Source organism: Rhizorhabdus dicambivorans, from assembly GCF_002355275.1.
GTDB classification, from domain to species: domain Bacteria; phylum Pseudomonadota; class Alphaproteobacteria; order Sphingomonadales; family Sphingomonadaceae; genus Rhizorhabdus; species Rhizorhabdus dicambivorans.
In genome coordinates, this window is sequence record NZ_CP023449.1 from 970,001 (window position 1) to 1,023,637 (window position 53,637).

Annotated in this window: 57 protein-coding genes, 1 tRNA gene, 2 rRNA genes and 1 pseudogene (2 of these 61 only partly in view); 25 read left to right on the top strand and 36 right to left on the bottom strand. The window is 66.9% G+C overall.

Annotated features, from left to right (window positions below; genetic code table 11):
• The 3 genes from CMV14_RS04630 to CMV14_RS04640 form a co-directional block, all read left to right on the top strand.
• Window positions 1-1,236: ribosomal RNA gene (locus CMV14_RS04630) — 23S ribosomal RNA — on the top strand (it extends 1,569 nt beyond the left edge of the window).
• Between the two features lie 101 nt (window positions 1,237-1,337).
• Window positions 1,338-1,452 (top strand): 5S ribosomal RNA (gene rrf, locus CMV14_RS04635).
• A 53-nt stretch (window positions 1,453-1,505) separates the two neighbouring features.
• A tRNA-Met gene (locus CMV14_RS04640) sits at window positions 1,506-1,582 on the top strand.
• 260 nt (window positions 1,583-1,842) lie between these two features.
• Here CMV14_RS04640 and CMV14_RS04645 read toward each other — a convergent pair.
• Both CMV14_RS04645 and CMV14_RS04650 read right to left on the bottom strand, forming a co-directional pair.
• Entirely contained in the window at window positions 1,843-3,024 is a 1,182-nt protein-coding gene (locus tag CMV14_RS04645; RefSeq protein ID WP_066968649.1) for a beta-ketothiolase BktB, read from the bottom strand.
• Window positions 3,025-3,180: 156 nt separating this feature from the next.
• The gene (locus tag CMV14_RS04650) at window positions 3,181-4,071 is read right to left on the bottom strand and encodes a LysR family transcriptional regulator (RefSeq protein WP_066968647.1); all 891 of its coding nucleotides are present in this window, start codon (window positions 4,069-4,071) and stop codon (window positions 3,181-3,183) included.
• A gap of 97 nt (window positions 4,072-4,168) precedes the next feature.
• On the opposite strand from CMV14_RS04650, the gene CMV14_RS04655 reads away from it, so the two are divergent.
• The 3 genes from CMV14_RS04655 to fghA all read left to right on the top strand — a co-directional run bounded on the left by CMV14_RS04655 (window position 4,169) and on the right by fghA (window position 6,661).
• Complete coding sequence (locus tag CMV14_RS04655; protein WP_066968645.1) at window positions 4,169-5,281, top strand: S-(hydroxymethyl)glutathione dehydrogenase/class III alcohol dehydrogenase; 1,113 nt, start codon at window positions 4,169-4,171, stop codon at window positions 5,279-5,281.
• A 23-nt stretch (window positions 5,282-5,304) separates the two neighbouring features.
• Window positions 5,305-5,697, top strand: a complete 393-nt coding sequence (locus CMV14_RS04660; RefSeq protein ID WP_066968643.1) for a VOC family protein — start codon at window positions 5,305-5,307, stop codon at window positions 5,695-5,697.
• Window positions 5,698-5,818: 121 nt separating this feature from the next.
• Window positions 5,819-6,661, top strand: coding sequence for an S-formylglutathione hydrolase (gene fghA, locus CMV14_RS04665; protein ID WP_066968640.1), 843 nt, complete (start codon window positions 5,819-5,821; stop codon window positions 6,659-6,661).
• A gap of 31 nt (window positions 6,662-6,692) precedes the next feature.
• Here fghA and CMV14_RS04670 read toward each other — a convergent pair whose 3' ends face one another.
• The 3 genes from CMV14_RS04670 to CMV14_RS04680 all read right to left on the bottom strand — a co-directional run bounded on the left by CMV14_RS04670 (window position 6,693) and on the right by CMV14_RS04680 (window position 10,070).
• A complete protein-coding gene (locus CMV14_RS04670) occupies window positions 6,693-8,798 on the bottom strand; it encodes a RelA/SpoT family protein (RefSeq protein WP_066968638.1) in 2,106 nt (701 codons plus the stop codon).
• A gap of 208 nt (window positions 8,799-9,006) precedes the next feature.
• Entirely contained in the window at window positions 9,007-9,348 is a 342-nt protein-coding gene (rpoZ, locus tag CMV14_RS04675; protein ID WP_066968636.1) for a DNA-directed RNA polymerase subunit omega, read from the bottom strand.
• A 92-nt stretch (window positions 9,349-9,440) separates the two neighbouring features.
• Window positions 9,441-10,070 carry a class I SAM-dependent methyltransferase gene (locus CMV14_RS04680; RefSeq protein WP_066968635.1) on the bottom strand — a complete coding sequence of 210 codons (630 nt, stop codon included), beginning with the start codon at window positions 10,068-10,070 and terminating at the stop codon, window positions 9,441-9,443.
• Between the two features lie 376 nt (window positions 10,071-10,446).
• On the opposite strand from CMV14_RS04680, the gene CMV14_RS04685 reads away from it, so the two are divergent.
• On the top strand, window positions 10,447-11,331 hold the full coding sequence (locus tag CMV14_RS04685) for a LysR substrate-binding domain-containing protein (protein WP_066968633.1): 885 nt from the start codon (window positions 10,447-10,449) through the stop codon (window positions 11,329-11,331).
• A 225-nt stretch (window positions 11,332-11,556) separates the two neighbouring features.
• On the opposite strand, the gene ahpD is transcribed toward CMV14_RS04685, so the two are convergent.
• Window positions 11,557-12,078 (bottom strand): alkylhydroperoxidase, AhpD family, encoded by a 522-nt coding sequence (ahpD, locus tag CMV14_RS04690; RefSeq protein ID WP_066968630.1) that lies wholly within the window; start codon window positions 12,076-12,078, stop codon window positions 11,557-11,559.
• 104 nt (window positions 12,079-12,182) lie between these two features.
• On the bottom strand, window positions 12,183-12,728 hold the full coding sequence (locus CMV14_RS04695) for a peroxiredoxin (protein WP_066968628.1): 546 nt from the start codon (window positions 12,726-12,728) through the stop codon (window positions 12,183-12,185).
• A gap of 105 nt (window positions 12,729-12,833) precedes the next feature.
• Between CMV14_RS04695 and CMV14_RS04700 the strand changes: the two genes are divergently transcribed.
• The gene (locus CMV14_RS04700; RefSeq protein WP_066968626.1) at window positions 12,834-13,736 is read left to right on the top strand and encodes a hydrogen peroxide-inducible genes activator; all 903 of its coding nucleotides are present in this window, start codon (window positions 12,834-12,836) and stop codon (window positions 13,734-13,736) included.
• Between the two features lie 5 nt (window positions 13,737-13,741).
• On the opposite strand, the gene CMV14_RS04705 is transcribed toward CMV14_RS04700, so the two are convergent.
• From CMV14_RS04705 to pgsA, 6 genes are all read right to left on the bottom strand, one after another.
• Window positions 13,742-14,482 carry a metallophosphoesterase family protein gene (locus tag CMV14_RS04705; RefSeq protein WP_066968624.1) on the bottom strand — a complete coding sequence of 247 codons (741 nt, stop codon included), beginning with the start codon at window positions 14,480-14,482 and terminating at the stop codon, window positions 13,742-13,744.
• A gap of 121 nt (window positions 14,483-14,603) precedes the next feature.
• Window positions 14,604-15,305, bottom strand: a complete 702-nt coding sequence (locus CMV14_RS04710) for an anti-sigma factor (protein WP_066968622.1) — start codon at window positions 15,303-15,305, stop codon at window positions 14,604-14,606.
• The gene (locus CMV14_RS04715; RefSeq protein ID WP_066968621.1) at window positions 15,298-15,831 is read right to left on the bottom strand and encodes a sigma-70 family RNA polymerase sigma factor; all 534 of its coding nucleotides are present in this window, start codon (window positions 15,829-15,831) and stop codon (window positions 15,298-15,300) included. Before CMV14_RS04715 ends, CMV14_RS04710 begins: the two co-directional genes overlap by 8 nt.
• Window positions 15,828-16,286: a molybdenum cofactor biosynthesis protein MoaE gene (locus CMV14_RS04720; RefSeq protein WP_066968619.1), complete on the bottom strand. Its 459-nt coding sequence runs from the start codon at window positions 16,284-16,286 to the stop codon at window positions 15,828-15,830. Before CMV14_RS04720 ends, CMV14_RS04715 begins: the two co-directional genes overlap by 4 nt.
• Window positions 16,283-16,540, bottom strand: coding sequence for a molybdopterin converting factor subunit 1 (gene moaD, locus CMV14_RS04725; RefSeq protein WP_083216086.1), 258 nt, complete (start codon window positions 16,538-16,540; stop codon window positions 16,283-16,285). Before moaD ends, CMV14_RS04720 begins: the two co-directional genes overlap by 4 nt.
• A 9-nt stretch (window positions 16,541-16,549) precedes the next feature.
• Window positions 16,550-17,101: a CDP-diacylglycerol--glycerol-3-phosphate 3-phosphatidyltransferase gene (gene pgsA, locus CMV14_RS04730; protein ID WP_066968617.1), complete on the bottom strand. Its 552-nt coding sequence runs from the start codon at window positions 17,099-17,101 to the stop codon at window positions 16,550-16,552.
• Between the two features lie 227 nt (window positions 17,102-17,328).
• Here pgsA and CMV14_RS04735 point away from each other — a divergent pair, with 227 nt between their 5' ends.
• Window positions 17,329-18,594, top strand: coding sequence for an MFS transporter (locus CMV14_RS04735; protein WP_066968615.1), 1,266 nt, complete (start codon window positions 17,329-17,331; stop codon window positions 18,592-18,594).
• Window positions 18,595-18,636: 42 nt separating this feature from the next.
• On the opposite strand, the gene CMV14_RS26665 is transcribed toward CMV14_RS04735, so the two are convergent.
• Both CMV14_RS26665 and CMV14_RS04740 read right to left on the bottom strand, forming a co-directional pair.
• Window positions 18,637-18,789, bottom strand: a complete 153-nt coding sequence (locus tag CMV14_RS26665) for a hypothetical protein (protein WP_176489119.1) — start codon at window positions 18,787-18,789, stop codon at window positions 18,637-18,639.
• 46 nt (window positions 18,790-18,835) lie between these two features.
• Window positions 18,836-19,282 (bottom strand): hypothetical protein, encoded by a 447-nt coding sequence (locus tag CMV14_RS04740; protein ID WP_066968612.1) that lies wholly within the window; start codon window positions 19,280-19,282, stop codon window positions 18,836-18,838.
• Between the two features lie 122 nt (window positions 19,283-19,404).
• Between CMV14_RS04740 and dinB the strand changes: the two genes are divergently transcribed.
• Together dinB and CMV14_RS04750 are read left to right on the top strand one after the other, a co-directional pair.
• On the top strand, window positions 19,405-20,541 hold the full coding sequence (dinB, locus tag CMV14_RS04745; protein WP_176489120.1) for a DNA polymerase IV: 1,137 nt from the start codon (window positions 19,405-19,407) through the stop codon (window positions 20,539-20,541).
• A 46-nt stretch (window positions 20,542-20,587) separates the two neighbouring features.
• Window positions 20,588-21,250 carry a DsbA family oxidoreductase gene (locus CMV14_RS04750; protein WP_066968608.1) on the top strand — a complete coding sequence of 221 codons (663 nt, stop codon included), beginning with the start codon at window positions 20,588-20,590 and terminating at the stop codon, window positions 21,248-21,250.
• A 275-nt stretch (window positions 21,251-21,525) separates the two neighbouring features.
• Here CMV14_RS04750 and CMV14_RS04755 read toward each other — a convergent pair whose 3' ends face one another.
• From CMV14_RS04755 to htpX, 5 genes are all read right to left on the bottom strand, one after another.
• Window positions 21,526-22,053 (bottom strand): glycine cleavage system transcriptional repressor, encoded by a 528-nt coding sequence (locus CMV14_RS04755; RefSeq protein WP_066968656.1) that lies wholly within the window; start codon window positions 22,051-22,053, stop codon window positions 21,526-21,528.
• 71 nt (window positions 22,054-22,124) lie between these two features.
• Complete coding sequence (locus tag CMV14_RS04760; RefSeq protein WP_066968606.1) at window positions 22,125-23,852, bottom strand: heparinase II/III family protein; 1,728 nt, start codon at window positions 23,850-23,852, stop codon at window positions 22,125-22,127.
• 10 nt (window positions 23,853-23,862) lie between these two features.
• Entirely contained in the window at window positions 23,863-24,525 is a 663-nt protein-coding gene (rpe, locus tag CMV14_RS04765; RefSeq protein ID WP_066968604.1) for a ribulose-phosphate 3-epimerase, read from the bottom strand.
• A 205-nt stretch (window positions 24,526-24,730) separates the two neighbouring features.
• Window positions 24,731-26,011 (bottom strand): RsmB/NOP family class I SAM-dependent RNA methyltransferase, encoded by a 1,281-nt coding sequence (locus CMV14_RS04770; protein WP_066968602.1) that lies wholly within the window; start codon window positions 26,009-26,011, stop codon window positions 24,731-24,733.
• A gap of 68 nt (window positions 26,012-26,079) precedes the next feature.
• The gene (htpX, locus tag CMV14_RS04775; RefSeq protein WP_066968600.1) at window positions 26,080-27,030 is read right to left on the bottom strand and encodes a zinc metalloprotease HtpX; all 951 of its coding nucleotides are present in this window, start codon (window positions 27,028-27,030) and stop codon (window positions 26,080-26,082) included.
• Between the two features lie 81 nt (window positions 27,031-27,111).
• On the opposite strand from htpX, the gene CMV14_RS04780 reads away from it, so the two are divergent.
• Entirely contained in the window at window positions 27,112-27,282 is a 171-nt protein-coding gene (locus CMV14_RS04780; protein WP_066968655.1) for a DUF1674 domain-containing protein, read from the top strand.
• Window positions 27,283-27,387: 105 nt separating this feature from the next.
• On the opposite strand, the gene CMV14_RS04785 is transcribed toward CMV14_RS04780, so the two are convergent.
• From CMV14_RS04785 to CMV14_RS27465, 5 genes are read right to left on the bottom strand one after another with little or no spacing between them, the layout of a single operon-like run.
• Window positions 27,388-28,245 (bottom strand): COG4223 family protein, encoded by an 858-nt coding sequence (locus tag CMV14_RS04785; protein WP_066968598.1) that lies wholly within the window; start codon window positions 28,243-28,245, stop codon window positions 27,388-27,390.
• Window positions 28,246-28,280: 35 nt separating this feature from the next.
• On the bottom strand, window positions 28,281-28,970 hold the full coding sequence (locus tag CMV14_RS04790) for a uroporphyrinogen-III synthase (RefSeq protein ID WP_066968596.1): 690 nt from the start codon (window positions 28,968-28,970) through the stop codon (window positions 28,281-28,283).
• Window positions 28,967-29,896, bottom strand: coding sequence for a hydroxymethylbilane synthase (gene hemC / locus CMV14_RS04795; RefSeq protein ID WP_066968652.1), 930 nt, complete (start codon window positions 29,894-29,896; stop codon window positions 28,967-28,969). The genes CMV14_RS04790 and hemC overlap by 4 nt, the downstream gene beginning before the upstream one ends.
• Before the next feature lie 24 nt (window positions 29,897-29,920).
• A complete protein-coding gene (locus CMV14_RS04800; RefSeq protein ID WP_066968594.1) occupies window positions 29,921-31,303 on the bottom strand; it encodes an MATE family efflux transporter in 1,383 nt (460 codons plus the stop codon).
• Between the two features lie 47 nt (window positions 31,304-31,350).
• Window positions 31,351-32,418 carry a methyl-accepting chemotaxis protein gene (locus tag CMV14_RS27465; protein ID WP_066968592.1) on the bottom strand — a complete coding sequence of 356 codons (1,068 nt, stop codon included), beginning with the start codon at window positions 32,416-32,418 and terminating at the stop codon, window positions 31,351-31,353.
• Between the two features lie 110 nt (window positions 32,419-32,528).
• On the opposite strand from CMV14_RS27465, the gene tsaD reads away from it, so the two are divergent.
• Window positions 32,529-33,566 (top strand): tRNA (adenosine(37)-N6)-threonylcarbamoyltransferase complex transferase subunit TsaD, encoded by a 1,038-nt coding sequence (tsaD, locus tag CMV14_RS04810; RefSeq protein WP_066968590.1) that lies wholly within the window; start codon window positions 32,529-32,531, stop codon window positions 33,564-33,566.
• A complete protein-coding gene (locus CMV14_RS04815) occupies window positions 33,563-34,558 on the top strand; it encodes an NAD(P)H-dependent glycerol-3-phosphate dehydrogenase (protein WP_066968588.1) in 996 nt (331 codons plus the stop codon). The genes tsaD and CMV14_RS04815 overlap by 4 nt, the downstream gene beginning before the upstream one ends.
• Before the next feature lie 103 nt (window positions 34,559-34,661).
• Here the strand turns inward: CMV14_RS04815 and CMV14_RS04820 are convergent, their stop codons facing one another.
• Entirely contained in the window at window positions 34,662-35,144 is a 483-nt protein-coding gene (locus tag CMV14_RS04820) for an outer membrane protein assembly factor BamE (protein ID WP_066968586.1), read from the bottom strand.
• A 143-nt stretch (window positions 35,145-35,287) separates the two neighbouring features.
• Between CMV14_RS04820 and CMV14_RS04825 the strand changes: the two genes are divergently transcribed.
• Both CMV14_RS04825 and CMV14_RS04830 read left to right on the top strand, forming a co-directional pair.
• Window positions 35,288-35,809 (top strand): ubiquinol-cytochrome C chaperone family protein, encoded by a 522-nt coding sequence (locus CMV14_RS04825; RefSeq protein ID WP_066968584.1) that lies wholly within the window; start codon window positions 35,288-35,290, stop codon window positions 35,807-35,809.
• Window positions 35,806-36,327 carry a YceD family protein gene (locus CMV14_RS04830; RefSeq protein ID WP_066968581.1) on the top strand — a complete coding sequence of 174 codons (522 nt, stop codon included), beginning with the start codon at window positions 35,806-35,808 and terminating at the stop codon, window positions 36,325-36,327. The genes CMV14_RS04825 and CMV14_RS04830 overlap by 4 nt, the downstream gene beginning before the upstream one ends.
• A gap of 15 nt (window positions 36,328-36,342) precedes the next feature.
• On the opposite strand, the gene nhaA is transcribed toward CMV14_RS04830, so the two are convergent.
• Window positions 36,343-37,491, bottom strand: a complete 1,149-nt coding sequence (gene nhaA, locus CMV14_RS04835) for a Na+/H+ antiporter NhaA (protein ID WP_066968579.1) — start codon at window positions 37,489-37,491, stop codon at window positions 36,343-36,345.
• A 128-nt stretch (window positions 37,492-37,619) separates the two neighbouring features.
• On the opposite strand from nhaA, the gene CMV14_RS04840 reads away from it, so the two are divergent.
• On the top strand, window positions 37,620-38,075 hold the full coding sequence (locus CMV14_RS04840) for a hypothetical protein (protein WP_066968577.1): 456 nt from the start codon (window positions 37,620-37,622) through the stop codon (window positions 38,073-38,075).
• A 9-nt stretch (window positions 38,076-38,084) separates the two neighbouring features.
• Here CMV14_RS04840 and nadB read toward each other — a convergent pair whose 3' ends face one another.
• The 5 genes from nadB to CMV14_RS04865 form a co-directional block, all read right to left on the bottom strand.
• Window positions 38,085-39,683 (bottom strand): L-aspartate oxidase, encoded by a 1,599-nt coding sequence (gene nadB / locus CMV14_RS04845; protein ID WP_066968575.1) that lies wholly within the window; start codon window positions 39,681-39,683, stop codon window positions 38,085-38,087.
• Window positions 39,676-40,599: an ABC transporter ATP-binding protein gene (locus CMV14_RS04850; RefSeq protein ID WP_066968573.1), complete on the bottom strand. Its 924-nt coding sequence runs from the start codon at window positions 40,597-40,599 to the stop codon at window positions 39,676-39,678. The genes nadB and CMV14_RS04850 overlap by 8 nt, the downstream gene beginning before the upstream one ends.
• 48 nt (window positions 40,600-40,647) lie before the next feature.
• A complete protein-coding gene (locus tag CMV14_RS04855; RefSeq protein WP_139114781.1) occupies window positions 40,648-41,277 on the bottom strand; it encodes a hypothetical protein in 630 nt (209 codons plus the stop codon).
• Window positions 41,274-42,017, bottom strand: coding sequence for a M23 family metallopeptidase (locus tag CMV14_RS04860; RefSeq protein WP_139114780.1), 744 nt, complete (start codon window positions 42,015-42,017; stop codon window positions 41,274-41,276). The genes CMV14_RS04855 and CMV14_RS04860 overlap by 4 nt, the downstream gene beginning before the upstream one ends.
• Window positions 42,018-42,115: 98 nt before the next feature.
• Window positions 42,116-42,490, bottom strand: coding sequence for a reverse transcriptase-like protein (locus tag CMV14_RS04865; RefSeq protein WP_066968569.1), 375 nt, complete (start codon window positions 42,488-42,490; stop codon window positions 42,116-42,118).
• Between the two features lie 34 nt (window positions 42,491-42,524).
• On the opposite strand from CMV14_RS04865, the gene CMV14_RS04870 reads away from it, so the two are divergent.
• From CMV14_RS04870 to CMV14_RS04905, 8 genes and pseudogenes are all read left to right on the top strand, one after another.
• On the top strand, window positions 42,525-42,863 hold the full coding sequence (locus CMV14_RS04870; protein WP_066968567.1) for a hypothetical protein: 339 nt from the start codon (window positions 42,525-42,527) through the stop codon (window positions 42,861-42,863).
• 145 nt (window positions 42,864-43,008) lie between these two features.
• Window positions 43,009-43,215: a zinc-finger domain-containing protein gene (locus CMV14_RS04875; protein WP_066968564.1), complete on the top strand. Its 207-nt coding sequence runs from the start codon at window positions 43,009-43,011 to the stop codon at window positions 43,213-43,215.
• Between the two features lie 174 nt (window positions 43,216-43,389).
• Complete coding sequence (gene tldD, locus CMV14_RS04880) at window positions 43,390-44,820, top strand: metalloprotease TldD (protein ID WP_066968650.1); 1,431 nt, start codon at window positions 43,390-43,392, stop codon at window positions 44,818-44,820.
• A 165-nt stretch (window positions 44,821-44,985) separates the two neighbouring features.
• Window positions 44,986-45,822, top strand: a complete 837-nt coding sequence (locus CMV14_RS04885) for a patatin-like phospholipase family protein (RefSeq protein WP_066968561.1) — start codon at window positions 44,986-44,988, stop codon at window positions 45,820-45,822.
• Window positions 45,816-46,367: a DUF924 family protein gene (locus tag CMV14_RS04890; RefSeq protein ID WP_066968560.1), complete on the top strand. Its 552-nt coding sequence runs from the start codon at window positions 45,816-45,818 to the stop codon at window positions 46,365-46,367. Before CMV14_RS04885 ends, CMV14_RS04890 begins: the two co-directional genes overlap by 7 nt.
• 166 nt (window positions 46,368-46,533) lie before the next feature.
• Complete coding sequence (locus CMV14_RS04895; RefSeq protein ID WP_056357155.1) at window positions 46,534-46,872, top strand: P-II family nitrogen regulator; 339 nt, start codon at window positions 46,534-46,536, stop codon at window positions 46,870-46,872.
• Between the two features lie 14 nt (window positions 46,873-46,886).
• Window positions 46,887-48,308 (top strand): ammonium transporter, encoded by a 1,422-nt coding sequence (locus tag CMV14_RS04900; RefSeq protein ID WP_066968558.1) that lies wholly within the window; start codon window positions 46,887-46,889, stop codon window positions 48,306-48,308.
• Window positions 48,309-48,419: 111 nt separating this feature from the next.
• Window positions 48,420-49,100, top strand: a pseudogene (locus CMV14_RS04905) (endonuclease/exonuclease/phosphatase family protein); the annotation flags it as partial.
• An 18-nt stretch (window positions 49,101-49,118) separates the two neighbouring features.
• Here CMV14_RS04905 and CMV14_RS27085 read toward each other — a convergent pair.
• From CMV14_RS27085 to CMV14_RS04925, 4 genes are all read right to left on the bottom strand, one after another.
• Window positions 49,119-49,535 carry a protein tyrosine phosphatase family protein gene (locus CMV14_RS27085; protein WP_066968556.1) on the bottom strand — a complete coding sequence of 139 codons (417 nt, stop codon included), beginning with the start codon at window positions 49,533-49,535 and terminating at the stop codon, window positions 49,119-49,121.
• An 11-nt stretch (window positions 49,536-49,546) separates the two neighbouring features.
• Window positions 49,547-51,313: a DNA helicase RecQ gene (gene recQ, locus CMV14_RS04915; RefSeq protein WP_066968554.1), complete on the bottom strand. Its 1,767-nt coding sequence runs from the start codon at window positions 51,311-51,313 to the stop codon at window positions 49,547-49,549.
• 39 nt (window positions 51,314-51,352) lie between these two features.
• Window positions 51,353-52,417 carry an acyltransferase family protein gene (locus tag CMV14_RS04920; protein WP_066968552.1) on the bottom strand — a complete coding sequence of 355 codons (1,065 nt, stop codon included), beginning with the start codon at window positions 52,415-52,417 and terminating at the stop codon, window positions 51,353-51,355.
• Between the two features lie 129 nt (window positions 52,418-52,546).
• A protein-coding gene (locus tag CMV14_RS04925) for an ABCB family ABC transporter ATP-binding protein/permease (RefSeq protein WP_066968550.1) crosses the window boundary here: on the bottom strand, window positions 52,547-53,637 show its 3' portion. The gene runs 730 nt beyond the window's last position; the window shows 1,091 of its 1,821 coding nt (coding positions 731-1,821); its start codon lies beyond the right edge, outside the window; its stop codon occupies window positions 52,547-52,549.

Sequence of the window (53,637 nt, forward strand, 5' to 3'; positions counted from 1 at the left end):
GGTAGAGTATACCAAGGCGCTTGAGAGAAGTGTGCTGAAGGAACTCGGCAAATTGCCTCCGTACCTTCGGAAGAAGGAGGCCCCACATATGGGCAACCATTTGTGGGGGGCACAGGCCAGGGGGTAGCGACTGTTTAGCAAAAACACAGGGCTCTGCTAAGTCGGCTTCAAGACGACGTATAGGGTCTGACGCCTGCCCGGTGCCTGAAGGTTAAGTGGAGGGGTGCAAGCTCCGAAATGAAGCCCAGGTAAACGGCGGCCGTAACTATAACGGTCCTAAGGTAGCGAAATTCCTTGTCGGGTAAGTTCCGACCTGCACGAATGGCGTAACGACTTCCCCACTGTCTCCAGCACATGCTCAGCGAAATTGAATTCTCCGTGAAGATGCGGAGTACCCGCGGTTAGACGGAAAGACCCCGTGCACCTTTACTGCAGCTTCAGAGTGGCATTAGGAAAGAATTGTGTAGCATAGGTGGGAGGCTTTGAAGCCAGGGCGCCAGCCCAGGTGGAGCCATAGGTGAAATACCACCCTGTTGTTTTCTGATGTCTAACCTCGAACCATGAAACTGGTTCAGGGACCCTCTGTGGCGGGTAGTTTGACTGGGGCGGTCGCCTCCCAAAGAGTAACGGAGGCGCGCGAAGGTTGGCTCAGGCCGGTTGGAAACCGGCTGTTAGAGTGCAATGGCATAAGCCAGCCTGACTGCGAGACTGACAAGTCGAGCAGAGACGAAAGTCGGTCATAGTGATCCGGTGGTCCCTCGTGGAAGGGCCATCGCTCAACGGATAAAAGGTACGCCGGGGATAACAGGCTGATAACCCCCAAGAGCTCATATCGACGGGGTTGTTTGGCACCTCGATGTCGGCTCATCACATCCTGGGGCTGGAGCAGGTCCCAAGGGTTTGGCTGTTCGCCAATTAAAGTGGTACGTGAGCTGGGTTCAGAACGTCGCGAGACAGTTTGGTCCCTATCTGCCGTGGGCGTCGATATTTGAGAGGAGTTGACCCTAGTACGAGAGGACCGGGTTGAACGTACCTCTGGTGGACCTGTCGTGGCGCCAGCCGCGCAGCAGGGTAGCTATGTACGGACGGGATAACCGCTGAAAGCATCTAAGCGGGAAGCCTCCCTCAAGATAAGATATCTTAGAGCGGTCGAAGACCACGACCTCGATAGATCGGATGTGGAAGTGCGGTAACGCATGGAGCTAACCGATACTAATTGCTCTAGTCGCGCTTGAGAACCCCACCATCAACAACAATCCTGATTGATGGCGGAATATCTCAGCATCATACATATCGCACGGTTTCTAGAACCTCGACAGCATGCGCCCGCTCTATAGCTTGGTGGCCATAGCGTCTGTGACCCACCCGATCCCATCCCGAACTCGGCCGTGAAACCAGACCGCGCCGATGGTACTAGCGCTTAAGCGGTGGAAGAGTAGGTCGTCGCCAGGCTTTATAGCAGGCGCAGCGCTCGTCGATACACACCCATTCACATCTCACCCTGGCGCGGGGTGGAGCAGCCCGGTAGCTCGTCAGGCTCATAACCTGAAGGTCACAGGTTCAAATCCTGTCCCCGCAACCAATCCCATACCCCCCACACACCCCGCCCGGATATAACCGCGGCGGGCTTCCTTCGTGCCCTCCACAATTGCGTCGCAGCCTGCGGCAACCGCAACGGTCCAGACGCCGCACGGCCGGGCTTGATCATCTTCCATGAAGGCCAAGAGCCAAGGGGCGTGCGGTGCATGTCGAGGCCTGTCCCGCCCTGCCGCGGCGGGGGCTCGCCATGGCCGGTTGGGGTGGCCATGCCGACGCATTGCGCGCCCGCATGGCCCATTGCCGTCAGACGGCTTCCCAGATGGCGGCGATACCCTGGCCGCCACCGATGCACATGGTCGTCAGGCCATATCGACCGCCGGTGCGCTGCAGTTCATGGACGAGCTTCGTCGTGATGATCGCGCCCGTCGCGCCGACCGGATGCCCGATCGAAATGCCGCTTCCGTTCGGATTGACCTTGGCCGGATCGAAGCCGAGTTCCCGAGCGACGGCGCAGGCCTGGGCGGCGAACGCCTCATTGGACTCGATGACGTCGATATCGCCGATGTCGAGCCCCGCCCTGGCCAGCGCATTGCGCGTCGCCGGCACGGGCCCGATGCCCATATAGGCAGGATCGACCCCGGCATGTCCGTAGGCAACCAGCCGGGCGACCGGCTTCAGGCCGTGTGCGGTGGCGGCCCGCCCACTGGCGAGGACGACGGCGGCCGCCCCGTCGTTGATGCCGGAGGCGTTGCCGGCGGTGACCGTGCCGTTCTCCTTCCGGAAAACGGGCTTCAGCTTCCCGAAATCGTCGGCCTTGGCGTCGCGGCGCACATATTCGTCGGTATCGAAGAGGCTCACCTTGCCCCGGATATTGAGTTCGATCGGTACGATCTGCGAACGGAAATAGCCCTGCTCGATGGCGTGCGCGGCGCGCTGCTGGCTTTCGAGCGCCAGGGCATCCTGGTCTTCCCGCGAGACGCCGTAGCGTGCCGCCACATTCTCGGCGGTGACGCCCATATGGATGCCCTCGAACGGATCTGAGAGCGCGCCCAGCAGGCCGTCCAGGAACGCGCCGTCGCCCATGCGCTGGCCCCAGCGCAGCGCGGGCGCGAAATAGGGCGCGCGGCTCATGATCTCGACGCCGCCGGCCAGCGCCACGCCATGATCGCCAAGCATGATCGACTGGGCCGCGCTGATGATCGCCTGCAGGCCGGATCCGCATAGCCGGTTGACGCTCAGCGCCGGCGCCTCCTTCGGGATGCCCGCGCCCATGGCGGCGATGCGCGCCACATAGGCGTCGCGCGGTTCGGTCGCTATCACGCTGCCGAACACGACATTCTCGACAAGACCGGCCTCGATCCCGGCGCGCTCGATGGCCGCGCGCGCGACGATCGCGCCGAGTTCTCCAGGCCGGTGATCCTTGAGCGAGCCGCCGAAGGCGCCCACCGGGGCGCGGGCTGAGGAAAGCAGGAACACGTCAGACATTATCGACCTCCCGATGGGCGGGCCTACGACTTCGCAGGGCCGGCAGCTCGATATTTGTACCAAACACTTGTTACAAACTCAATGTGTCTCGACCTTTCGCCCTGCCCATCGCATCGCATCGGCTCGATCTGCGTCGAGAAGCCCTCGCTTGACGGATCAGGGTGTGGCCGGATTGATCCGGTCGTCCAGTTCGGCCTCCAGCGCGGCGATGATCCGCTGCACCTTGGGCAGCAGATAGCGGCGCTGCGGATAGACCGCCCAGATCGGCTCGGGCGCATCGGCATGGTCCTCCAGCACCGCGACGAGCCGGCCCTGGTGAATATGATCGCGGACGTAGAAGGCGGGCAACTGGCATATCCCCATGCCGGCCAGGGCGGCTTCGACCACCGCGGCGCCGCTGTTGCAGCGGAGCCGTCCGGCAGGAACCAGATTGCGGCGCTGGCCGCCTTCCATGAAATGCCAGGTGCTGTTGATCCCGATCAGGCATTCATGGCGTTCGAGATCCGCGGGGCAAGCGGGGCGGCCGTTGCGATCGATATAATCGGGCGCGGCACAGCTTATCACCGAGCGGGCCGCGATCTGGCGGGCGGCGAGGCGCTGGTCCAGGGGGTGGCCTGTGCGGATCGCCACGTCGAAATCCTCGCCGACCAGATCGATCACCCGGTTGGTCAGTTCCAGCGTGACCGATATCTTGGGATGTTCCATCAGGAAGCGGCCGATGATCGGCGCGACGAAGCGCTCTCCCAGCGTGGTCGAGCAGGTCAGCCGCAGCCCGCCCTGCATCTCTCCCTGGCCGCGCACCATCAGCAACGCCTCGTCGCGCTCCTCGATGATGCGGCGGCTCTGGTCGACCAGGGTGCGTCCCATCTCAGTCGGGCGGACGGTCCGCGTCGTGCGGGTGAACAGCTCCACCTTGAGGCGATGTTCGAGCCGCTGGACGATACGGCTGACATGCGACGGCGAGACATTCAGCCGCCGCGCCGCTCCGACGAAGCTGCCGGTTTCGGCGATCGCGACGATCTCCTCCAGACCCTCCCAACTCGACATTGATTATTGCTCCGTGGAAAGAGTCTATTGCTAACTGCAATATTTATGTCCGCCACGCACTAATGGTAAAGCGTGCATCGGAGAAGAGGAGCATTTGATGAAGACTCGTGCCGCCGTAGCCTTCGAAGCGAAGAAGCCGCTGGAGATCGTCGAGGTCGACCTGGAGGGCCCGAAGGCGGGCGAGGTCCTGGTCGAGATCATGGCGACTGGCATCTGCCACACCGATGCCTATACGCTGGACGGCTTCGACAGCGAAGGCATCTTCCCCTCGATCCTCGGCCATGAGGGCGCGGGCATCGTGCGCGAGGTCGGCGCTGGCGTCACCTCGGTCAAGGCCGGCGACCATGTCATCCCGCTCTACACGCCCGAATGCCGCCAGTGCAAAAGCTGCCTCAGCGGCAAGACCAACCTGTGCACCGCGATCCGCGCGACCCAGGGCAACGGCCTGATGCCCGATGGCACCAGCCGCTTCAGCTACAAGGGTCAGCCGATCTTCCACTATATGGGCTGCTCGACCTTCTCGAACTTCACCGTGCTGCCCGAGATCGCGGTGGCGAAGATCCGTGAGGACGCGCCCTTCCAGACCAGCTGCTATATCGGCTGCGGCGTCACCACCGGCGTCGGCGCGGTGGTCAACACCGCCAAGGTGCAGGTCGGCGACAATGTCGTCGTGTTCGGCCTTGGCGGCATCGGCCTCAACGTAATCCAGGGCGCCAGGCTTGCGGGCGCCAACAAGATCATCGGCGTCGACATCAACCCCGACCGCGAGGAATGGGGCCGCAAGTTCGGCATGACCGACTTCCTCAACAGCAAGGGGATGAGCCGCGAGGATGTCGTCGCCAGGATCGTGACGATGACCGACGGCGGCGCGGACTATACGTTCGACGCGACCGGCAACACCGAGGTGATGCGCACCGCGCTTGAGGCCTGCCACCGTGGCTGGGGTACCAGCATCATCATCGGCGTGGCGGAAGCCGGCAAGGAGATCGCGACGCGGCCGTTCCAGCTCGTCACCGGCCGCAACTGGCGCGGCACCGCCTTCGGCGGCGCCAAGGGCCGCACCGACGTACCCAAGATCGTCGACATGTACATGACCGGCAAGATCGAGATCGATCCGATGATCACCCATGTCATGGGGCTGGAGGAGATCAACACGGCGTTCGACCTGATGCACCAGGGCAAGTCGATCCGTTCGGTCGTGGTTTACTGACAAACAAGTAAGGGAGACGGAATGTGGCGGTGATTTCAGGCGATGGCGTGTTCTCGCACACCTGCGTGGGCGCGAGCGATCTCGCGACCTCGACCAGCTTTTACGACGCGGCGCTGGCGCCGCTCGGCGTGAAGAATATGGGGCCGTTCGGCGAGACCGTGGTGCTTTACGGCAAGGATAAGCCGGCGTTCCTGGTGCTGAAGCCGGGCAATGGCGAGGCGCCCTCGGGCAATGGCGTGACGATCGGCTTCGCCGCCGCCACCCCGGCCGACGTCGACGCGTTCCACGCGGCCGGCCTGTCCGCCGGCGGCACCTGCGAGGGCGCCGCGGGCCCGCGCGGGCATTTGCCGGGGGCCTATGCCGCCTATCTGCGCGACCCAGCCGGCAACAAGGTCTGTGCCTATACGTTCGTCTGATCGGCACGATCGGCTGATATCCGGGGGCGTAGACTTCGGTTCGCGCCCCCGTCGTCCTGGTAGAACATCGTCGCCCCGGATCAGGTCCGGAATGACGTAAATATAAGGCTTGAGGGAAAATATGAGCCTCGAAACCGTCTCCAGCAACCTGTCCTTCGGCGGCGTCCAGGGCGTCTACAAGCACGCCTCCTCTGTGACCGGCACCGACATGACCTTCTCGGTCTATGTGCCGCCGCATGCGCCGGGGATGAAGCTGCCGGTGGTCTGGTATCTGTCGGGGCTCACCTGCACCCATGCCAATGTCACCGAGAAGGGCGAGTTCCGCCGCGCCTGCGCCGAACTCGGCCTGATCTTCGTCGCGCCCGACACGAGCCCGCGCGGCGAGGGCGTGGCGGACGATCCGGCGGCGGCCTATGATTTCGGGCTGGGCGCGGGCTTCTATGTCGATGCGACCACGGAGCCGTTCGCCCGTCACTATCGCATGTGGAGCTATGTGACCGAGGAACTGCCAGCGCTGGTCGCCGCCAACTTCCCCGCCGACATGGCGCGCCAGGCGATCATGGGCCATTCGATGGGCGGCCATGGCGCGCTGACCATTGCGCTGACCTTCCCCGATCGCTTCCGCTCGGTCTCCGCCTTCGCGCCGATCGTTGCGCCGGGGCAGGTGCCCTGGGGCCACAAGGCGCTGCCCGGCTATCTTGGCGACGACAAGGCGGCCTGGCGCCGCCACGATACCGTCGCGCTGATCGAGGATGGGGCGCGGGTGAAGGACATCCTCGTCGACCAGGGTGAGGCCGACGGCTTCCTGGCCGAGCAGCTCAAGCCCAGCCTGCTGGTCGCCGCCTGCACCGATGCCGGGATCGACCTGACGCTGCGGATGCAGCCGGGCTATGACCACAGCTATTATTTCATCTCGACCTTCATGGAGGATCACCTCCGCTGGCACGCCGAGCGGCTGGGTTGATTCCGATGGGGCGGGAGGCGGCGGGCTTCGTTTAACCCGCCGGGGTACGTTCCGCCGAGGAGACCGCGTCGGCCGCGCGAAGCGCCGCGATGATCTTCATCAGATGCTGCACGTCATGCACCTCGATCGTCACATCGTAGGTGTGGAAGGCGGTGTCGCGGTGCGACAGGCTGAGGTTCACGATGTTGGCGTGATGCGCCCCCAATATGCCAGACATCACCCCCAGCGCGCCGGGCTCGTTCTTCACGATCACGGTCAGCCGCGCGGTGCCGCCGTCCGATCCGTCGCCCCAGGCCAGGTCGACCCAGTCGGCCTCCTGCATCTCGGCGAGACGGCGGCAGTCGATGGTGTGGACCTCGACGGGCTCGTCGGGCCGGCGCACGCCGATGATGCGGTCGCCCGGCACCGGGTTGCAGCAATCGGCGAGCTGGAAGGCCACCCCGGGGGTGAGCCCCTTCATCGAGATCGCCTCGCGCTGGCCGCTCTCACGCCGCTTGACGCCGGCCTTCTCGGCGCTGCCCGGCATCAGCGCGTCCATCACCGTCGCGTCGTCCAGCAGCTTGCGCGCCACCGACTCCATCAACGCTTCCTCGTCAGGCAGCTTGAGGCGCTTGAGCGCTTCCTTGAGCGCATCGGGGCCGAGCGCGGCGGGCAGCCGCTTGACGATCCCGTCATAGAATTTGCGGCCCAGCTCAATCGTCTCCTCGCGCTCCTTCTGGCGAACGAAGCGGCGGATGGCGGCGCGCGCCTTGCCGGTGAGCGCGAAGCTCAGCCATTCCACCTGGGGCTCCTGCGCCTTGGAACGCAGGATCTGCACCTGATCGCCATTCTCGATCGGAGTCCGGAGCGGCACTACCCGCCCGTTGACCTTTGCGCCGACCGTGGAATCGCCGACATCGGTATGGACCGCATAGGCGAAGTCGATCGCGGTCGATCCCTTGGGAAGCTGGATCAGCTCGCCGGTCGGGCTGAAGGCGAAGATGCGATCCTGGTACATCGCCATCTTGGTGTGTTCGAGCAGTTCCTCGGGATTGTCGGCATGTTCTAGGATGTCGACGAGGTCGCGGATCCAGCTATGGCTGCCATTGGGATCGGTTGGCTTGCCCTGCTTGTAGGCCCAGTGCGCGGCCAAGCCGTACTCGGCCTCGGCGTGCATTTCCTCGGTGCGGATCTGCACCTCGATGCGCATCTTCTCCGAATGGATGATCGACGTGTGGATCGACCGGTAGCCGTTGCGCTTGGGGGTGGAGATATAATCCTTGAAGCGGCCCGGCACCATCGGCCAGCGGCGGTGCAGCACCCCCAGCGCCTTGTAGCATTCGTCGATGTCCTTCACGATCACGCGAAAGGCCATCACGTCGGACAATTGCTCGAAGCTGATGTGGCGTTCTGCCATCTTGCGCCAGATCGAATAGGGGTGCTTCTCGCGCCCCTGGATTTCGGCGGTGATATCGGCGCGGCCGAGTTGCAGGCGCAGGCCGGAACTGATCCGCGAGATCAGGTCGCCGCCGCCGTCGTTGAGCTGCTTGAGCCGCTTGGTGATCGACGCATAGGCATCGGGCTCAAGCTGCTGGAAGGCGAGCGTCTGCATCTCGCGCATGAACTCGTACATGCCGATCCGCTCGGCGAGCGGCGCGTAGATGTCCATCGTCTCTCGGGCGATGCGGTGGCGCTTCGCTTCCGACGGGATGTGGTGGAGCGTGCGCATATTGTGCAGCCGGTCGGCCAGCTTGACCAGCAGCACGCGGATATCGCTCGACATGGCGAGCAGGAATTTGCGCAGATTCTCGGCGGCGCGCTCATTCTCGGTCTGCGCCTCGATCTTCGACAGCTTGGTGACGCCGTCGACCAGCCGCGCGACCGACGGCCCGAAGGTCTTCTCGATCTGCTCGGGGGTGGCGACCGTGTCCTCGATCGTGTCGTGGAGGATCGCGGTGGCGATCGTCTCATCGTCGAGCTGGAGGTCGGTCAGGATGCCGGCCACCTCGATCGGATGGCTGAAATAAGGGTCTCCGCTCGCCCGCTTCTGGCTGCCATGCGCCTGCATCGAAAAGACATAGGCGCGGTTGAGGAGCGCCTCGTCGGCGTCAGGATCGTAGGTCAGTACCCGATCGACAAGTTCATATTGTCTTAGCACCCCTCTATGATGGGGTGCGCCCCCCGGCCGATGCAACAGGCAAATGGCGGATTTTGTGGCGAAAGTGCCACAGGGTGATGCCGAAGCTCCTCTCTCTCCAAGCGGTACGGCGTCAAAGGAAAAGGGCACCGCGCGGGGTCGCGCGTGCCCTTATCTCCCCTTGCCGACGCAAGGAACTCCATCCCCTCCCTGCAGGGAGGAGAGCAGATTATTCGTAATCGCCGCCGATATTCTGGTTGCGGGGCGGGGCGGCGGCCGTGAGGCGCAGCGCCTCGGCCGAAGCCGCCAGCGAGCCGATCTCGTCCGGCGCATCGTCATCGTCGACGCGGACGCGCTGCAGGGTCGAGACCACCGCCTCGTGCAGGTCGGCCGGAGTGATCGTCTCTTCGGCGATCTCGCGCAGCGCGACGACCGGGTTTTTATCGCGGTCGCGATCGAGGGTCAGTTCGGCGCCACCCGAAATCTGGCGGGCGCGCTGGGCAGCCAGCAACACCAGGTCGAACCGGTTGGGAATCTTGTCGACGCAATCTTCGACGGTAACGCGCGCCATCAAACGCTCCGATGCAATGCGGTATTTCGGAAAGAGGCGCGGCTAGCAGGCGCCCGTGAAAATGTAAAGAAAAATAGGCCGATCCGCCGGAATCAGGCGGCTTCTTCCACCTGTTTATGAGCCCAGAACAGGCCGCACGGGGGAATATTCCACCATTCGAGGTCGCGATCGATCGAATCGAACAGCGGCTCCAGCAGGCGCAGCACATAGGCCGAATATTGATAGACCAGGAAACTGCCGCCGGGGCGCAGCACCCGATGGGTCGCCTCGACGATCGCCGCACCTACCCCCGCCGGAAGCGTGGAGAAGGGCAGGCCCGACAGGACATAGTCGGCCTTTTCGAAGCCGTGCGCCGCGATGATCTCGTTGACATCGGCTGCCGAGCCATGTGCGGCGACGAAGCGGGTGTCGGCGAATTTGCCGCGCAGATAATCGATGAACACCGGGTTGGTGTCGATCGCCAGCAGGGTGGCGTCGGGCGGGAGCCGCTCAAGGATCGTCGCGCAGAAGGTGCCGACTCCGGGGCCATATTCGACGAACAGCCTGGTATTGGCCCAGTCGACTGGCGCCAGCATCGTCTCGATCGTCCGCTTCGAGGAAGGGATGACCGATCCGATCATCACCGGATGTCGCAGGAATTCGCGGAAGAAGAGGGTGAAAGGGCTGATCCTGGTGGCCTGTGCCGCCTGGCCAGGCAACTGATCCGCTAGTGATTCACCCATGATCGTTCCGTCGGCTTATCGTTGTCCGTTCCTTCCCGTCGCAAATGCCGCCGGCAAAGGCAAGCATCACCCGTTACGGACGCGACAGGACGGGCATTCCAACCGTCCAGACAGCCGGCCGGTTGCGCGCGGGACGAAAAAAAGGCCGGCTCCCAAGAGGAACCGGCCGAAAGTTTTAGGAGAGGATGCCTGAAAGGCCCGTTCTTTTTGCGCTGCGGCATCGATCTTCGCAAATGCGGAGATTGACAAGGTGGTTGCAATATATGCAATCTTGAAATCCCGATAATCTGCGGCTTATATGGGGTATGGCCAATATGGATTGGCGTTTGCGGCATTTTGCGATGCAACGTGATTCGCGCTTCGACAGGAGGCTCTCATGCGTAGATTGCCGCCGCTGACGGCGATCGAGGCGTTCGTCCAGGTTGCTCGCCTCGGTTCGGTCAAGGCCGCTGCCGAGGAACTGGCTTTGTCCTCGCCCGCGCTGAGCCGCCGCGTCCAGGCGCTCGAGCGCTTCATGGGCCGCAACCTGTTCGAGCGGCGTCACCAGGCGATGATGCTGTCGGCGGAGGGGGAGAAGCTGCTGTCGCGGATCGCCCCCGCGCTCGACCAGCTCACCCTGGCGATCGACGCCACCTCGGGCGACAGCGAACTGGTCCGCCTGCGGCTGGCGGTCATGCCGCTGTTCGCTTCGCAGCGGTTGATGGCGCGCCTGCCCGAGCTGCGCCAGCAGCATCCCGAGCTGCACATCGACATCGACACGGGCAGCCACGCCCTGGCGCGGCTGGGCGAGGGGGTGGACGCGGCGATCCTGCTGGCGCGCGATATCGATTCGAGCCTCTATTCGCGGCGCATCGACCGCGACACGGCGGTGGCGATCGTCAATCGCTCGCTGCTGTCGGGCCGTTACCCGGTCAGCCGGGTCGAGGATATCGGCCGGCTCACCATCTTCCTCCACCGCGACATGCCTGAACTGTTCAACGTCTGGCGCGAAGGGCTGGGCCGTCCCGATCTGGAGCCGGCGGCGGTGGACCTGTTCGATTCGGGCCAGCTGATGCTGGACGCGGCCGCGCAGGGGCTGGGTGTGGCCTTCATGCTCAAGAGCCATCTTGAGGACTCGCACGACGAGCGCCTGACCCACCTGTTCGACGACAGCGTCGACAGCCCCTATGGCTATTGGTTCGCCTGCCGCCGGCCGGCGCTTTCGACCCGTGCCGTGCGAATCTTCCATGATTGGCTGTTCAGCACCATGTCGACGGTGTGACCCTTGAAGTTCCTCCCTGGCGGAGCCGGGGAGGGGGACCGCGCCGTCAGGCGTGGTGGAGGGGTGTTCCAACGATGGGGGACCGCGCAGGTGAAGAGGTCGAGACCCCTCCACCATCCGCTGCGCGGACGTGTTCGACGAGATCATGCCCCCGGCATGATCTTGCCTTGCTGGGAGCAAGGCAAAGTCGAGCACCCTCCCCGAGCTACGCTCAGGGAGGATCTTTTAAACCGCCGTCGCGTGGACGGTGGCGGCGGCCTTGATCACCGCGCCCACGCGGGCGGCGGCCTGGATCAGGTCGGCGCCGATACCATGCTGGCGCAGCACCTTCTCATGGCTGTCGATGCACAGGCCGCAACCGTTCATCGCCGAGACGGCGAGGCTGAACAGCTCGAAATCGACCTTCTCGATGCCGGGTGAACCGATCACGTTCATCCGCAGCTTCGCCGGCATCTGCCCATATTCCTTGTTCGAGGCGAGATGGACGAAGCGGTAATAGACATTGTTCATCGCCATCACCGCGGCCGAAGCGCGGGCGGCGTTGGCGGCCTCCGCGGTCAGCTTGCCCTCGGCCTCGGCCTCGGCGGCCTCGACGATGGGCTTGTAGCCGCTGCCATGCGCGCAGGCGAGCAGCAGGCCGTATTTGCGCTGGTCGTTGAGAAGCTGGTCTCCGAGCAGCGAACCGAGATTGAGCCGGATGTCCTTGGCATAATCGGGAAGGGCATCGGCGAATTGCTTGAGCGACATGTCATAAGCTCCGGTCAAGAAAAAGGCGCGGAGGTTGTTGTCCTCCGCGCCCTGTGGCCGCGCCTGTCCGGGGGGAAAGCCAGGCGCGGCAGGCCTGAAGACGATCAGGCGGCGGGCTTGAGGACCTCGTCGCCGGCCTTCCAGTTGCAGGGGCACAGCTCGTCGGTCTGCAGCGCGTCGAGGACGCGGATCGCCTCCTGCGGGTTGCGGCCCTGGTTGAGGCCGTTCACCGTGACGTGCTGGATGACGTTATGCGGATCGACGATGTAGGTGGCGCGATAGGCGACACCCGCATCCTTGTCGACGATGCCCAGCGCGTCGGCCAGCTTCTTCTGGTTGTCGGCGATCCAGGGGAAGTCGCAGGCGGCAAGCCGCTCATCCGACTTGCGCCACGCGAAGTGGACGAAATCGGTGTCGGTCGACGCACCGATCAGGACCGCGTCGCGATCCTCGAAATCCTTCTTCAGCTCGCCATAGCCGATGATCTCGGTCGGGCAGATGAAGGTGAAGTCCTTCGGCCAGAAGAACACCACCTTCCACTTGCCACCGGTATCGCCGGTGTCGATTGTCTCGCCGGCGGGGAGCGCCGAGACGCCCTGCTGGACGGGAAGCACGAAGGACGGGAATTTATCGCCAACCGTAAGGGCCACTTATATTCTCCATAGCGTAGGATGTTCTGGAGGCGACCTCTTGGCAGGCTGGACCTGAGCGTTCCAATTGATTATTTCGTCCCCAATGATCGAGGGAGGCGATGAATGGCGACCTATCTTCCGACCCTCAAGCAGCTTCAATATCTCGTTGCGCTCAAGGACCACGGGCATTTCGGACGGGCTGCCGAGGCGTGTTTCGTCACCCAGTCGACGCTTTCGGCCGGGTTGCGCGAACTGGAATCGCTGATCGGTATCACCCTGGTCGAACGAACCCGCCGCGTCGTCCGTTTCACGCCGTTGGGGCTGCGTATCGCCGAGAAGGCGCAGCGCGTGCTGCGTGAGGCGGAGGAACTGGGCGATCTGGCGCGTGCGGCCGGCAAGCCCCTGTCCGGCGACCTGCGCATGGGGGTGATCCCGACGATCGCGCCCTTCCTGCTGCCGCGCATCCTGCCGAAGCTGCGCGCGGCCTGGCCCGACCTGAAGCTCTATCTGCGCGAGGAGACGACCGGCGCCGCCTGCGATTCGCTGCATCGGGGGCATCTCGACTGCGTGCTGCTGGCGCTGCCCTATCATTGCGGCGACATCGAATCGGTCGATCTGTTCCTGGACCAGCTGTTCGTGGCCTATCCCGAGGGCGAGATGGACAATCCCCCGCGTGAGAAGATCGCCGCCGCCGACATCGACGAACGCCGCCTGCTGCTGCTCGAGGACGGGCATTGCCTGAAGGACCATATCCTCGCCGCCTGCAACCGGCCGGAGCTGCGCGCCGAGGCGGCGATGCTCGGAACCTCGCTGCACACGCTGGTCCAGATGGTCGACAACAGGCTGGGGGTGACCTTGCTGCCGGCGATGGCGCTGGATGCCGGCATTCTCGACAATACCAGGGTGGTGGTGAAGCCGCTCGCCGCCGACCATCCCTCGCGCCGCATCGCGCTTGCCTGGCGCCGGGGCAGCCCGCGCGAGAAGGAGTTCAAGCTTCTGGCGGACGCGCTGCGCGAGGCGGAGTGACGGCGCTACGCCATTCTGCCGGTTCGTAGCGCCACGGCCCAGTCCGGCCGTCCCCCCGCCTCCGCCCTGCGCGCGGCCTGTTCCCAGCCATAGTCGACGGCGATCAACTCGGCATTCCAGCGGCCGTCCGCGTCGCGCTCGGCGATCGCATAGCGGGCGTGGGGGCTGCCGCTCTCCATGACATGCGGCCAGGGGCGGTCATCCTCATAGGCGGGCAGGCCGACCGAGCCGGGATTGACGACGAGCCCGCCGCCCGCGCGGCGATGGAGGCGCGGTATATGGGTGTGGCCGCACAGGATCAGCGCCGCGTTCTCGCCGCCGCTTTTCGCCTCGATCTCGTCGGCGGTCGCGGCGCGCGCGCCCTCCGGACCGATATGGTCGAGATAATAGGCAAGGTCGTTGCCCGGCGTGCCGTGGCAGAGCAGGATATCGGGCGCGATGCGCAGGGTGGGGGGCAGGCCGGCCAGCCAGGCGCGGTGCGCGGGTGTGAGGCGAGGCGCCGCATAGGCGTCGGATGCGCCCATGTCGGCGATGTCGAGGGTCAGCAGCTGGCGCTCCTGATTGCCCGCGATCGTCGGAAGATCGAGCGGGATCAGCCGGTCGGCCGTCTCGGCCGGCTGCAGCGGCCCCGACAGGATGTCGCCGAGATTGACGGTGAGATCGGCACCGCGCCGCCCGATATCGGCCAGCACCGCATCGAGCGCGGCGAGATTGCCATGGATGTCGGAGATCGCCGCGATCCGCATCGCCGCTGTCTATCAGTGGTGGGCGGCTCGGCGAAGCGCGGATTCAGGTTAGTTCGGTGGCGCCGTCATTCACATTTCATCGGGCGGCGCCAAGAGCAGGCTGCGTAGGTTGCTTGGCGTATCAGCTGGTCGGCAGTTCGACCATCCGGCCCGAATAGATCACCGGGCCGGTCGGCAGGCCGGTCGGCGATCCGCCCTCGGGCTCGACCGAGACGGCGATGGTGTTGTCCTGCGCCATGTCGATCGCCAGCTTTTCCAGCGCCGTGGCGCCGCCGTCGCGCATCAGCCCGATCGACCGGGGCGGGGCCTTGCCGGCGATCACCCACAGCTCAAGGCTGTGGCCGGGGCGGGGCGAGACGTTGACCGGCATGACCCGCATCCTGCCCGAAGCCTTGTCATAAGTGACCAGCAGCGCGGGCGATCCGCCCGTCTCGCTGAGCGCGGCAACCGACTGGAACAGCGGCGAGGGAGCCTGTTGGGCGACCTGCGGGGCCGATTGCGGCGCCGCTGGCCGGGGACGCAGCGCGATTCCCGTGCTGACCAGCGCGAGCAGCGCGGCGGCGGCGGTGGCCGCCTGCCAGCGGCGCAGCACGCCATTGTCATTGGCCGGGCGGCCGGCGGTCTCGATCCGGTTCCACAGATCGGGCGCTGGCGTCGCCTCGGGAACCGCGAGCAGCAGCGGTGCCAGCCGGTCCTGCCACGCGGCCACCGCAGCGACCGCCTCCGGATCGGTCAGCAGGCGGCGCTGGAAGGCCCGGTGCTCGCCGGCGTCGAGCGTCCCCAGCACATATTCGCCGGCGGTCAGATCGATATCGTCAGCCATCGAGGCAGCCCTTCAGCCGGGCGAGGCCGCGATGCAGCCAGCTCTTGATCGTGCCGGTCGGATGGCCGAGCCGCGCGGCCAGCTCCTCGCGGCTCTCCCCGTTCAGATAGGCGGCCAGGATCAGCGAACGCTGCTCGGGATCGAGCCGGTCGAGGCAGGCGCGCAGCGCCGCCATCTGCTCGGCCGAGGCGCCGGCCGCCGGATCGCCCATCATGTCGAAATCGAAATCGTCGTCGCGGGTCCGGCCGCCGGGACGTTCGCGGCGGCGCTGGTCGATCGCGACGTTGCGGGCGATTGTCGCGGCCCAGCTGATCGGGCTGCCGCGCCGGGCATCGAAGCCCGCGGCATTGCGCCAGATCTTGGCATAGGCATCCTGCATCGCATCTTCCGCTAACGATCTCTCTGGCAAGATACGCAGGATGACGCCGAAAAGTTTTGCCGAGGTGCGTTGATAGAAGCGGGCGAAGGCCGCGCGATCGCCTTCCGCTACGGCCATCAGCAGTTCGGGAAGCTCTTCCGCACTCATCCTCTCGCTCCCCATCGCGCCGCGGCCTCGTCATCGTCCGCGCGGGCCTCGACCCAGCGGCTGCTGCCGTCGTTGAAATATTCCTTCTTCCAGAAGGGCGCACCGGTTTTCAACCAGTCGATGAGGAAGTGGGTCGCCTCAAGCGCGGCCGCGCGGTGGGGCGAAGCCGCCGCCGCGAGCACGATGCGCTCGCCCGGCAGCAGCTTGCCGTGGCGGTGGATCGCGGTGACGCCCAGCAGCGGCCAGCGCCCTGCCGCCTCCTCGGCGATCCGCGTCATCATCGCCTCGGTCAGCCCGGGATGATGCTCCAGCTCCAGCGCGGCGAGGCCGTCGCCACCCCGGACGATGCCGGTGAAGCTGGCGACCGCACCCCCGCCCCGTGCCTCGAGCCGTGCCAGTTCGGCGCCGACATCGATGTCGCCGGCCTGGACCAGGATGCGGATGTCGCCGCTCATCCCCCGGTCACCGGCGGAAACAGCGCGATCTCGCGCGCGCCCGCGATCGGGGTCTCGGGATCGGCGAAGGCATCGCCGATCGCGGCGCGAACCCTGGCCCGGTCCTCGAACGCCTCGGCATAGCCGCCGCCGCGCGCCGCCAGCCACTCGATCAGCCCGGCGACCGTCGTCACCTCCGGCGGGGGCGACACCGTCTCGGCGCTGCGGCCGATCGCCTCACGGACCCGGGCGAAATAGAGGAGCTCGATCGCCACGCCCGACCCTCAGTCCATGTGCCTGATGCCGACGCGCAGATAGTCCCAGCCGGTGATCAGAGTGAGGACCGCGGCCGCCCACAGGCTGAACAGGCCGACATATTCGATGAAGCTCCATTCGGGCAGCGCGCGGCCGAGGATGATCGCGCCCAGCGAGATGAGCTGGAAGGTCGTCTTCCACTTGGCGAGCTGGCTGACCGGCACCGAAACCTGTGCGCCGGCCAGGAATTCGCGCAGGCCCGAAACTGCGATCTCGCGCAACAGGATGATCAGGGCCGCGATCGTCGAATAGCCGGATATGTCACGGGTCAGCACCAGCATCAGGATTACGGCGGCGACCATGATCTTGTCGGCGATCGGATCGAGGAAGACGCCCAGCTTGGATACCGTGCCCTGCGCGCGGGCCAGATAGCCATCGAAATAGTCGGTGATCGCCATCAGCGCGTAGAGGCCCCAGGCAAGCGCATATTCGAGCCGGCTGGGTTCGGGCCACAGCAGGAAGACCAGGATCGGCACCGCCAGGATGCGGGACAGCGTCAATATGTTCGGCAGGGTCAGCATTCCCGCCTGCTCTAGAGCCTGATCGCCCGAGGTGGAAGCGCTTTGCGCTCGCGGCGATGGGGTAAAAGGGGCGTCACGTTCACCTCCTGCCGGTCGCAGCGGGGGCGTATCGGGCGTCATATCCGCGACACAGCCCGACGTTATCGGCTTGGACCTTGGCTGTCCGATGGGCTATGGGGGCGCCCGAGAGATGCCTGGTAACATACGATAAGGCGCAGAATTCCCGCATGACTCCATCCTTCCGGCTTCTTGCCAAGCGCCGGTTCCTGCCGTTGTTCGTCACCCAGTTCCTGGGCGCCTTCAACGACAATCTGTTCCGCACCGCGATGATCATGCTGGTCATCTATCGCATCTACAATGATCCGGCGCAGGAGGCGGCTTTCTCGGCGGTGGCCGGCGGTCTGTTCATCCTGCCCTTCTTCCTGCTCTCGGCGCTGTCGGGCCAGCTGGCCGACTGCCACGACAAGGCGCAGATTATCCGCATCGTGAAGACCGCGGAGATCGGCATCATGGTCTTCGGGGCGGCGGGGCTGCTTCTCCACAACGTGCCGCTGATGCTGGTCGCGCTGCTGTCGATGGGCGTCCATTCGACCTTCTTCGGCCCGATCAAATATGCGATCCTGCCCCAGCATCTGGAGGAGGATCAGGTGCTGCCCGGCACCGGCCTTGTCGAAGCGGGCACCTATATCGCCATATTGATGGGAACGATCGCGGGCGGCATCATCAGCGCGGAGCATGCCGCCATCGGCGTGCTGCTGGTCGCCGCGCTGGGCTGGCTGGCCGGCCGTCAGGTGCCCCCGGCCCCGCCGATGGTCGATGATGCGGGTGTCGATTTCCACGTGGTGCGCTCATCGATCAAGCTTGTGTCGGACACGATGCACGTCCGCCGGCTGTTCCTCGCCATCCTCGCGATCAGCTTCTTCTGGGCGCAAGGCGCGATCCTGGCGGCGCAGTTCCCGCCGCTGGTCAAGAATGTGCTGGGGGCCGACCAGAATGTCGCCACCCTGTTCCTGGCCATTTTCTCGGTCGGTGTCGCGATCGGCTCGATCGCGGTGAACCGCATCCTCCAGGGCGCGGTGTCGGCGCGCTGCTCGCCGGTCGCGGCTCTGGTGATGGGGGCGTTCGTCTGCGACATGTGGTGGACCGCGCACAACTGGCCCGATCCGGCGGGCGCCCTACACAACCTTTCCACCTTCCTCGACATGGCCGGATCGACGCGGGTGATGATCGATCTGCTGGGGATCGCCATCGCCGGCGGCATGTTCGTGGTGCCGCTCTATGCTTTCCTGACCACCACCGTATCAAAGGCCCAGACTGCCCGCACCGTCGCGGCCAACAACATCGTCAATTCGGGCGCGATGGTGGCGGCGACACTGATCCTTGCCGGGATGGTGCATATGGGCGTCTCGGTCGCCGAGACGCTGCTGATCGTCGCGGTGGCAAGCCTCGGCGCGGCGTGGCTGGCGTGGTTGCTGCACAAAGCGTGCGACTGACATTGACGCGTCGCCCGGCCTCCGCCGGGGGACGGTATATTGTCAGGGCACCAGTGCCGAAAAGGCGATGATCCCCAGCACATAGGCCAGCACAAACAGGCGCACGTCATAGCGCCAGCGTTCGCTGGTGGGATCGAAGCGCATCATGCTTCCCATATGAATGATGGCGGCGCGGCTGAAAAGCCGCACCGCCATCTGCTCCCGCTCATCCCGTCCCGCGAAGGGACGAACGGCAAGCCGTTTATCCGTTCACCGCCATGCTCTCGGGCGAAGGCTCAACGGTGCCGGTGCCGTTCGAACGCGTCCGGAAGCGGGTGATGTTGTCACGGGCCTGATCAATCCGCTCATGCGCGATGGTCGACAGGTCGTCGGCCGCCTTGCGCAGGCGTTCGCCGCCCGTGTTGGCAGCCGAGCGCAGCCGGTCGCGGTTCATGAAGATCGCTACTCCGGCCGCGACGATCCCGGCGATCACGCCGGCGGCGATCGACACGCTGGTGCGGTCGGTGGGAACCTTCTTGGCGGCCCGGGTCGCGCGGGTGCGCACCGAGCGCACCGCGCTCTTGGCCTCCTCGGTCAGCGTCTGCGCGCGGGTCTGGCGCGAGGCGGCGGTGGTGCCGCTGCTGCGCTTGCGGGCGGTCGAGCGACTGCCGGTCGACCGCGAACGGGTGGGGGTGGTTCTGGTAGCCATGGTCTCTCTCCATTGGGATTTCCGGACAAACGCGACTCCCCCGGCAGGGTTCCCATGTTGGCAACGCTTCACCGCATCGCGCACTGGCATGGCCGCACCTTATATTGTATTCGCTTTGTTCCATGGAAGGGCCCGATCAGGCGGCGGGGGATGATGGTGCGGGCGCCGGGGAAGGCGCGGGCGGCCGCAAGATCATCCATATCGACATGGATGCCTTCTATGCCTCGGTCGAGCAGCGCGACGATCCGACGCTGAAGGGAAAGCCGGTCGCCGTCGGAGGGACTCGGGAGCGCGGCGTCGTCGCGGCGGCGAGCTACGAAGCGCGGACCTATGGCGTCCGATCGGCGATGGCGTCGGCCCTGGCGCGGCGGATGTGCCCCGACCTGATCTTCGTGCGCCCGCGCTTCGACGTCTATCGCGAGGTATCGCGCCAGATCCACGGTATCTTCGCCGAGTTCACCGACCTGATCGAACCGCTGTCGCTGGACGAGGCCTATCTTGACGTCACCGACAACCATCAGGGCATCGGCACCGCGACCGAAGTCGCCCGCCAGATCCGCGCGCGGATCAAGGCGGAGACGGGGCTGACCGCGTCGGCCGGGGTCTCCTACAACAAGTTCATCGCCAAGCTCGCTTCCGACCATAACAAGCCCGACGGGCTGTGCGTCGTCCGCCCCGACCAGGGGCCGGCCTTCATCGCCAGGCTGCCGGTGGGGCGTTTCCACGGCGTCGGCCCCGTCACCGCGACGCGGATGGAGAAGCTGGGCATCCATACGGGCGCCGACCTGCGCCGGTGCAGCCGCGAATTCCTGGCGCAGCAGTTCGGCAAGTCGGGCGATTATTTCTACCTCGCCGCGCGCGCGGTCGACCATCGCCCGGTGCGGCCCGATCGGGTGCGCAAATCGATCGGATCGGAAAACACCTTCTTCCACGACCTGTTCAGCCATGAAGACCTGACCGCCGCGCTGCTGGAATCGAGCGAGAATGTCGCGCGCCATGCGGCGCGTACCGGCAAGGCGGGGCGCACCGTCTCGATCAAGCTGCGCTATTCGGATTTCCGCACGCTGACCCGCGCCAGGACGCTGCCCGCGCCGGTTTCTGATGTCGACAGCATCCAGCAGGTCGCACTGGCGCTGCTCGCTCCGCTGGAGCCGGTGGAGCAGGGCATCCGCCTGCTCGGCGTCACCCTCTCCAGCCTGGGCGAGGGCGAGGAGGAACTGACGGTGACCGCCGAACAATTGGCGCTGGCCTTCGAATAGGGTAGGGAGGGGCCGGCCGGGGGGCTGGAAGGAGAGGGGGCTGCCCATGCCCATAGCCCTGAAGATCGATTTCGTGTCCGATGTGTCCTGCCCCTGGTGCATCATCGGCCTGCGTGGCCTGGAACAGGCGCTGGAGCGCACCGCCGACCTGGTGGAGGCCGACATCCATTTCCAGCCCTTCGAGCTCAACCCGATGATGCCGAAGGAGGGTGAGAACAGCGCCGAGCATATCCTGCGCAAATATGGCCGTACCGAAGAACAGTCGCAGGATGTCCGCGCGATGATCCGCGACCGCGCCGCCGAGGTGGGTTTCGCGATCAATAGCGGCCCCGACAGCCGCATCTACAACACATTCGACGCGCATCGCCTGCTGCATTGGGCGGGAATCGAGGATGGCGCGCGGCAGCAGGCGCTCAAGCATGCGCTGTTCGAGGCTTATTTCACCGACCAGCGCGATCCGTCCGATCCCGACGTGCTGCTCGCCGCCGCCGCGAAGGCCGGGCTCGACCGCGCCGGGGCCGCCGCGGTGATCGCGTCCGATCGCTATGCCGAGGAGGTGCGCGAGGCCGAGCATCTCTGGCAGCGGCGTGGAGTCAGCTCGGTGCCGGCGATCATCGTCAACGATCGCTGGCTGATCTCGGGCGGACAGCCGCCCGACGCCTTCGAACAGGCGATCCGCTCGATCGCGGCGGAGCTGGCGCCGGCTTAGAGCGATTTCTAGGCAGATGGATACATCTGCCGAATCGGAAATCGCGGTAGAACAACAAGATAGAGCCGACGAGCCGATACAATCGGATCGTGAAAGGCTCTAACCGTGGTAGACCCGTCATTCTGACGAAAGTCAGGATCCAGACGCGCCGCGCTCCGGTTCCAGCCTTGCGGCAATGGATGCTGAATCAAGTTCAGCATGACTGGACGAGACCTTGATGGAGCCCGCCGCTCTCATGCCTTCGGTGGATGCGCAGGCGCTTCCACCTCAACCGATCAGGCGTTTTCCGCCTGCACGCTGAAATCGACCATGATCTCGCCGGAAATCTCCTCCAGCGCCTCGCGCACCCGATCGGTGGAAGTGCCGGCGGGCAGCAGCAGTTTCGCCCGTCCCCGGAACAGCGGCGCGCCGGACCAGGCACTGCCCTCGATCGCGGTGGTGAAGTCCTCGATGTTGACGTGGAGCCCGGCGAGCACGGTCGTCACTTCGCGGACGATGCCGGGCCGGTCCTGGCCGACGATCTCGATGCCGAGTGGCTGGCCCTGGCCGCGCTCGCCATCGCGTGCGGCCGGGACGATCGCGACAGTGAGGCCGACCGCGTCGATCGCGCGCGCCGCGGCCTCCAGTTCGCCGAGCCGATCGGCGGGAAGCTCGACCAGCACCGAGCCGACATATTTGCCGCCGAGCCGCGACAGGTGGCTCTCCAGCCAATTGCCGCCCGCCGCATAGACCGCATCGGCGATCGCGCGGGTCAGGCCGGGCCGGTCGCTGCCGACCACGGTAAGGATGACGGACTGGTTCATGGCGGGCCTCTCCGGGGATATAGGGCCGCGATGGTGCGCGGATTTCCGCCCGATCGCAATGGTGTGGAGAATCAGCCCGACCGGGCGAAGGCCCATTTCACGTCGATGCCGTCGGACAAGGCGGTGCCGCTGATCACCAGTTGGCGGGTCGGCTGGGGACGGCCACGCGAGTCGATCCACAGGCTGTCTTCCACGCCGACCTCGCCGCCCGTCGCGCGGAAGCGCCACAAGGCACCCTCGGCGATGCGCAGCAGCGCGCCGCCACCATCGGCGGTGGCCGAAACGTCGACCCCGGGGGCGAGGTGGAAGCGGATCGCGAAGCCGCTCTCCTCCCCGCGCGGGCCACGGCCGGTGGGCAACAGCTGGTCCTGTCCGTGCACCTCGCGTCCGCCGGCCGCGATCTCGATCCGGCGGCGGTGTGCGAAGCCATAGCGCCGGGCATAGCCATCGTGCCGCATGTCGATCTGGCTGCCGTGCATGTCCTCCTGCCGCTCGACCTCCACTTCGGTCACGCCCTTGCCGAGCGTGCCGTCCGGATGGACGGCGGTCGAGTGGCTGTCGGCCAGCACCAGGGTCGAATGGGCAGCGGTGCTGCGCAGCGCCTGGGCGAGATCGGGATGGAGCGCGTTGTTGGCGCCGCGCCCGCCGCCGCAGTTGACGATCAGCCGCCATGGCCCGTCCGACATCTCGAAGCCCAGGGTGGAGGCACAGGCATCGTGCGCGAAGCGGGAGATGGGCGGCGGGGCGGCGTCGGCGATGATCCGGGTATGGCCGACCGAGAGGCGCTGATAGCCCCATTCGCGCGACTGCCGTAGCGGACGCGCCCGTACCCCCGAGGCGGTGACCACGGCATCGATCCGTCCGCCGTCGATCGGTGCGGCCCCCTGCCAACTCGACAGGCCGCCATCGCCGAGCGTCAGCCCCAGCAACGGCGGCACGGCCATGGCAAGCGCTTCGCCGAGCGGCACGGGCGGCCGTTGACCGCGCATCTCGTAATATTTGCGCAGCATGGCGAGCAGGCCGATCAGGTCCATCTGCTCGACCGGCGAGCGACTGACGATTCCGCCATCGCTATGGAGCGCGTCGGCGAGCGCGCGCTCCAGCCCCTTCTCGCCATGAAGCTGGCGCAGCTCGCCGCCGGGGATCAGCAGCCCCGCCGCGACCACCCCGGTCCATGCGGCGACGCGGGCGAGGCCGGGCGCCGCCTTGTCGGCGCTGTTGTCGAGATGGCGTGCACCGCGGCTCAGCGTGTTGAGCAGCGGCGTGCGCAGTTCGTCGGACGACATGATCAGCGGCGCATGGCAGCCCCAGAACAGGATGCGCCGCCCCCACAGGTCCGGCCGCCAGGCGAATTCATGGATCTGCTTGCCGAACGCGTCGAGCCAGCGCTTGGCCAGCAACTCGGCGATCGGCGCCACGCGCTGGCGCGGCCCGGCGGCGCTCAGGTCGCGCAGCCAGGCGAAGCTCTGGAGATGATCGCTGAACGCCGTCGACATGGTGCGCGGACGGAAGTCGTAATCCTCGATCCGGACGCTCTCGCCCTGCCAGAGGATCTCGCCGTCCAGCATCGCCCCGCCAAGGCGGACCAGACCCTCGATCGGATCTGCCGGCACATCGAACAGCTTGAGCGGATAGCGGCCGCGCAGCCTGAAATGGTGGACCGGGGTGCGCCAGCTCAGGGCATGGACGCGGCCGGCGAGGCGTTCGGCGAGCGAGTGGCTGCGGTCATGCTCGACGCTGATCAGGCGCCGGCCGGGCTCGACCCTGTCGTCGAAGCCGGAGCCTCCCGCATCGTTCATGCCGTGCCGCTCACGCCCCGCGCAGGCCCGCTATGTTGCCCGCATAAGCGGAGGGGCCGCCCTTGAAGCTGGCGGTGCCGGCAACCAGCACATTGGCGCCCGCCGCGATCACGCGCGGGGCGGTGTTGGCGTCGACGCCTCCATCCACCTCAAGGTCGATCGGCTTGCCGGTCTTGTCGATCATCTTGCGGATCGCCTCGATCTTGCGCAGCTGGCTCTCGATGAAGCTCTGCCCGCCGAAGCCGGGGTTGACGCTCATCACCAGCACGAGGTCGACCTCCTCGATAATGTAATCGAGCGTCTTGGCCGGTGTGGCGGGATTGAGCGAGACGCCGGCCTTCTTGCCGAGCGCCTTGATCCGCTGGATCGTACGGTGGAGATGCGGGCCCGCCTCCTGGTGGACGGTGATGATGTCCGACCCGGCATTGGCAAAATCCTCGAGGAAGCTGTCGACCGGCGCGATCATCAGATGGACGTCGAAGATTTTCTTTGTGTGGGGGCGCAGCGCCTTCACGACGCCCGGGCCGATCGTGATGTTGGGCACGAAATGGCCGTCCATCACGTCGACATGGATCCAGTCCGCCCCCGCCTCGTCGATCGCGCGCACCTCCTCGCCCAGCTTGGCGAAATCGGCGGAGAGGATCGAGGGCGAGATGAGGATCGGGCTGGTCATGATGGTCTTCCGATTAGCGGGGCGGGGGGAGGGGGGCAAGGAGGGGAAGCCGATATAAGGTCCTCCCTATGCGAAGCATGGAGAGGGGGACCGCTCGTAGAGCGGTGGAGGGGTAAGGTGCGAAGCGCCGTCTGCGACGTTGCCCCCTCCACCACACCTGCGGCGCGGTCCCCTCCCCCCCATCGCTTCGCGACAGGGAGGATCTTTAATCGTGCCGGAACCGCGCCACGAAGAAGCCATCGGCCCCACCGCGATCGGCGAGCGTTCCGGGGCGGATGCGGACGCGGCCGACCTTGTCGGGGGCGATGCCCTCGGGCAATTCTTCGGCGCCCGCCGGGTCGATCGCCCAGCCGGGCTGGCGGGCGAGGAACGCCTTGGCGATCTGCTCGCCCTCGTCCGCTTCCAATGAGCAGACCGCGTAGACCAGCCGCCCGCCCGGGGCGACGAGGCCTGCCGCATGGTCGATCAGCCTGGCCTGCACCTCGACGGAGTCGCTGATGATGCGCGGGCCGGCGCGGTGGAGCACGTCGGGATGGCGGCGGAATATCCCGGTGGCGGAGCAGGGCGCGTCGAGCAGGACCGCGTCATAGCGTGCGCCTTCATCGAAGGTGGCGGCATCGGCGATGCGGGTTTCGGCGGCGAGGCGGGTGCGCTCCAGATTTTCGGCCAGCCGCTCCATCCGCGCTTCGGACAGGTCGACGGCGGTGACGGCCCAGCCGGCGGCGGCGAGCTGCATCGTCTTGCCGCCCGGCGCGGCGCAGAGATCGAGCGCGCGGCGGCCCCCCTTGCCTTCATCGGTGCCCGCGCCCAGCAACCGGGCGGGGATCGAGGCGGCGATATCCTGCACCCACCAGGCTCCCTCGTCGTAGCCGGGCAGGTCGACGATGCGGCGGCCGGCGGCGATGCGGACATGACCGGGGGCCAGGCTCTCCCCCTCCAGCCGGGCGGCCCATTCGGCGGTATCGAGGCCAGGTTTCAGGGTCAGGTCGACGGGCGCGGGCCCGGCCAGCGAGAGGCGGGCGGCCTCGGCCGCGTCCTTGCCCCAGCTTCGGGTCCAGCGATCCGCGATCGCCGGGGGAAGGTGCGGCGGCTGGGGCAGGGTGTCGCCGTCGCGCATCACCGTCGCGAACACGCCGTGGACCAGCTTGCGCGGGCCGCCGTCGACCAGCGGCAGGACCGTGGCGATCGCGGCATGCTGCGGCGTGTCCATCGCCAGCGCCTGGACCAGTGCGATCCGCAGCACCATCCGCGCCTTGGCATCGGGCGGCAAAGGCCGTTCGGTGGCGGCATCGATCAGCGTGTCGAGATCGGTCGTCCGGCGGAGCACCTCGGCGGCGATGGCATGGGCGAAGGCGCGATCATCGCCGCGATCGAGTTCGGCGCAGGCGCCGTCCATCGCGGCTTCGAGCGGCAGGCCCCGGCGCAGCACCGCATCAAGCAGGCGCAGCGCGGCGCGGCGGGTGGGGGTTCCGGTTGGGTCAGACATCAGGCCGCCTTACAGGCGATCCGTTCAAGAGCAAATCGCCGCAGCCAGGCTGAGGCCGGGGCGACGGTTCATCGCCCGTTGGGATCGAGCGCGCTGGTACGCCGCCTGGTCCTTGGCACGGAAGAGGCACCCGCGCGGGCCGGCGGTATTGCCGCGAAATTGGGGGCCGGGGTCAGCACGCCCATCTCGTTGGCGATGGCTTCGAGATGAGCGATGCGGTTCTCGGTCGCCGGATGGGTGGAGAACAGGCTGTCGCCGCTGCGCCTGAGGCCGGGCACGATGTAGAGCGCCGCCGCCGCCGGGTTGCGTTCCACGACGGGGTTGGGGATGTGCGCCGCGCCGCGCGCCAGCTTGGCGAGCGCCGATGCGAGGGCGCGGGGCTTGCCTGAAATCTGCGCGCCGCCGAGATCGGCGCCATATTCGCGCGAGCGGCTGATCGCCATCTGGACGATCATCGCGGCGAAGGGCGCGACGAACACGGCAAGGATGGTGGCGAGCACCTGCCCCCCGTCGCGATCGCGCCCACCGCCGAAGAACATGCCGAAATTGGCGAGCATCGAGATGGCGCCGGCGATCGTCGCGGTCATCGTCATGATCAGCGTGTCGCGGTTGCGGACATGCGCCAGCTCATGCGCCATCACGCCCTCTATCTCGTCGCGATCGAGCATGCCGAGCAGGCCGGTGGTCGCGGCGACGGCGGCATGGGCCGGGTCGCGCCCGGTGGCGAAGGCGTTGGGGTGCTCGCTGTCGATAATGTACACGCGCGGCATCGGCAGGTTCGCGCGGCGTGCCAGGTCCTGGACCAGCCCGACGAACTCAGGGCAGCTGCGCGTATCCACCTCGCGCGCGCCGTGCATCTTCAGCACGATGCTGTCGGCATTCCAATATGTGAAGAGGTTCATGCCCGCGGCGATGACCAGCGCGATCATCGCCCCGCCCGTTCCGCCGATGGTGAAACCCAATGCCATGAACAGCGCGGTGAGCGCCGCCAGCAGCATCGTCGTCTTCAACATGTTCATCTCTTGCCTTCGCTCCTTCGAGCGCCAATGTGGGGAAGAATGGCGCGCTCTTCAATCGGACGCGCGGTGAAAGGATCGACGATGTCCGGCAAGAGACCGCCCCATGTGAAGCCCCCCGCGCATCTGTCGCCGAGCCCGCCGGTGCCGCAGCCCGAAGAAGTGGTGGTGAAGCCGGAGAGCGGCGGCCGCGACGGGCCAGATCCCACCCGCTATGGCGACTGGGAGCTGAAGGGGATCGCAGTCGATTTTTGAGAGTCTTTAGTTTGCCCTCAAGCGCCGGGCGGGCACATCCGTGCCCTTGGCTTTCCTCGCAATAAGCTCGGGCGGCCGTTCGGCCTTGCGGACCCTGTGGGTCCGTCAGTTGCGTTCTGACACTGCCGGTGCCGGTGCCGGCTCCGGCCCTGCCTGCACCGGCTCCAGCAGCGCTGCGCTTTCGATCCGGTCGAGCGCGGCGCGGGACTGGACGTAGCGGCGGGCGTCGGCGATCCAGCCTTCGGCGGCCTTGCGGCCCGGGAGCCGGGCGACCTCGACCAGGGCACCATCGACATGGCCGGCGGCCAGGGCATCCTCGGCACGCGACAGGCGATCCACCGGGGCGGTCGAGGGGGTGTCGGCGCGGCGCACGACGATCAGCCCGGCCAATTCGCGGCGGACGCCTGCCCACCAGCTCTCATTCTCGGCGGCGACGGCGAGCTTCGGGCGCAGCACCTCCAGCTTGTCGCGGAGCTGGGCGATCGTGACCGGCTGGCGCCCGGCGCTGATCACCACCGCCACGGCCTGCGGCTCGAGGCGGCCGAAGCGTTCGCGCAGCGCGCCCTCCAGATAGCCGAGCGGGGCACCGCGATCGATCGCGCGACGGGCCGCGAAGGCGACCAGCAGCCGTTCGGCGCGATGCGCCTCGGTGGTCGCGGCGGCGGTGCGCTCGTCGATGTCCTCCACCTTCTGCTCGATCTGGTCGATCCGCTGGTCGAGGATCGTCCGGACGACGTCCGCCGCCGGCGGCGGCGCGATGTCGATCAGGGGGACACGACGCGGGGGTGTCGCGGCGGGGACCACCACGGGCACGGTCGGCTTGACGACCTCCGCCACCTCATCGAAGCGGTGGAACAGCCAGGCCATCGCGCCCATGCCGAGCAGCAGGGCGACCAGCAGCCCCAGCAGCAGCGGCATGACGGAACGGCGCGGTCGGCCGTAGGTGTCGGCGGGGTCGGGCATGGGTTGCTCAGCTCGCTCTGGTCGCTCCGGCGACCTTATTGGCACAGCCGGGCCGCCGCCGCCAGCAGCGCGGCATCGTCCGGCTTATGGGCAGCGATCGAGCGGCGCCAGCCTTCTCCCGCCGCGGTCAGAACCGCGGGCGCCAGCGCCGCGATCCGGATGCGGCCGCGCGGGATCCGGACGGTTTCCAGCAGCCGGACGAAATGCTCGGCGGCGCGCCCCGAATGAAGCAGCACCACGCATCCGCTCTCGCGCAGCGCGGTGACCGCCTTGCCCCCCAGCAGATCGATCGCGGCGCTGCGATAGACGATGCGGCGATCGATGGTGATCGCTTCATGGCCGACGTCGCGATAATCCTCGCCGGCGAGATGGAGCGCCGTCTTCACGCCATTTTCCGCCGCCGCTTCCAGCATGACCGCCGCATCGCCCCGCCCGGTGCGGATATCGGCGAAACCGGCCGCCTTGAGCGCGCGAGCGGTCGCGTCGCCGACGGCATAGGCGGGCATGTCCGCATAGGCTCCGATCGCCTGGCCGGCCTGCCGCACCGCATTGGCGCTGGTCACGAAAAGCGCCTCATAGTCTTCCGCCGGGGGAGAGCCCCAGGCGATCGGCTCGATTCGGAAGATCGGCGAGACCACGGGGCGCCAGCCTTCGTCGAAGGCCCGCTTGGCGGTCATGCTCGCGCCCGGTTCGGGGCGCAGGATCAGGAGCGGGGTGCGGCTCATGCGCCGGTGAACAATGCACGCAGGCGGGGAGAGGCGCCGTCGAGCAGCCGCTTCGCCAGCGCCTCGGCATCGCCGGTCCGGAGCAGCATCGCCTCGCCGCTGCGGCATTCGTCGCCGTCCTCGGTCAAGATCTCGGCGCGCATGTGCAATCCAGCGCCCGAGCGCACCGCGAGCGCGGCCACGGGCGAACGGCAGTCGGCGCCGAGCGCGGCGAGCAGCGCCCGTTCCGCCGAGACGCAGGCATTGGTCGGGGCATCGTCTATGGCGCCGAGCAGCGCGCGCATGTCGGTTCGGTCGGCGAGCGTCTCGATGCCGATGGCGCCCTGCGCCGGGGCGGGGAGCATCTGTTCGACCGGAATGGGGTGGCCGATCTCGTCGCGTCCCAGCCGGATCAGGCCGGCGCCGGCGAGCAAGGTCGCCTCCGCCTCGCCCGCCGCCAGCTTGGCGAGGCGGGTATCGACATTGCCGCGGAACAGCACGATCCCGGCATCGGGCCGGGCGCGACGGACCTGTGCCGAACGACGTGGCGACGATGTGCCGATGCGCGCGTTTGCGGGAAGCGCGGCGAGCGAGTCCGCGCCGATCAGCCGGTCCCGCACATCGGCGCGCGGCAGCATCGCGGCGATGACGATCTCGGCCGGGCGGATCGTCTCGACATCCTTCATCGAATGGACCGCGAAGTCGATCACGCCATCCAGCAGCGCGCGATCCAGCTCCTTGGTCCACAGCGCCTTGCCGCCGACTTCGGCCAGGGCGCGGTCCTGGATGCGGTCGCCGCTGGTCTTGATCGCGACGATCTCGATCGCGTCCTCATCCCAGCCATGGGCGGCGCGAAGGGCGGCGATCGTCATCCGCGCCTGGGTGAGCGCAAGCGGAGAGCCGCGCGTGCCGAGGCGCAGCGGACGGGTGGGGAGGGAAGCGGTCATGTCGGCCACTGCATAGTCAAGGCGTCAGCGCGGCACCAGCCCAAGCCGCTCGCGTCGCGACCAGCGCATGACGAGCAGCACGGCCACCACGCCCAGGCCCGAGGCCAGGCCCAGCCAGATGCCGACCCCGCCCATCCGCATCGGGAAGGCGAGCAACGTGCCGATCCCGATGCCGATCACCCAATAGCCGATCGCGGCGAAGATCATCGGTACGCGGGTATCCTGCAGCCCGCGCAGCACGCCCGCCGCGATCGCCTGGGCGCAGTCGACCAGCTGGAACAGCGCCGCCACCGCAAGAAAGGAAATGGCGAGGCGGGTCACTTCCGCATTGGCCGGCGCGTCGACATCGATGAAGCCGAAGACGAGCAGACGGGGCACGCCGATCAGCGCGGCCGCCGAGCAGACCGCGAAGGCGGTGCCAAGGCCCAGCGCCAGCCAGCCCGCGCGGCCCGCCGCCGCCGGGTCGCGCCGGCCATGGGCATAGCCGACCCGCACCGTGGCCGCCTGGCCGATCCCCATCGGCACCATGAAGCAGAGCGCGGCGATCTGGATCGCGATGGCGTGGGCGGCCAGCGGGGCGCGGCCGATCAGCCCCATCAGGAAGACGGCGGCGTTGAACACCGTGACCTCCAGGCCCAGCGTGATGGCGATCGGCAGGCCGACCTTCCAGACGGTGCGGAAGCGGCCCCAGTCGGCGCGCCAGAAGCGGCCGAGCAGATGATAGCGGCGGAAGCGCCGGTCGAGGCTGACGACCAGCACCATGCCCAGGAACATGAACAGCGAGCTGAGCGTGCCGGCGAGGCCGGCGCCGTGCAACCCCATCGCGGAAAAGCCGAGATGCCCGAAGATCAGCACCCAGCCCGCCAGGGCGTTGAACGGCACCGTCAGAAGCGTCACGATCACGCCCCAGATCGGCCGTTCGAGCGCGGCCACGAAATTGCGCAGCACCAGGAAGCCCATATAGGGCAGCAGCGCCCATTGCAGGCTGCGCACCAGATCCGCGGCATTCGCCGACAGTTCGGGATCCTGCCCGATCAGGATCAGGATCGCCTCGGCATGCCAGAGCAGCAGCCAGACCGGCGCGCAGATCGTCGCGCCCGCCCAGATCGTCTGGCGCACGGTGCGGCGGATGTCGCGCACCGAATGGAGCCGGCGCCCGCGCTCGCTGGCGATCAGCGGGGAGGCGGCGGTGGTGAGGCCGATGCCGAAGATCAGGAAGGCGGTGTAGAGGTTCAGGCCCAGCGATCCGGCCGCGACCGCATCGGGACCCAGCCGGCCGAGCAGCAGCAGATCGGTCGCCGCGATCGCCGACCAGCCGAGATTGCCGATCACCAGCGGCACGCTGAGCGACAGCAGCGCGCGCGCCTCGGTCGCCCAGGGCGTGGATGGCCTTACATTGTTGTCCATGGCGCGCTGCTTAGACGCGCGAGTGGGGCTAGGCCACCCCCGGAAAGCTAGTCGGCGACGGTGGCGAAGCGCTCGCTCATCATCTTCGCGGCGGCCTCGGTGGCGGCCCTGGTGTCGCTTGCCAGCTTCTTCACCTCCTGCGCGACCACCGCGAAGCCGCGCCCCGCCTCGCCTGCACGTGCCGCCTCGATCGTCGCGTTGAGCGCGAGCAGGTTGGTCTGCGCCGCGATGCCGTTGATGCTGGAGACGATCGTGGAAACCTTGCCGATCAGGTCGCGCAATTCATTGCCGCGCGTCTCGATCCGGGCGCGGAAGGCGTGGCTCTCCTCCAGCCGGGACTCGATCTCCTGTTCGAGACGGACCTGATGGGTCACATCGCTCGCGAATTTGACGACCTTCCACGGCCGTCCATCGGCGTCCAGCACGGGATTGTAGCTCGCCTGTATCCACACGGCGCTGCCGTCCCGAGCGCGGCGGAGATAGCGGCCGGCGTCAAACTCGCCGCGCCCCAGCCGCTGCCAGAGCGACTGATATTCAGGCGAACGGACGAGCTGGTCGTCGCACAGCATCCGGTGGTGCTGGCCAATCAGATCGGCCGCGCCATAGCCGAAGATGCGCTGGAAATTCTCGTTGGCGGCGAGGATCGTGCCGTCGAGCGCGAACTCGATCACGGCCTGCGACCGCTCGATCGCGGCCAGCTTGCCGACATGATCGGCCCGCTCGCGCATGGCCGTGCTGATGTCTGACGCGATCTTGAACACGCGCTGGGGCCGGCCCTCGGCATCGGGCACCGGGTTGTAGCTCGCCTGCAGCCACAGTTCGCGGCCGGCCTTGCCGAATCGTTTATATTCGCCGGCATCGAACTCGCCCCGGCCCAGCTTCGCCCAGAATGCGGCATAGGCCGGCGACCGGGCGTCCTCCGCGCCGCAGAAGATGCGGTGGTGCTGGCCGACGATCTCGTCGAGGGCATAGCCCATCAGGCGCAGGAAGACGTCATTGGCCCACAGGATGACGCCGGACAGGTCGAATTCGACCACCGCCTGAGACCGGCACAATGCCGCCCATGCCGCGCTATCGCTGCCGTTGCCGGCTTCCAAGCCGATCTCGCCCGACATGTCGAATCCTCTCTCCACCATGAATCGGTCCGTTGTAGGGGAAAGCTGGTTAACGGGCGGCTAAAGGATGGCGCTTCCCCCTCGAAGGATCAGGCTCTAGACGCGACGCCATGGCCCTGATCCTCGGTATCGAATCGAGCTGCGACGAGACCGCCGCCGCCTTGGTGACCAGCGATGGCCGCGTCCTGGCGCATCGCCTGGCGGGGCAGGAAGAGGCGCACCGTCCGTTCGGCGGCGTGGTGCCCGAGCTGGCGGCGCGCGCGCATGTCGAGATGGCGGTGCCGCTTGTCGAGGGCGCGCTGGCCGATGCCGGCGTGACGCTGGCCGATGTCGATGCGATCGCGGCGACGGCCGGTCCGGGGCTGATCGGCGGGGTCATGGTCGGCCTGATGACCGGCAAGGCGCTGGCCCATGCCGCGAACAAGCCGCTGATCGCGGTCAACCATCTGGAGGGCCATGCGCTGTCGCCGCGGCTGGCCGATCCGAACCTAGCTTTTCCCTATCTGCTGCTGCTTGTCTCGGGCGGCCATTGCCAGCTGCTGCTGGTCCGCGGCGTCGGCGACTATCGCCGCCTTGCGACGACGATCGACGATGCGGCGGGCGAGGCGTTCGACAAGACTGCCAAGCTGCTCGGCCTCGGCTTCCCCGGCGGCCCGGCGGTCGAGCGCGCGGCGCGCGAGGGCGATCCGAAGGCCGTGCCCCTGCCGCGCCCGCTGGTCGGCAGCGGCGAGCCGCATTTCTCCTTCGCGGGGCTCAAGAGCGCGGTGCTGCGGGCGCGGGATGCCGGCGTGCATCGGTCCGAGGACATCGCCGCTTCGTTTCAGCAGGCTGTGGTCGATTGCCTGACCGACCGGACCCGGATCGCGATCGAGGCCGTGGAGGATGATGTGACGGCGCTGGTGGTGGCCGGCGGGGTTGCCGCCAACCAGGCGATCCGCACCGCGCTGGCGGGGCTGGCCGAACGGACGGGGCTGGCCTTCGCCGCGCCGCCGCTGTGGCTTTGCACCGACAATGGGGCGATGATCGCCTGGGCCGGCGCGGAGCGCTTCGCGGCGGGGCTGATCGACGATATGGAGGTTCCGGCGCGGGCGCGCTGGCCGCTCGATCCGGGCGCGGAAAAGGCGCGGGGCGCCGGGGTGAAGGCATGAGCATGGCGTTGGAGAGGCTGGGCGTGATCGGCGGCGGCGCCTGGGGCACGGCGATGGCCCAGGTGATCGCGAGCGACGGATCGGACGTGCTGCTATGGGCGCGCGAGACCGAGGTGGTCGAAGCGGTGAACGCCGATCATGCCAATCCCCTGTTCCTGCCGAACGTGCCGTTGAGCGATCGCATCCGCGCGACCGGCGATCTCGGCGCACTGGCGGACTGCGATGCGCTGGTGGTGGTGGCGCCGGCCCAGTTCCTGGGCGCCGTGCTGGCGGAGGCGCCCTGCGGCGATCGGCCGCTGGTGCTCTGCGCAAAGGGGATCGAGGCGGGGACGCAGCGGCTGATGTCCGAGGTGGCGGCCGATGCCGCGCCGGCTGCCCCGATCGCGGTGCTGTCGGGGCCGACCTTCGCGCATGAGGTGGCGGCCGGGCATCCGACGGCGATCACGCTCGCCTGTGCCGATGAGGCTGTCGGCCTCGCCCTGGCCGAACGGCTGCGGCGCCCGGGGTTCCGGCCCTATCTATCGCAGGATGTGGTGGGGGCCGAGATCGGCGGGGCGGTCAAGAATGTGCTGGCGATCGCCTGCGGCGTGGTCGAGGGGGCCGGGCTCGGCCAGAATGCCCGCGCCGCCCTGATCAGCCGTGGATTTGCCGAGATGACGCGCTTCGGCCTTGCGCGGGGCGCCCGCGCCGAGACGCTGGCGGGGCTCTCCGGCCTGGGCGATCTGGTGCTGACCTGCTCGTCGAGCAGCTCGCGCAACTTCTCGCTCGGCAAGGGGCTGGGCCAGGGCATTCCCGCCGCCGATCTGCTGCGCGACCGCCGCACCGTCGCGGAAGGCGCCGCGACCGCGCCGGTTCTGGCCGACGCCGCTCGCGCGGCGGCCGTCGATATGCCGATCGTCGATGCGGTCTGCGCGCTGCTCGCCGGGCAGGCGATGGTAAGCGAGGTGGTGACGGCGCTGCTCAGCCGGCCGCTGAAGCAGGAAGGACGATAGCCATTAGCGGTCGCCCCGGCGGAGGCCGGGGCCGCCACGGGCTCTTGCGGAAGCCTCTCCGCTAAATTTCTTGCGGCCCCGGCCTCCGCCGGGGCGACAATTCCTAATTAGGGTTGTCGGCCGTGCCGCCGGCCTCACCCACGCTGCCCACCCGGCCGATATTGCCGAACAGCTCGCGGAAGAAGCCGCGCTTGCTGCCAAGGGTCGGGGTCTTGTCGCCGAGCAGGGAGACATGGGCGATCTTTTCCATGCCGGTCCGTTCGACCGCGGAGACATTGCCCTGCTGGTCGAAATGGACGGCGAGGACGGTCTGCGCGACCGGCTTGGGGGTCCGGTAGCCCACCTGGCGGGTGTCGCGGGCGACATAATACCAGGTGCGGTTGCCGTCGAACTGGCCGGCAAAGCTGGGGCGGCCGAGCGTCTTTTCCACCGATTCGCGGTTGTCGACGCCGGGCGAGACCGTGCCGATCAGGGTCGAGTCGACAACATAGCCCTTATGGTCGCGGATGCGTGCGCAGCCCGCCGTCAGGCCCAAAACGGCGATCGTTCCGGCCAGCGCCGCCGATCGCAACAGGGTCCGGGGCATGCGTTTCTCCTTGAACTCTAGACGGCGCGCTCGCGGCGCGGGCACTCGCCTCAATATGCGCGGGGACTGCCTAGTGGCAAGATGCAGCCGCTCGGTATAGAGGCGGCGCTTGATGCCCGCTGAACGGGCGCGAGGATGAAGACGTGCAATTTCTGAAGACCCTGTTCGGCTTCGGCCCCGATCCGCGCGAGGAACTGGTGCCGCTCTACAGCGCGATCGTGCGCGTCGCGCGGGAGCCGGTCTGGTATGCCGGCATGGGTGTGCCGGACACGATCGACGGCCGGTTCGACATGGTCGCGGCGATCCTTTCGCTGGCGCTGGTGCGGATCGAGGCGGAAGGCGATGCGGGCCGTGCGCCAGGCTCCTACCTCACCGAGGTGTTCATCGACGACATGGAGGGCCAGATCCGCCAGATCGGCATCGGTGACGTGATCGTCGGCAAGCATCTCGGCAAGATGGTGGCGGCGATGGGCGGCCGGCTCGCGGCCTATCGCGCGGCGATCGGCGATCCGGCGGCGCTGGAGGAGGCGTTGCTGCGCAACCTGTGGCGCGGCGAACCCGGCCCCGAGGCGAAGCCGGCGCTGGTCGCTGAGCGGCTGCGCGGGATCGCGACCCAGATGTCGGTGGTGCCGTTCGGCGAACTGCTGGGCGGGCGGCTGGCATGACCGGGCCCGAATTCTCGCGGCCGGTCCGCATCGACACGCTGGGCGAGGGCGGGCGGATGATCGCGATCGAGGCCGCCGAAGGCGAGCGGGCGGCGCTTGCGGAACGCTTTGGCCTGCTCGCGCTGGAGGCTCTCACCGCCGAGGCGAATCTGCGCCGCGAGGGAGATGTGATTCTTGCCGAAGGCCGGGTGAAGGCGCGTGCCGTCCAGGTCTGCGTCGCCAGCGGCGGGCCGGTGCCGGCCGACGTGGACGAGACCTTCAGCCTGCGCTTCGTGCCCGAAGGACAGGACGGGGGAGAGGAACTCGAACTCGACGCCGGGGATATCGACAGCATCGACTATGCCGGCGGCGCGGTCGACCTGGGCGAGGCGGTCGCCGAGACGATGGCGCTGAGCCTCGACCCCTTTCCGCGCGCGGCCGATGCCGATGCGATATTGAAGAAGGCGGGCGTGCTTACCGAGCAGGAGGCGGCGGAGGCATCGAGCCCGTTCGCGGCGCTCAAGGGCAAGCTCAGATAGGGCGCTGCCCGTTGTTCACCGCGCCGCGCCGGGCGTCCGGGAAATCGCGGGAGCGAACCGCAGCACCGCATAGCCGCAGATCGCCGACAGCAGTGATCCGCCCAGCACGCCGATCTTCACCTCGTCGCCGAGCAGCGGATCGTCGAAGGCGAGGCCGCCGATGAACAGGCTCATCGTGAAGCCGATGCCGCAGAGCAGCGCCACGCCGTAGACCTGGGCCCAGCTGGCGCCTGCGGGCCGCCGCGCGAGGCCACAGGCGACCGCGAGACGCACGCTGGCGAAGATGCCGACCTGCTTGCCCAGGAACAGCCCGAGCGCGATCCCCAGCGGCAGCGGTGCCAGCAGCTGCGCGACCCCAACCCCGGCGAAGGAAACTCCCGCATTGGCGAAACCGAACAGCGGCACGATGCCGAAGGCCACCCAGGGGTGCAGCGCATGTTCGAGCCGTTCGAGTGGCGACGTCCTGCCGACCTGCGCCGGAATGGCGAAGGCGGCCAGTACGCCTGCGATCGTCGCGTGGACGCCCGACAGCAGCACCGCCAGCCACAGCCCCGCCGCGAGCAGCAGATAGGGCCAGAGTGCGCGGACGCCTATCCGCCCGAGCACGGCCATCGCTGCCCAGATGAGCAGCGCCGCCAGCAGCGCCGGGCCGCTGATCGAGGCGGTATAGGCCAGCGCGATGATCCCCACCGCGCCCATGTCGTCGACGATGGCGACCGTGGTCAGAAACAGCTTGAGCGAGGCCGGCGCGTGCGATCCAAGCAGCGCGAGCACGCCGATCGCGAAGGCGATGTCCGTCGCGCTCGGGATCGCCCAGCCGCGCAGCAGCGGACCGGCGGCCCCTGTCGCCGTCAGGTACACCAGCGCCGGCATCGCCATCCCGACGGCCGCTGCGATGCAGGGCAGGATGCGGTCGGGCCAGGTCGCCAGATGACCGTGCAGCCACTCGCGTTTGATCTCAAGGCCGACGAGCAGGAAGAAGACCGCCATCAGCCCGTCGTTTATCCAGTGAAGCAGACTGAGTGGCCCGAGCGGGGCTTCCAGCGCCGCAAAATAGAGGGACGCGGCCGGGCTGTTGGCGAACAGCATCGCCGCCGCTGCGGCCGCGAACAGGGCGATTCCCCCGGCGGCCTCGGTCTTCAGGAAATCGCGCAACGCACCCATGGCATCATCCTAGAGTCTTAGAACGCCGATGTCGAAAGCTGCCGTAACGTCATACCATGGTCTTAAAGCCGGGTGGCCTGCCGGTTCCGGTAACCTTGCGGTCATCATATCGGCCCAGCGCTATGCCCATGACATCGCAGCGCGACATATTGCTGGCCCGGCTCGACGAGCACCAGGCCAAGGCTCTTGAGATCATCAAGCGCGGTGACATGTTGCTCGCGCCGGTTGCGGAGCCCGATCCCCTTCTGCTGGTCCAGTCGCGCTGGGAACTGACCCGCATCCTCGTCGCTTATCAGGCCTTCAAGCATCATGAGTTGTTCAACCCGATCATCCGCAGCGGCGCGCCCGACAAGGCGCGACTGGCCGAGCAGATGAAGCGCGAGTGCGTGGCGATCGGCGATGAGTATCGTGAGCATGTCGCGCGTTGCACCAATCTCGATATCCCGAAGCACTGGGACAGCTACCGCCCGGCGGTGGCGAAGCTTCTCGCGCGGATCAAGGCGCATATGGCGCGCGAACGCTGGGTGACCGAAAGCCTGCTGCTCGGCCAGCCGGTGGCGGAGCGGGTGGCGGCGGGGCGCTGATCGGCTGGTTCATGGCACCAGGATCGTATCCTTCGCCTCGTCGAGGGTGTCGGGATAGTCGAGCGTGTAGTGCAGGCCCCGGCTTTCCTTGCGGTGAAGCGCGGAGCGGACGATCAGGTCAGCGACGTCGACGAGGTTGCGCAGCTCGATCAGGTCGGGCGTGACGCGGAAATTGCCGTAATAATCGGCGACCTCCTGCCGCAGCAGCGCCACCCGATGCGCCGCGCGCTCCAGTCGCTTGGTGGTGCGGACGATGCCTACATAGTCCCACATGAAGCGGCGGATCTCGCGCCAGTTGTGCTGGACGATCACCTCCTCGTCGGAATCGGTGACCCTGCTTTCGTCCCAGGGGCGGATTGGCGGGGGTGCGGGCATGTCGTCGAAATTGGCCTTGATATGCTCGGCGGCGGCGTCGCCAAACACGAAGCATTCGAGCAGCGAGTTGGAGGCGAGGCGGTTGGCGCCGTGCAGGCCGGACTGCGTGACCTCCCCCGCCGCGTAGAGGCCGGGCAGGTCCGTCCTCCCGTCGAGATCGACCATCACCCCGCCGCAGGTGTAATGCGCGGCCGGCACGATCGGGATCGGTTCCCTGGTGATGTCGATCCCCAGGCCCAGCAGCTTGGCGTGGATCGTCGGGAAATGGCCGATGACGAAATCCGGGTCCTTGTGGCTGATGTCGAGATGGACATAGTCGAGGCCCAGCCGTTTGATCTCATGGTCGATCGCCCGCGCCACGATGTCGCGCGGCGCCAGTTCCGCCCGTTTGTCGAAGCGCGGCATGAAGCGGCGGCCGTTGGTGGGCAGCTTCAACTGGCCCCCTTCGCCGCGCATCGCCTCGGTGATCAGGAAATTCTTGACCTCGAGATTGTACAGGCAGGTCGGGTGGAACTGCATGAACTCCATGTTGGAGATGCGGCAGCCCGCCCGCCACGCCATGGCGATGCCGTCCCCGGTCGCGCCCTTGGGGGAAGTGGAGAAGAGATAGGCGCGGCTCGCCCCGCCGCTGGCCAGCACGGTAGCCCTGCCGGTGAAGGTCTCGATCTCCCCCGTTTTGCGGTCGACCGAATAGACCCCCCAGACATGGCCATCGCCCGAATAGCGCTCGCCATGGCGGCTGGTGACGAGGTCGATCGCGGCGCGATCGGGGAACAGGGTGATGTTGGGATGCGCGCTCGCCGCCTTCTCCAGCGCGATCTGCACCGCCTGGCCGGTGGCGTCGTCGACATGGACGATGCGGCGGTGGCTGTGCCCGCCCTCGCGGGTCAGATGCCAGCGGTCATCCTCGCTCTCGCGGCTGCCGGGGTTGAACGGCACGCCGAGTGCCGCGAGTTTCTCGATCGCGAGCGGGGCATGCTCGACGACGAACTCGACCGCCTTGCGGTCGTTGAGCCCGGCGCCCGCCACCATCGTGTCCTCGATGTGCGATTCGAAGGTATCGCCCGGTTCCAGCACGGCGGCGATCCCGCCCTGCGCCCAGGCGGTCGATCCATCGGAGATGCCGGCCTTGGCCAGCACGCCCACGCGGAAGCGATCGGCAAGGTTGAGCGCGGCGGTGAGCCCCGCCGCACCCGATCCGATCACGACGACGTCGAAGCTATGTTCAGCCATTGCTCGCGCGCGTCAGAGCCAAGAAGACATCCTCCAGATCGGCTTCCTGGGTCGAGACATCGACGATGCCCAGCCCATTTTTTTGTACCGCGGCCAGCACTTCGCCCGCGTTCACCTTGTCCTTGCTGTATGTGATGACAAGGGTACGGCTGCCCTTGAGTTCGACCTTGTCGAAACAGATCGCATCGGGCGCCCGGTCCAGATCGCGGTCGACCGTCACCGACACCGCCTTCTCCTGCGCCTTGCCGACCAGATCGCGGGTCGCCTCGTTCGCGATCACCCGGCCATGGTTGATGATCGCGATCCGGTCGCACAGCTCCTCGGCCTCTTCAAGATAATGGGTGGTCAGCACCACCGTCACCCCGCGCTGGTTGAGCTCGCGCACATATTCCCAGAGCTGCTGGCGCAATTCGACGTCGACGCCGGCGGTCGGCTCGTCGAGGACGAGCACGGGCGGCGAATGGACCATCGCCTTGGCGACCAGCAGCCGCCGCTTCATGCCGCCCGACAGCGAGCGCGCATAGGCATCGGCCTTGTCGGAGAGATGCACCGCGCGCAGCAGTTCGTCGGTCAGCCGCCTGCCCTTGGGGATACCGTAGAAACCGGCCTGGTTCTCCAGCGTCTCGCGCGGGGTGAAGAAGGGATCGAACACGATCTCCTGCGGCACGATGCCGATCGACGCCTTGGCGTTGCGCGGGTCGCGATCGATATCGAAGCCCCAGATCGACACGTGCCCGGCGCTCTTGTTCACGAGGCCGGCCAGGATGTTGATCGTCGTCGACTTGCCCGCGCCGTTCGGGCCGAGCAGCCCGAAGATCGAGCCGCGCGGAACATCCAGATCGACATCGAACAGGGCCTGCTTGCCACCCTTATAGACCTTGGACAGGCCCCTGATGCTGATCGCCGCGTCGCTCATGCGCGGGGGCATAGCGGGTGCGGGCGCGTGGTGCAAAGGCGCAGACAGTTAGAACCAGCAGTCCAAGGAGGTTTGATCCTTTTGCCGGATCAGTTCAACGGTTGGAGCCGTTTCCGAATTGCCAGGCGCTTGCTTGCCATCGGCTGAAAAGGCGAATCCAGCTCTGTTAAGGGTAGAGCGAACATGTTCAAATGGCTCGGAAAATCTGAAGCTATAGGCCCATGCATCGCTGAAGTTGGTTCTTTGGCTTTCAATGCCCACCATCGTTAGGCCACGCCAACGCGCCTTTACAGGAAGGCGTGCTTCCATCACCGATTCGTTCTCCTCTTCCATTTCAGGTGCGCGCAATTCGTGGAGCGTCGGGGAGCCAAAAGCCGATAAATAGCGTTCGGCGGCGACGACCTTGCCCAGTGTGATCGGCTGACCATCACCATAGCTGTGCAAGCCGTCCATGAGGCGCTCGCCTTCTTTATTGAGATAACACAGGCTGGGATCGGTAAAGACGATGAGCTCATCCAAGGTGATCAATGATGGTTGTCGCGGCGGTTCGGATTGCTTGGGTGCGGCGGAGGCTTGAGGAACAGTTTTAGATTTCGAGGAATCGCCGTCGCTAGGCGAAGGGCGCTCGCAACTCGCCATAGTCAGACTGGCTACCAACACGATCAACTGTCGCTTCATTCTTCGATCCAATCGTCACCCTGATGGCCATTAGGATATCGGGCGCCGCGATGCATGGCATCCCTCTCTCGAAAGCGGCGGAGGCGTCTCCCCCTGCCTCCGAAAGGATCGTCTTCGGGTGGAGCGATTAACCGGCCGTTCCGATCAAAGGCTTGAACATGGACATGCGGTCCGGTTGAGCGTCCGTTGGTGGAGTCTCCGTAACGCCCTATCGCGTCACCTCTTCGAACTTGGGTACCCTCCGGCAGAGTCGACGAGGGATCAAGATGACCATAGCCAATCCGACTACCATCAGGTCTCTCGATCCAGGTGCGCCATCCTAATCCCCGGTTGTGGTCGTTAGGGTTTTGCCAGCCAGTCATTCCTCGCATCACGATGCCATCGGAGGAGGAATACGCCGTGCCGCGCTGGTGCCGTCGCCCATTCACCACGATATCGTCGACCTGATATCCGCCCGGCCCCGCTAGAGGATCTTCTAAGTCGAAATCGTAAGGCAACCTGGGCGGCGGTTGGGTAACGCTGCCGAAGTCCGGCAGCGCGCCGACATGATAGTCTAGTTTTGGTGCTGGCGATGGCGTTGCCCGTGGCTGCGGCTCGGGGGGCAAGCCGGACTCCAGTCCGGCCATCTTCAGCATATCCTCATAGTCATCGAGGTCGCGCCGGTCTCGGGCGCGTCCGTTTTCCTCGGCTTCCTCCAGCAGCATTTTCTGCCAGACATTGGCGTAGGGACGTTCGGGCAATTTGATCTCCTTCGATTCGTTGGATCGAAGCGTCTCAAGCCATTTCCTACTAATCAAGAACAAAAAGAGAACGCAATCAAGGGCGATGTTGGGGGGAATCAATAGCCCCTGTGCATCCGCTCCAGCGCGATCCCGGCGAGGTTCTGCTTGCGGCCGACATGGCGCAGCCGCACCCGCTCGAAGCTGGCCGCCGCCGTGCGGAAGCGGTCGATCCAGGGTTGGCGGCCACGTTGTCTTCCTTGAGCCTGGCGGATCACCGACAGCGAGTCGCCCAGCAGGATGATGTCGGCGAGGCCACGCTGCCGTGCCTCGTCGAGCGCGTGGAGCAGCGCCGACCATTCGGCGTCCTCATTGTCGCCCTGCTCGCCGGTCCGGCGGATATCGGCGATGCCGCCGATCACCACCGCGATCTCGATCGGGCCAGGGTTGGGGCGGCAGCCGCCGTCGAACCAGATGCTGGTCGGCTTATTCATAGCGCCTTCACGTCGCGGGGATCATCACGGAGCCATGACAGCATATCGTGCCCTCGTCCGCCATGCCCTGCCGCTCGCCGTGCTGCTGCTGGCGGGCACCGCCGCGCGGGCGGCCGGGGAGCAGGTGATCGCGCTGAGCCCGGCCGAGAAGGCGAAGCTGCTTGACGAGGTCGCGTCGCGGCCGGCGAGGCCCGATCCCGGCGAGCCCGCGATCAACGGCCTTGGCGGCAGCCGCCAGGTCCATGGCGAGGTCGGCATGTTCGTGGGGACCGGCGGAGCGCGTGGGATGTTCGGATCGGCGGTCGCGCCGATCGGCGACAGCGGCTCGATCGCGATCGCCTTCGAGAACAGCCGATACGGGCGGTTGCGCTGATACTCCTTCGTCGTCCCGGCGGAGGCCGGGGCCGTAAGAGGCTCTTGCCGACACTTCATCCTCAAACGCCTGCGGCCCCGGTCTCCGCCGAGGCGACGGTGATGGGATCGTTGCGCGACTCTGCGCCCCTTGCTAATCGGCGCGCATGAGCAGCCAGCCGACCGCCCCTGAGACCGTCACCGTCACCTCGACCCGCGTCGCCTGCGACGGCGCCAGCGACATTCCCGGCGGCGCCGCGCTCGGTCATCCGCGCGTGTTTATCGAGATCGATCCCGATCTGGGCTATGCGGACTGCGGCTATTGCGACCGGCGTTTCGTCCTGCAGGGCGGAGCGACGGGCGGGCATCACTAACAGGTCTTCATCATCCTGACGGAAGTCAGGATCCAGATACGCTGCCTTCCGGTTCCATTCCCAGCGCTGCGGCAATGGATGCTGAATCAGGTTCAGCATGACGGGCAGGATTTTCGGAGCTTCCACGCCAATAATCCCTATTGGGCTTCGCGCCCGAGCGCCTATATCGGGCGCATGACGATCCTTGCCCCCGACCCCCGCCATTTCCTCTATCGCGACGCGCTCGATCCCGATGCGGCGCTGCGGCTCACCGCGCAGACCCTGAAAGGGTGCGACGATGGCGAGCTCTATCTCCAATATATGACGTCGGAGAGCTTTGGCTTCGACGACGGGCGGCTGAAGACCGCCGACTACAACACGCAGGCGGGCTTCGGCCTGCGCGGCGTATCGGGCGAGACCACCGCCTTCGCCCATGCCAATGAGCTGAGCGAGGCCGCGATCCTCCGCGCGGGCGAGACGATGACCCTGCTCGATCCCGCCGCCGGCACCCGCGCCGCGCCGCCACGCCGCACCAACACCAGCCTTTACACCGCCGACGATCCGCTGGGCCTTATCCCCTTTTCGAAGAAGGTCGAGCTCTGCCAGCAGATCGACGCCGCCGCCCGCGCCCGTGATCCGCGCGTGCAGCAGGTCTCGGTCGGTCTGTCCGGTTCGTGGAGCGTGGTGGAGATCGTCCGCCCCGATGGCTTCACCGCTTTCGACGTGCGCCCGCTGGTCCGCCTCAACGTCTCGATCGTGGTCGAGCAGAATGGCCGGCGCGAGACCGGCTTCTTCGGCATGGGCGGCCGCTATCTCTACGACCGGCTGTTCGAGCCGGCGCAGTGGAACCGCGCGATCGACGAGGCGCTGCACCAGGCGATTGTCAATCTCGACGCGGTCGCCGCGCCGGCCGGCGAGATGACCGTGGTGTGCGGCCCCGGCTGGCCCGGCGTGCTGCTGCACGAGGCGATCGGCCATGGGCTGGAAGGGGATTTCAACCGCAAGGGCACATCGGCCTTTGCCGGCCGGATCGGCGACCGGGTGGCGGCGCCCGGCGTGACCGTCGTCGACGACGGATCGATCGCCGACCGGCGCGGATCGCTGACCATCGACGACGAGGGCACGCCGACGCAGTGCACCGTGCTGATCGAGGACGGCATCCTGAAGGGCTATATCCAGGACCGGCTCAACGCCCGGCTGATGGGCGTGGACCCGACCGGCAACGGCCGCCGCGAAAGCTATGCCCATGCGCCGATGCCGCGCATGACCAACACCTTCATGTATGGCGGCAACGACGATCCGGAGGAGATCATCTCGCGCGCGGGCAACGGCATCTATGCCAAGAGCTTCGGCGGCGGGCAGGTGGACATCACCAGCGGCAAGTTCGTCTTCTCCTGCACCGAGGCCTACAAGATCGAGAATGGCAAGCTGACCGTGCCGATCAAGGGCGCGACCCTGATCGGCGATGGCCCGTCGGTGCTGACCAAGGTGACCGCGATCGGCAACGACATGGCGCTGGACGAAGGCGTCGGCATCTGCGGCAAGGGCGGCCAGTCGGTCCCCGCAGGCGTCGGTCAGCCGACGGTGATGGTGTCGGCCCTGACGGTCGGCGGCACCGCGGCGTAACAAAAGCGCCACAAACGAGGCCGACAGCGGTTCCATGAGGATCACCGCCCGCCTCGCCGAGGATCGTCATTCCCGCGCCGGCGGGAATCCACGGTTACGGCGCGCAGGAGGCTCCATCGGACGCCGTCCATGGGTTCCCGACGGCGCAGGAATGACGAAGGGCTGATGGCCATAGCCGTCGCCCTTGGCGGAGGAGCGGCGCTCGGCTGGGCGCATATCGGGGTCCTGCGCGCGCTCCAGGATCATCGCATTCCGGTTCGTGCCGCCGCCGGCACCTCGATCGGCGCGCTCGCGGCGGTGGCTTTCGCGGCGGGCAGGCTCGATCCGCTCGAGCGGATTGCGCGCTCCACCAACTGGTTGCGCGTCCTGTCCTATCTCGACATTCACTTCCGCCCCGGCGCGATGCTGGGCGGGCGCGGCATATTGCGCGATCTGGAGCTGCATTTCGCGCGGCTCCAGTTCCAGGAATTGCTGATCCCATCCTGCGTGGTCGCCTGCGATCTGGTCTCGGGCAAGCCGGTGGTGATCAACCGCGGCCCGGTCAATCCGGCGATCATGGCGTCGATCGCGATCCCGGGCCTGTTCCGGCCGGTGCAGGTCGATGGGCAGTTCCTGGTCGACGGCGGGGTGGTGATGCCGGTGCCGGTGGTCGCGGCCCGCTCGATCGCGCCGAAGCTGCCGGTGCTCTCGGTCAATCTACAGGGCGATTATCATGGCCGGCGGGTCGCCACGGCGATCCGATCGCGGCCGGCGCGCAACCATCCATCGATGGCGGTCGTTAGGGCCAGTACGATGCTGCTGATGGCCGAACTGGCACGCCACTCGCTGGCGCTCGATCCGCCCGACTATGCGCTGACCCTGCCGGTCGGCCATGTCGAGATCCACGACTTCACCCGCGCCGACGAACTGATCGCGATCGGCCGCGCGACGGTGGACGAGCATATCGACGACATCCGCGCGCTGGTCGGCCGCGCGCCCCGCAGGACGGCGCGGCGATGGTGAGTCCGGAGGAAGGCACCGAAGCAATCCTTGGCTTCTGGTTCGGCGAGGTCGGGTCCGATCGCTGGTGGGTGCGGTCGCAGGAGACCGACGACGCGATCGTCGGTCGATTCCGGGATTTGTGGGAGGAATGGCGCGATCGGACGCCCGAAAGCTTTCTGGCCTCGCCCCGCGAAGCGCTGGCCGGCGTCGCGCTGTTCGACCAGTTCCCGCGGAACATGTTCCGCGGCCATGCCGACGCCTTCTCGACCGACCCGCTGGCCCTCGCCATCGCCAAGGGCACGGTCGAGCGCGGGCTGGACGACCGGATGAGCGCGGACGAGCGCAGCTTTCTCTACATGCCTTTCCAGCACAGCGAGGTGCTGGCCGACCAGCAGCGCTCGCTTGCGCTGTTCACTGCTCTTGGCAACCAGAACTCGCTCGACTTCGCGAGGAAGCATCATGACATGATAGCGCGCTACGGCCGCTTCCCCGCGCGCAACGCCGCGCTGGGCCGGCCGGACCGGCCCGGCGAGCAGGCTGCCATCGAAATGAGCAGAGCCTGGTAGACTCCGCTGCCCAAAAAAAGGGCAGGGCTTAACTTTTAATCAAACAGCTCCCGAGTCGTTTGCTACCCGGTTTTCGCCTCTTGAAAATCCAGCCCGTGAATCCGGCGATTCATGAAACTGGCACGCTTATTGCGATGCACAATCGGGCTGAAAAGAGGGAGGCGTAATGAAACTCGTCATTGCCATCATCAAGCCGTTCAAGCTGGACGAGGTGCGCGAAGCGCTCTCGGGCCTGGGCGTGCAGGGCATGACCGTTACCGAGGTCAAGGGCTTCGGACGGCAGAAGGGCCAGACGGAAATCTACCGTGGGGCCGAATACAGCACGAACATGGTGCCGAAGATCAAGGTCGAGGTGGCTACCACCGACGACCTGGCCGGCCGGGTCGTCGAGGCGATCCAGCAGTCCGCCAACACCGGCGCCATCGGCGACGGCAAGATCTTCGTCCTCGACGTCGCGCAGGCGGTGCGGATCCGCACCGGCGAAACCGACGACGTCGCGCTCTGATAGAAGGGGGAAACATGACGCTCCACAAGAAGCTGGCGTCCGGTCTCGGCGCTCTCGCCGTCACCGCGCTCGTCGCCGCGCCCGCCTGGGCGCAGGATCTCATCAAGGCGCCTACTGCCGAGCAGATGGCGACCATGTACAACAAGGGCGATGTCGCCTGGATGCTCGTCTGCGCCGCGCTGGTGCTGATGATGGCGGTGCCCGCGCTCGCCCTTTTCTACGGCGGCCTCGTCCGCAGCAAGAACATGCTGTCGGTCCTGATGCAGGTTCTCACCATCGTCTGTGTTGCCGCTCTCGTCTGGGTTGGCTGGGGCTATTCGATGGCCTTCACCTCCGGCGGCGAAAACCAGTTCTTCGGCGGTTTCTCGAAGGCTTTCCTTCAGGGCGTCGACGGCACCACCATGGCTGCCACCTTCTCCAATAACCTCTACCTGCCCGAATTCGTCTTCGTGGTGTTCCAGATGACCTTCGCCTGCATCACGCCGGCGCTGATCGTCGGCGCCTTCGCGGAGCGCGTCAAGTTCTGGCCGCTGATGCTGTTCGTGGTCCTGTGGCTGACCATCGTTTATTTCCCGATGGCCCACATGGTCTGGTACTGGGCGGGCCCGGACTTCCTGCCTGATGCGCCGACCGATGCTGGTCTGATCTGGAGCTGGGGCGCGCTGGACTTCGCCGGCGGCACCGTTGTCCACATCAACGCGGGTATCGCCGGCCTTGCTGGCTGCCTCGTCCTGGGCAAGCGCGTCAGCTACAAGAAGGAGCCGATGCCTCCGCACTCGCTGACCATGACCATGATCGGCGCCTCGCTGCTGTGGGTCGGCTGGTTCGGCTTCAACGCCGGCTCCAACCTCGAAGCCAATGGCGTGACTGCGGTTGCGTTCATCAACACCCTCGTCGCCACCGCCGCAGCGGCGCTGGCCTGGGCAGTCATCGAACAGTTCGTCCATGGTAAGCCTTCGTTGCTGGGCGCTGCCTCGGGTGCCGTCACCGGCCTCGTCGCGATCACCCCGGCGGCCGGCTTCGCGGCTCCGATCACCTCGATCATCCTCGGCGCCGTTGCCACGCTCGTGTGCTTCCTCTTCTGCACCACCGTGAAGAACAAGCTCGGCTATGACGACACGCTCGACGTGTTCGGCATCCACTGCATCGGCGGCATCGTCGGCGCGATCGGCACCGGCATCGTTGCCGATCCGGCGCTCGGCGGTCAGGGCTTCTTCGATTACACCGTCTTCCCGGCGGCGGTCGGAAGCTATGACATGGCCGGTCAGGTGATCACCCAGATCAAGGCTGTCGCGCTTACTCTCGCCCTTTCGGGTGGTGTCTCCGCGGTCCTGTTCTTCCTTATCGACAAGACCATCGGCCTGCGTCCCTCGGCCGAAGTCGAACTGGAAGGCCTCGACATCGCCGAGCATGGCGAGCGCGCCTACAACTACTGATTGCGAATTGGGGCCGGCCTCCGGGCCGGCTCCTCCGGGCGTTCCTCCTGCGAACGCACTGGGCCGATGGGGCAACCCATCGGCCCTTTTTTTGTTATGGAAGGCGGAATCATGATCACAGTCGCCAGCTACAATATCCGCAAGGGCCTGGGCACCGACCGCCGCCGCAACCCGCATCGCGTGCTCGATGTGCTGCACGAAATCCGCGCGGACATCGTCGCCCTGCAGGAGGCCGATCGCCGCTTCGGCGCGCGCCAGAGCGCGCTGCCCGCCGATCTGATCGCCCAGGGCGAATATAAGGCGGTCGATTTCGACATCCGGCCCGGCGGGATCGGCTGGCACGGCAACGCGATCCTCGTCCGCCATTCGGTCGATATCACCGATTACGCGCCGCTGGTGCTGCCGACCCTGGAACCGCGCGGCGCGGTGATGGCGGAGTTGCGCGTGGCCGGACGCGAGCTGCGCGTGATAGGCATGCATCTCGACCTGTCCGGCCTATGGCGGCGGCGGCAGGTCCGCGCGATCCTCGAGCAGATTCAGCGTCGCCAGCCGATGCCGACGGTGCTGATGGGCGATCTCAACGAATGGTCGCTCCACGGCGGCTGCATCCGCGAATTCGGCGGGCTCCACGTCGCACCGACGGGGCGCAGCTATCACAGCCGTCGCCCGGTCGGATGCCTCGACCGGATCATCCATACACCCGATCTGCACCTGGTGGCCTGCGGCGCCCATGCCAGCGAACGGGCGCGGCTCGCCTCGGATCACCTGCCGATCTGGGCGCGCCTCAACTGGGTGCCGGGCGAGCGGATATCAGCGCCGGGCGAGCAGGGGCGCAATCGGCGAGATGTCGTAGCCGGCGTTCGCCGCCTTTTCGGCCAGGGTCGCCGGATCGTCGCCCGCGGCGCCGCGCGCCAGCGCCCAGACGAAGGTTGAGCGGGTTCCCGAACGGCAGAAGGCGAGCACGGGGCCCTTTGCCTCGGACAGCGCCTTCTGCATCGCTTCCACCTGTTGCGCCGTGAAGCCGCCGGGGGTGATCGGGATCGCCACGTAAGCGAGCCCCGCGCCCCGCGCGGCTTCCCGGATCGCATCGCCCGAGGGCTGGCCAGGCTCCTCCTGTTCGGGGCGGTTGTTGATGATCGTCGTAAAGCCCTGGTCCGCGGCTTGCTGGACCTGCTCGACGCTGATCTGCGGGGCGACCGAGATGGTCTCGTCGATCTTGCGGAACATGGATGTCTCCCTCAGTCTTCAAAGGCGCGAATGGCGGCAAGGAAATCTTCGCCATAGGTTTCCAGCTTCTTGGCCCCTACGCCCGAAACCTGTGCGAGGCCAGCCAGGCTGTCGGGCCTGATCGTCGCCATTTCGCGCAAGGTGGCGTCGTTAAACACCACATAGGGCGGCACGCCCTGCGCGCGGGCAAGGTCGCGGCGCAGGGTGCGCAGCGCGTCGAACAGTGGGTCGTGCGGATAGTCGACCCGCTCCTTGCCCTTGCGCCGCCGCGCGCGTTCGGGCGGCAGCACGAGCGGCAGCCGTTCCTCGCCCTTCAGGATCGGCCGCGCGCCGGGACCGAAGCTCAGCCCGCCATAATCGTCGGCGCGCAGTGCGTCGCGCGCGAGCAGGGCGCGGGCCACGGGCTTGATCAGCTTGAGTTCGGCCTCGTCGGCGATGCCGAACACGGAAAGCCGATTGTGCCCCAGCATCAGCACGCGCTCGGTCTCGCGGCCGGCCAGCACGTCGGTGAGATGGGTGACGCCATAACGCATCTCGGTCCGGAAGGCGGCCGAGAGCAGTTTCTGCGCGACGACCGTGCCGTCGATGCCGGTCGGCGGGTTCAGGCAATTGTCGCAATTGCCGCAGGCGGGCGGGGGCGTCTCGCCGAAGTGGCGGAGCAGGATCGCGCGGCGGCAGCCCGGTGCCTCGACCAGCATCGCCATGGCGTTCAGCCGCTGGCGCTCGCCGGGGCGGCGGCCTTCTTCGACATCGGTTTCGATCCGCCGGCGGGCACGGGCGAAGTCGTCGGCGCCCCAGAAAAGCTGGGTGACGGCGGGCTCGCCATCGCGCCCGGCGCGGCCGGTCTCCTGATAATAGGCCTCGATCGACTTGGGCAGGCCGGCATGGGCGACGAAGCGGACGTCGGGCTTGTCGATCCCCATGCCGAAGGCGACCGTCGCCACCATCACCATATCCTCGCTGGCGACGAAGGCCCTCTGGTTGGCGGCGCGGATCTGGGGATCGAGCCCGGCGTGATAGGCACGCGTCGGCCGGCCGCCGGCGCCGAGCTGCGCAGCAAGCTTCTCGGTCGCGTCGCGGGTGGGGGCGTAGACGATGCCCGATCCGGGATTGTCGTCGAGCAGCGCCATCAGCTGCTTCGCCACCCCATCGCGCGTGGTGATGCCGTAGCGTAGATTCTCCCGATCGAAGCCGGCCAGGATCAGCCCGTCGGGCTCGATGCCGAGCTGGGCGAGGATGTCTTCGCGGGTGTGGTGGTCGGCGGTGGCGGTGAGCGCGAGGCGGGGGACCTCGGGCCGTTCCTCCAGCAGGCCGCGCAGCAGCCGGTAGTCGGGGCGGAAATCATGGCCCCATTCGGAGACACAATGCGCCTCGTCGATCGCGATCAGCGCGAGCGGGGTCTGGTCGATCAGCCGGCGGAAACCCTCGGTCGAGACCCGCTCGGGCGCGACATAGAGCAGGTCGAGCTGGCCGGCACGCAGCCGGTCCATCGTCTCGAAGCGGTTGTCATCGGCGGAGGTCAGCGCGGCGGCGCGGATGCCCGCCGCTTCGGCCGAACGGACCTGATCGTGCATCAGCGCGATCAGCGGCGAGATGACAAGGCCGGTGCCCTCGCGGCAGAGCGCCGGGATCTGGTAGGTCAGCGACTTGCCCGCGCCGGTCGGCATCACCGCCAGTGTGTTGCACCCCGCCATCACCCGGTCGATCACATCCTGTTGCCGTCCCCGGAACTGCGAAAATCCGAAGGTTTCGTGCAGGGCTTCCAGGGGGGTGGGCATGGAGGCCCTTCTAGCGGCTGGGGACGGGGTGTCGAGCCTTCAAGGGCGCTTGGGTCCGCGCCGGTTCATCCACTTCTGCGCGGGCAGCTCGAAGCCGTGATAGAGCGCTGCCGACACCGCGACGACGATCAGCAGGAACAGGCCGATCAGCGGCAGCGGCACATCGTTCACGTCGCTGACGAAGGCGATCTTGAACAGCATGTAGAGGAAGGCATGCGCCAGATAGGTCGCGTAGCTGATCTCGCCGAACCAGTGAATCATGCGGCCCTTCATCGGACTGGGCCTTTCGGAGGTCAGCGCAAGCATCAGCAGGAAGGTGACGAAGGTGAAGGGCAGCGCCAGCGTCTCGGGTGCGCCCGCGAAATAGGCGGCGAGGCCTGCAACGCCCAGCACGCCCGCGATCAACGCGGGCCGGTTGGGCGCGTCGCGCCAGCGCAGCCACAGCGCGGCGACGATCGTTCCCATTGCGAACTCGAACAGGCAGCGCGGGAGGCCGAGGTGGGGGATGTCGTTGCCGAGCAGCGGCTTGCCCATGGCGGTGAATACACCGAACAGGCCGAGCATCAGCAGGCCGAGCAGGGCGATCAGTACCGGGGTCGACGTCCTCTGCCAATCGATGCGCGTCACCAGCAGCGGGAAGACGAGATAGGCGCCCAGTTCGCAGCTGATCGACCAGGCGGGAACGTTCCAGCCGAGTTCGGGAAGAAAGCCCCAATTCTGGAGCAGCAGCAGATGGAAGGGCAGCGTCTCCCAGCGGTAATCGGGCGGCAGCGCCCGTCCAGTCGCGACGCAGGCCAGCGCGAAGCCGACCGCGCCGAGCAGCACGAGCAGATGGAGCGGCCAGATCCGCGCCAGCCGCCGCCACAGGAAATGTGGCACCGCCCGCCAGCGATGTTCGCCGAGGAGAGAGCGATAGTTGAGCCAGATCACGAAGCCGGACAGCACAAAGAAGAAATCGACCGCGAGATAGCCCTTGGCGAGAAAATCGATCACGCCCTGGGGCAGTGAGCCGCTGGCGCTTTCCCGGATGTGATAGAGGACTACATACCAGGCCGCGATCCCGCGCGCGGAGGTGAGCGGACGAAGTTCGTGCCGGACCTGCAACTCGCTTATGCCCCCAACGCGTCACCCCTGCGAAGGCGGGGGTCCATGTCTGTATTCACCACAGATGCCATCGCGGGTGAAGAGAGACATGGATGCCAGCCTGCGCTGGCACGGCGAATATCAGGCAGGCTATGCCGCCTCCTTGTCCTTCTCCTCGGCCTCGCTCGCCTGGCGCATCCACATCTCGGCATAGAGGCCGTCGCGCGCCATCAGCTCGGCGTGGCTGCCGCGCTCGGCGATGCGGCCTGCTTCCAGGACGACGATCTCGTCGGCATGGACGATAGTCGACAGGCGGTGTGCGATGACGATGGTGGTGCGGCCCTGTTCGACGCCGCGCAGCGTGGCCTGGATGTCGGCCTCCGTACGACTGTCCAGTGCGCTGGTCGCCTCGTCGAGGATCAGGATGGGTGGGTTCTTGAGCAGGGAGCGGGCGATCGCTACCCGCTGCTTCTCACCGCCCGACAGTTTCAGCCCGCGTTCCCCGACTTTCGTTTCATAGCCGTGCGGCAGCGACAGGATGAAGTCGTGGATCGCGGCGCCCTGCGCTGCTGCCTCGATCTCGTTCCGGGTCGCGCCCTCGCGGCCATAGCCGATATTGTAGCCGATCGTGTCGTTGAACAATACCGTGTCCTGCGGGACGATGCCGATCGCGCGGCGCAGCGATTCCTGGGTGACATGGGCGATGTCCTGCCCGTCGATCGTCACCCGCCCGCCGCTGATGTCGTAGAAGCGGTAGAGGATGCGCGCGAGAGTCGACTTGCCCGCACCCGAAGGGCCAACCACGGCCAGCGTACCGCCAGGCCGGATCGACAGGTCGATCCCCTTAAGGATCGGCCGCTCGGGATCATAGTGGAAGGTGACATCCTCGAAGCGGACCAGCCCGCCGGTGACGGCGAGCGGCTTCGCATCGGGGGCATCGGTCACTTCGGCGGGCGTATCCACCAGCCGGAACATCGCCTCCATGTCGATCAGCCCCTGGCGGATCTCGCGATAGACCATGCCGAGCATGTCCAGCGGCCGAAACAGCTGGCTGAGGATGGTGTTGATGAACACCACGTCGCCCGGCGAATACCAGCCCTTGCTCCAGCCATAGACGCTGTAGCCCATTGCGCCCGCCATCATCAGGTTGGTGATAAGCGACTGGCCGACGTTGAGCAGCGCCAGCGAGCTTTCATTCTTCGTCGCAGCGCGGGCATAATCTTCGACGGCCTGGCCGTAAT

Excerpts from the sequence above, each read along its gene's own strand:
- CMV14_RS04710 (WP_066968622.1), bottom strand. The coding sequence starts at position 15,305 with ATGGCTGACGATATCGATCTGACCGCCGGCGAATATGTGCTGGGGACG.
- CMV14_RS04680 (WP_066968635.1), bottom strand. The coding sequence starts at position 10,070 with ATGGGTGAATCACTAGCGGATCAGTTGCCTGGCCAGGCGGCACAGGCC.
- CMV14_RS04895 (WP_056357155.1), top strand. The coding sequence starts at position 46,534 with ATGAAACTCGTCATTGCCATCATCAAGCCGTTCAAGCTGGACGAGGTG.
- CMV14_RS04715 (WP_066968621.1), bottom strand. The coding sequence starts at position 15,831 with ATGAGTGCGGAAGAGCTTCCCGAACTGCTGATGGCCGTAGCGGAAGGC.
- CMV14_RS04720 (WP_066968619.1), bottom strand. The coding sequence starts at position 16,286 with ATGAGCGGCGACATCCGCATCCTGGTCCAGGCCGGCGACATCGATGTC.
- CMV14_RS04790 (WP_066968596.1), bottom strand. The coding sequence starts at position 28,970 with ATGAGCCGCACCCCGCTCCTGATCCTGCGCCCCGAACCGGGCGCGAGC.
- nhaA (WP_066968579.1), bottom strand. The coding sequence starts at position 37,491 with ATGGGTGCGTTGCGCGATTTCCTGAAGACCGAGGCCGCCGGGGGAATC.
- CMV14_RS04855 (WP_139114781.1), bottom strand. The coding sequence starts at position 41,277 with ATGAAGCGACAGTTGATCGTGTTGGTAGCCAGTCTGACTATGGCGAGT.
- CMV14_RS04655 (WP_066968645.1), top strand. The coding sequence starts at position 4,169 with ATGAAGACTCGTGCCGCCGTAGCCTTCGAAGCGAAGAAGCCGCTGGAG.
- CMV14_RS04770 (WP_066968602.1), bottom strand. The coding sequence starts at position 26,011 with ATGTCTGACCCAACCGGAACCCCCACCCGCCGCGCCGCGCTGCGCCTG.
- CMV14_RS27465 (WP_066968592.1), bottom strand. The coding sequence starts at position 32,418 with ATGTCGGGCGAGATCGGCTTGGAAGCCGGCAACGGCAGCGATAGCGCG.
- CMV14_RS04755 (WP_066968656.1), bottom strand. The coding sequence starts at position 22,053 with ATGAACCAGTCCGTCATCCTTACCGTGGTCGGCAGCGACCGGCCCGGC.
- CMV14_RS04820 (WP_066968586.1), bottom strand. The coding sequence starts at position 35,144 with ATGCCCCGGACCCTGTTGCGATCGGCGGCGCTGGCCGGAACGATCGCC.
- hemC (WP_066968652.1), bottom strand. The coding sequence starts at position 29,896 with ATGACCGCTTCCCTCCCCACCCGTCCGCTGCGCCTCGGCACGCGCGGC.
- CMV14_RS04700 (WP_066968626.1), top strand. The coding sequence starts at position 12,834 with ATGGCGACCTATCTTCCGACCCTCAAGCAGCTTCAATATCTCGTTGCG.
- htpX (WP_066968600.1), bottom strand. The coding sequence starts at position 27,030 with ATGAACATGTTGAAGACGACGATGCTGCTGGCGGCGCTCACCGCGCTG.
- CMV14_RS04650 (WP_066968647.1), bottom strand. The coding sequence starts at position 4,071 with ATGTCGAGTTGGGAGGGTCTGGAGGAGATCGTCGCGATCGCCGAAACC.
- pgsA (WP_066968617.1), bottom strand. The coding sequence starts at position 17,101 with ATGCTGACCCTGCCGAACATATTGACGCTGTCCCGCATCCTGGCGGTG.
- CMV14_RS04750 (WP_066968608.1), top strand. The coding sequence starts at position 20,588 with ATGCCCATAGCCCTGAAGATCGATTTCGTGTCCGATGTGTCCTGCCCC.
- rpe (WP_066968604.1), bottom strand. The coding sequence starts at position 24,525 with ATGACCAGCCCGATCCTCATCTCGCCCTCGATCCTCTCCGCCGATTTC.
- fghA (WP_066968640.1), top strand. The coding sequence starts at position 5,819 with ATGAGCCTCGAAACCGTCTCCAGCAACCTGTCCTTCGGCGGCGTCCAG.
- CMV14_RS04780 (WP_066968655.1), top strand. The coding sequence starts at position 27,112 with ATGTCCGGCAAGAGACCGCCCCATGTGAAGCCCCCCGCGCATCTGTCG.
- CMV14_RS26665 (WP_176489119.1), bottom strand. The coding sequence starts at position 18,789 with ATGGCGGTGCGGCTTTTCAGCCGCGCCGCCATCATTCATATGGGAAGC.
- recQ (WP_066968554.1), bottom strand. The coding sequence starts at position 51,313 with ATGCCCACCCCCCTGGAAGCCCTGCACGAAACCTTCGGATTTTCGCAG.
- CMV14_RS04850 (WP_066968573.1), bottom strand. The coding sequence starts at position 40,599 with ATGAGCGACGCGGCGATCAGCATCAGGGGCCTGTCCAAGGTCTATAAG.
- CMV14_RS04785 (WP_066968598.1), bottom strand. The coding sequence starts at position 28,245 with ATGCCCGACCCCGCCGACACCTACGGCCGACCGCGCCGTTCCGTCATG.
- rpoZ (WP_066968636.1), bottom strand. The coding sequence starts at position 9,348 with ATGGCGCGCGTTACCGTCGAAGATTGCGTCGACAAGATTCCCAACCGG.
- CMV14_RS04800 (WP_066968594.1), bottom strand. The coding sequence starts at position 31,303 with ATGGACAACAATGTAAGGCCATCCACGCCCTGGGCGACCGAGGCGCGC.
- CMV14_RS04870 (WP_066968567.1), top strand. The coding sequence starts at position 42,525 with ATGACAGCATATCGTGCCCTCGTCCGCCATGCCCTGCCGCTCGCCGTG.
- dinB (WP_176489120.1), top strand. The coding sequence starts at position 19,405 with ATGGAAGGGCCCGATCAGGCGGCGGGGGATGATGGTGCGGGCGCCGGG.
- CMV14_RS04885 (WP_066968561.1), top strand. The coding sequence starts at position 44,986 with ATGGCCATAGCCGTCGCCCTTGGCGGAGGAGCGGCGCTCGGCTGGGCG.
- ahpD (WP_066968630.1), bottom strand. The coding sequence starts at position 12,078 with ATGTCGCTCAAGCAATTCGCCGATGCCCTTCCCGATTATGCCAAGGAC.
- nadB (WP_066968575.1), bottom strand. The coding sequence starts at position 39,683 with ATGGCTGAACATAGCTTCGACGTCGTCGTGATCGGATCGGGTGCGGCG.
- CMV14_RS04735 (WP_066968615.1), top strand. The coding sequence starts at position 17,329 with ATGACTCCATCCTTCCGGCTTCTTGCCAAGCGCCGGTTCCTGCCGTTG.
- CMV14_RS04705 (WP_066968624.1), bottom strand. The coding sequence starts at position 14,482 with ATGCGGATCGCGGCGATCTCCGACATCCATGGCAATCTCGCCGCGCTC.
- CMV14_RS04740 (WP_066968612.1), bottom strand. The coding sequence starts at position 19,282 with ATGGCTACCAGAACCACCCCCACCCGTTCGCGGTCGACCGGCAGTCGC.
- CMV14_RS04760 (WP_066968606.1), bottom strand. The coding sequence starts at position 23,852 with ATGAACGATGCGGGAGGCTCCGGCTTCGACGACAGGGTCGAGCCCGGC.
- CMV14_RS04890 (WP_066968560.1), top strand. The coding sequence starts at position 45,816 with ATGGTGAGTCCGGAGGAAGGCACCGAAGCAATCCTTGGCTTCTGGTTC.
- tsaD (WP_066968590.1), top strand. The coding sequence starts at position 32,529 with ATGGCCCTGATCCTCGGTATCGAATCGAGCTGCGACGAGACCGCCGCC.
- CMV14_RS04875 (WP_066968564.1), top strand. The coding sequence starts at position 43,009 with ATGAGCAGCCAGCCGACCGCCCCTGAGACCGTCACCGTCACCTCGACC.
- CMV14_RS04685 (WP_066968633.1), top strand. The coding sequence starts at position 10,447 with ATGCGTAGATTGCCGCCGCTGACGGCGATCGAGGCGTTCGTCCAGGTT.
- CMV14_RS04840 (WP_066968577.1), top strand. The coding sequence starts at position 37,620 with ATGACATCGCAGCGCGACATATTGCTGGCCCGGCTCGACGAGCACCAG.
- CMV14_RS04815 (WP_066968588.1), top strand. The coding sequence starts at position 33,563 with ATGAGCATGGCGTTGGAGAGGCTGGGCGTGATCGGCGGCGGCGCCTGG.
- CMV14_RS04865 (WP_066968569.1), bottom strand. The coding sequence starts at position 42,490 with ATGAATAAGCCGACCAGCATCTGGTTCGACGGCGGCTGCCGCCCCAAC.
- tldD (WP_066968650.1), top strand. The coding sequence starts at position 43,390 with ATGACGATCCTTGCCCCCGACCCCCGCCATTTCCTCTATCGCGACGCG.
- CMV14_RS04900 (WP_066968558.1), top strand. The coding sequence starts at position 46,887 with ATGACGCTCCACAAGAAGCTGGCGTCCGGTCTCGGCGCTCTCGCCGTC.
- CMV14_RS04645 (WP_066968649.1), bottom strand. The coding sequence starts at position 3,024 with ATGTCTGACGTGTTCCTGCTTTCCTCAGCCCGCGCCCCGGTGGGCGCC.
- CMV14_RS27085 (WP_066968556.1), bottom strand. The coding sequence starts at position 49,535 with ATGTTCCGCAAGATCGACGAGACCATCTCGGTCGCCCCGCAGATCAGC.
- CMV14_RS04830 (WP_066968581.1), top strand. The coding sequence starts at position 35,806 with ATGACCGGGCCCGAATTCTCGCGGCCGGTCCGCATCGACACGCTGGGC.